The 50,027-nt window shown below is 40.0% G+C and carries 57 protein-coding genes; 13 read left to right on the plus strand and 44 right to left on the minus strand.

Annotation, left to right across the window (positions count from 1 at the left end):
* Positions 1-460 precede the first annotated feature (460 nt).
* Complete coding sequence (locus ACYPZI_RS09930) at positions 461-1,648, plus strand: class I SAM-dependent rRNA methyltransferase (RefSeq protein ID WP_459601112.1); 1,188 nt, start codon at positions 461-463, stop codon at positions 1,646-1,648.
* Positions 1,649-1,672: 24 nt separating this feature from the next.
* Here ACYPZI_RS09930 and ACYPZI_RS09935 read toward each other — a convergent pair whose 3' ends face one another.
* Positions 1,673-3,817, minus strand: coding sequence for a helix-turn-helix domain-containing protein (locus ACYPZI_RS09935; RefSeq protein ID WP_459601114.1), 2,145 nt, complete (start codon positions 3,815-3,817; stop codon positions 1,673-1,675).
* Positions 3,818-3,964: 147 nt separating this feature from the next.
* Here ACYPZI_RS09935 and ACYPZI_RS09940 point away from each other — a divergent pair, with 147 nt between their 5' ends.
* Positions 3,965-5,005 (plus strand): DUF6340 family protein, encoded by a 1,041-nt coding sequence (locus ACYPZI_RS09940; protein WP_459601116.1) that lies wholly within the window; start codon positions 3,965-3,967, stop codon positions 5,003-5,005.
* A 2-nt stretch (positions 5,006-5,007) separates the two neighbouring features.
* Here ACYPZI_RS09940 and argS read toward each other — a convergent pair whose 3' ends face one another.
* Both argS and ACYPZI_RS09950 read right to left on the minus strand, forming a co-directional pair.
* A complete protein-coding gene (argS, locus tag ACYPZI_RS09945) occupies positions 5,008-6,801 on the minus strand; it encodes an arginine--tRNA ligase (RefSeq protein WP_459601118.1) in 1,794 nt (597 codons plus the stop codon).
* 118 nt (positions 6,802-6,919) lie between these two features.
* Positions 6,920-7,186 (minus strand): HU family DNA-binding protein, encoded by a 267-nt coding sequence (locus ACYPZI_RS09950; protein ID WP_459601120.1) that lies wholly within the window; start codon positions 7,184-7,186, stop codon positions 6,920-6,922.
* Between the two features lie 215 nt (positions 7,187-7,401).
* Between ACYPZI_RS09950 and ACYPZI_RS09955 the strand changes: the two genes are divergently transcribed.
* From ACYPZI_RS09955 to coaA, 4 genes are read left to right on the plus strand one after another with little or no spacing between them, the layout of a single operon-like run.
* The gene (locus ACYPZI_RS09955; protein WP_459601122.1) at positions 7,402-8,151 is read left to right on the plus strand and encodes a rhomboid family intramembrane serine protease; all 750 of its coding nucleotides are present in this window, start codon (positions 7,402-7,404) and stop codon (positions 8,149-8,151) included.
* Positions 8,138-9,019: a rhomboid family intramembrane serine protease gene (locus ACYPZI_RS09960; protein WP_459601124.1), complete on the plus strand. Its 882-nt coding sequence runs from the start codon at positions 8,138-8,140 to the stop codon at positions 9,017-9,019. Before ACYPZI_RS09955 ends, ACYPZI_RS09960 begins: the two co-directional genes overlap by 14 nt.
* Entirely contained in the window at positions 9,003-10,142 is a 1,140-nt protein-coding gene (locus ACYPZI_RS09965) for an endonuclease/exonuclease/phosphatase family protein (RefSeq protein WP_459601126.1), read from the plus strand. Before ACYPZI_RS09960 ends, ACYPZI_RS09965 begins: the two co-directional genes overlap by 17 nt.
* Before the next feature lie 59 nt (positions 10,143-10,201).
* Positions 10,202-11,143, plus strand: a complete 942-nt coding sequence (coaA, locus tag ACYPZI_RS09970; protein ID WP_459601128.1) for a type I pantothenate kinase — start codon at positions 10,202-10,204, stop codon at positions 11,141-11,143.
* A 34-nt stretch (positions 11,144-11,177) separates the two neighbouring features.
* On the opposite strand, the gene ACYPZI_RS09975 is transcribed toward coaA, so the two are convergent.
* The 6 genes from ACYPZI_RS09975 to xseB form a co-directional block, all read right to left on the minus strand.
* Positions 11,178-12,623, minus strand: coding sequence for an HD domain-containing protein (locus tag ACYPZI_RS09975; RefSeq protein ID WP_459601130.1), 1,446 nt, complete (start codon positions 12,621-12,623; stop codon positions 11,178-11,180).
* A 36-nt stretch (positions 12,624-12,659) separates the two neighbouring features.
* Positions 12,660-12,944, minus strand: a complete 285-nt coding sequence (locus ACYPZI_RS09980) for a hypothetical protein (RefSeq protein WP_459601132.1) — start codon at positions 12,942-12,944, stop codon at positions 12,660-12,662.
* Positions 12,945-13,351: 407 nt separating this feature from the next.
* Positions 13,352-14,770 (minus strand): TldD/PmbA family protein, encoded by a 1,419-nt coding sequence (locus ACYPZI_RS09985; protein ID WP_459601134.1) that lies wholly within the window; start codon positions 14,768-14,770, stop codon positions 13,352-13,354.
* Positions 14,767-16,134 (minus strand): MATE family efflux transporter, encoded by a 1,368-nt coding sequence (locus ACYPZI_RS09990; protein ID WP_459601136.1) that lies wholly within the window; start codon positions 16,132-16,134, stop codon positions 14,767-14,769. The genes ACYPZI_RS09985 and ACYPZI_RS09990 overlap by 4 nt, the downstream gene beginning before the upstream one ends.
* A gap of 93 nt (positions 16,135-16,227) precedes the next feature.
* Positions 16,228-16,896 (minus strand): 2-C-methyl-D-erythritol 4-phosphate cytidylyltransferase, encoded by a 669-nt coding sequence (locus ACYPZI_RS09995; protein ID WP_459601138.1) that lies wholly within the window; start codon positions 16,894-16,896, stop codon positions 16,228-16,230.
* Positions 16,893-17,090 (minus strand): exodeoxyribonuclease VII small subunit, encoded by a 198-nt coding sequence (xseB, locus tag ACYPZI_RS10000; protein ID WP_459601140.1) that lies wholly within the window; start codon positions 17,088-17,090, stop codon positions 16,893-16,895. Before xseB ends, ACYPZI_RS09995 begins: the two co-directional genes overlap by 4 nt.
* Positions 17,091-17,298: 208 nt before the next feature.
* Between xseB and ACYPZI_RS10005 the strand changes: the two genes are divergently transcribed.
* The 6 genes from ACYPZI_RS10005 to ACYPZI_RS10030 all read left to right on the plus strand — a co-directional run bounded on the left by ACYPZI_RS10005 (position 17,299) and on the right by ACYPZI_RS10030 (position 27,294).
* Entirely contained in the window at positions 17,299-19,674 is a 2,376-nt protein-coding gene (locus tag ACYPZI_RS10005; protein ID WP_459601142.1) for a TonB-dependent receptor, read from the plus strand.
* A 90-nt stretch (positions 19,675-19,764) separates the two neighbouring features.
* Positions 19,765-20,580, plus strand: coding sequence for an alpha/beta hydrolase (locus tag ACYPZI_RS10010; protein ID WP_459601144.1), 816 nt, complete (start codon positions 19,765-19,767; stop codon positions 20,578-20,580).
* A gap of 217 nt (positions 20,581-20,797) precedes the next feature.
* Positions 20,798-21,448, plus strand: coding sequence for a LuxR C-terminal-related transcriptional regulator (locus tag ACYPZI_RS10015; protein WP_459601146.1), 651 nt, complete (start codon positions 20,798-20,800; stop codon positions 21,446-21,448).
* Between the two features lie 9 nt (positions 21,449-21,457).
* Positions 21,458-23,857 (plus strand): penicillin-binding protein 1C, encoded by a 2,400-nt coding sequence (gene pbpC / locus ACYPZI_RS10020; protein WP_459601148.1) that lies wholly within the window; start codon positions 21,458-21,460, stop codon positions 23,855-23,857.
* Positions 23,858-24,400: 543 nt separating this feature from the next.
* Positions 24,401-25,369: a helix-turn-helix domain-containing protein gene (locus tag ACYPZI_RS10025; RefSeq protein ID WP_459601150.1), complete on the plus strand. Its 969-nt coding sequence runs from the start codon at positions 24,401-24,403 to the stop codon at positions 25,367-25,369.
* Positions 25,370-25,692: 323 nt separating this feature from the next.
* Positions 25,693-27,294, plus strand: coding sequence for a hypothetical protein (locus ACYPZI_RS10030; RefSeq protein WP_459601152.1), 1,602 nt, complete (start codon positions 25,693-25,695; stop codon positions 27,292-27,294).
* 121 nt (positions 27,295-27,415) lie between these two features.
* Here ACYPZI_RS10030 and rplQ read toward each other — a convergent pair whose 3' ends face one another.
* The 33 genes from rplQ to rpsL all read right to left on the minus strand — a co-directional run bounded on the left by rplQ (position 27,416) and on the right by rpsL (position 45,820).
* Positions 27,416-28,006, minus strand: coding sequence for a 50S ribosomal protein L17 (gene rplQ / locus ACYPZI_RS10035; protein WP_459601154.1), 591 nt, complete (start codon positions 28,004-28,006; stop codon positions 27,416-27,418).
* Positions 28,007-28,014: 8 nt separating this feature from the next.
* On the minus strand, positions 28,015-29,007 hold the full coding sequence (locus tag ACYPZI_RS10040; protein ID WP_459601156.1) for a DNA-directed RNA polymerase subunit alpha: 993 nt from the start codon (positions 29,005-29,007) through the stop codon (positions 28,015-28,017).
* 8 nt (positions 29,008-29,015) lie between these two features.
* The gene (gene rpsD / locus ACYPZI_RS10045) at positions 29,016-29,624 is read right to left on the minus strand and encodes a 30S ribosomal protein S4 (RefSeq protein WP_459601158.1); all 609 of its coding nucleotides are present in this window, start codon (positions 29,622-29,624) and stop codon (positions 29,016-29,018) included.
* Positions 29,625-29,729: 105 nt separating this feature from the next.
* Positions 29,730-30,119 carry a 30S ribosomal protein S11 gene (rpsK, locus tag ACYPZI_RS10050; protein ID WP_006841809.1) on the minus strand — a complete coding sequence of 130 codons (390 nt, stop codon included), beginning with the start codon at positions 30,117-30,119 and terminating at the stop codon, positions 29,730-29,732.
* 10 nt (positions 30,120-30,129) lie between these two features.
* Positions 30,130-30,510 carry a 30S ribosomal protein S13 gene (rpsM, locus tag ACYPZI_RS10055; RefSeq protein ID WP_459601161.1) on the minus strand — a complete coding sequence of 127 codons (381 nt, stop codon included), beginning with the start codon at positions 30,508-30,510 and terminating at the stop codon, positions 30,130-30,132.
* A 33-nt stretch (positions 30,511-30,543) separates the two neighbouring features.
* On the minus strand, positions 30,544-30,660 hold the full coding sequence (gene ykgO / locus ACYPZI_RS10060) for a type B 50S ribosomal protein L36 (RefSeq protein WP_243348069.1): 117 nt from the start codon (positions 30,658-30,660) through the stop codon (positions 30,544-30,546).
* A gap of 12 nt (positions 30,661-30,672) precedes the next feature.
* A complete protein-coding gene (gene infA, locus ACYPZI_RS10065; protein ID WP_026626991.1) occupies positions 30,673-30,891 on the minus strand; it encodes a translation initiation factor IF-1 in 219 nt (72 codons plus the stop codon).
* Positions 30,892-30,905: 14 nt separating this feature from the next.
* A complete protein-coding gene (map, locus tag ACYPZI_RS10070) occupies positions 30,906-31,706 on the minus strand; it encodes a type I methionyl aminopeptidase (RefSeq protein ID WP_459601164.1) in 801 nt (266 codons plus the stop codon).
* A gap of 10 nt (positions 31,707-31,716) precedes the next feature.
* The gene (gene secY / locus ACYPZI_RS10075) at positions 31,717-33,033 is read right to left on the minus strand and encodes a preprotein translocase subunit SecY (protein ID WP_459601166.1); all 1,317 of its coding nucleotides are present in this window, start codon (positions 33,031-33,033) and stop codon (positions 31,717-31,719) included.
* A gap of 1 nt (position 33,034) precedes the next feature.
* Complete coding sequence (gene rplO / locus ACYPZI_RS10080) at positions 33,035-33,484, minus strand: 50S ribosomal protein L15 (RefSeq protein WP_459601168.1); 450 nt, start codon at positions 33,482-33,484, stop codon at positions 33,035-33,037.
* Between the two features lie 30 nt (positions 33,485-33,514).
* A complete protein-coding gene (gene rpmD / locus ACYPZI_RS10085) occupies positions 33,515-33,691 on the minus strand; it encodes a 50S ribosomal protein L30 (protein WP_459601170.1) in 177 nt (58 codons plus the stop codon).
* Between the two features lie 18 nt (positions 33,692-33,709).
* Complete coding sequence (gene rpsE / locus ACYPZI_RS10090) at positions 33,710-34,228, minus strand: 30S ribosomal protein S5 (RefSeq protein ID WP_459601172.1); 519 nt, start codon at positions 34,226-34,228, stop codon at positions 33,710-33,712.
* Between the two features lie 5 nt (positions 34,229-34,233).
* The gene (gene rplR / locus ACYPZI_RS10095; RefSeq protein ID WP_459601174.1) at positions 34,234-34,578 is read right to left on the minus strand and encodes a 50S ribosomal protein L18; all 345 of its coding nucleotides are present in this window, start codon (positions 34,576-34,578) and stop codon (positions 34,234-34,236) included.
* Between the two features lie 19 nt (positions 34,579-34,597).
* Positions 34,598-35,152 carry a 50S ribosomal protein L6 gene (rplF, locus tag ACYPZI_RS10100; RefSeq protein WP_459601176.1) on the minus strand — a complete coding sequence of 185 codons (555 nt, stop codon included), beginning with the start codon at positions 35,150-35,152 and terminating at the stop codon, positions 34,598-34,600.
* A gap of 22 nt (positions 35,153-35,174) precedes the next feature.
* Positions 35,175-35,570, minus strand: coding sequence for a 30S ribosomal protein S8 (gene rpsH, locus ACYPZI_RS10105; protein ID WP_459601178.1), 396 nt, complete (start codon positions 35,568-35,570; stop codon positions 35,175-35,177).
* A 148-nt stretch (positions 35,571-35,718) separates the two neighbouring features.
* The gene (gene rpsN, locus ACYPZI_RS10110; RefSeq protein WP_459601180.1) at positions 35,719-35,988 is read right to left on the minus strand and encodes a 30S ribosomal protein S14; all 270 of its coding nucleotides are present in this window, start codon (positions 35,986-35,988) and stop codon (positions 35,719-35,721) included.
* 1 nt (position 35,989) lies between these two features.
* Positions 35,990-36,553: a 50S ribosomal protein L5 gene (gene rplE, locus ACYPZI_RS10115; protein WP_459601182.1), complete on the minus strand. Its 564-nt coding sequence runs from the start codon at positions 36,551-36,553 to the stop codon at positions 35,990-35,992.
* A complete protein-coding gene (rplX, locus tag ACYPZI_RS10120) occupies positions 36,553-36,870 on the minus strand; it encodes a 50S ribosomal protein L24 (RefSeq protein ID WP_459601184.1) in 318 nt (105 codons plus the stop codon). Before rplX ends, rplE begins: the two co-directional genes overlap by 1 nt.
* A 19-nt stretch (positions 36,871-36,889) precedes the next feature.
* Positions 36,890-37,255, minus strand: coding sequence for a 50S ribosomal protein L14 (gene rplN / locus ACYPZI_RS10125; protein WP_459601186.1), 366 nt, complete (start codon positions 37,253-37,255; stop codon positions 36,890-36,892).
* Positions 37,256-37,257: 2 nt separating this feature from the next.
* Positions 37,258-37,515: a 30S ribosomal protein S17 gene (gene rpsQ, locus ACYPZI_RS10130; RefSeq protein ID WP_459601188.1), complete on the minus strand. Its 258-nt coding sequence runs from the start codon at positions 37,513-37,515 to the stop codon at positions 37,258-37,260.
* Between the two features lie 10 nt (positions 37,516-37,525).
* On the minus strand, positions 37,526-37,720 hold the full coding sequence (gene rpmC, locus ACYPZI_RS10135) for a 50S ribosomal protein L29 (protein ID WP_459601190.1): 195 nt from the start codon (positions 37,718-37,720) through the stop codon (positions 37,526-37,528).
* A 5-nt stretch (positions 37,721-37,725) separates the two neighbouring features.
* On the minus strand, positions 37,726-38,157 hold the full coding sequence (gene rplP, locus ACYPZI_RS10140) for a 50S ribosomal protein L16 (protein ID WP_183307328.1): 432 nt from the start codon (positions 38,155-38,157) through the stop codon (positions 37,726-37,728).
* A 22-nt stretch (positions 38,158-38,179) separates the two neighbouring features.
* Complete coding sequence (gene rpsC / locus ACYPZI_RS10145) at positions 38,180-38,944, minus strand: 30S ribosomal protein S3 (protein ID WP_459601193.1); 765 nt, start codon at positions 38,942-38,944, stop codon at positions 38,180-38,182.
* A 7-nt stretch (positions 38,945-38,951) separates the two neighbouring features.
* Entirely contained in the window at positions 38,952-39,359 is a 408-nt protein-coding gene (rplV, locus tag ACYPZI_RS10150) for a 50S ribosomal protein L22 (protein WP_459601195.1), read from the minus strand.
* A gap of 44 nt (positions 39,360-39,403) precedes the next feature.
* Positions 39,404-39,673, minus strand: a complete 270-nt coding sequence (gene rpsS / locus ACYPZI_RS10155) for a 30S ribosomal protein S19 (protein WP_050702002.1) — start codon at positions 39,671-39,673, stop codon at positions 39,404-39,406.
* Between the two features lie 25 nt (positions 39,674-39,698).
* Positions 39,699-40,523 carry a 50S ribosomal protein L2 gene (rplB, locus tag ACYPZI_RS10160; RefSeq protein WP_459601197.1) on the minus strand — a complete coding sequence of 275 codons (825 nt, stop codon included), beginning with the start codon at positions 40,521-40,523 and terminating at the stop codon, positions 39,699-39,701.
* A 7-nt stretch (positions 40,524-40,530) separates the two neighbouring features.
* Positions 40,531-40,824 carry a 50S ribosomal protein L23 gene (gene rplW, locus ACYPZI_RS10165; RefSeq protein ID WP_459601199.1) on the minus strand — a complete coding sequence of 98 codons (294 nt, stop codon included), beginning with the start codon at positions 40,822-40,824 and terminating at the stop codon, positions 40,531-40,533.
* Between the two features lie 11 nt (positions 40,825-40,835).
* Positions 40,836-41,465, minus strand: coding sequence for a 50S ribosomal protein L4 (gene rplD / locus ACYPZI_RS10170; RefSeq protein ID WP_459601201.1), 630 nt, complete (start codon positions 41,463-41,465; stop codon positions 40,836-40,838).
* Positions 41,465-42,085 carry a 50S ribosomal protein L3 gene (gene rplC, locus ACYPZI_RS10175; protein ID WP_459601203.1) on the minus strand — a complete coding sequence of 207 codons (621 nt, stop codon included), beginning with the start codon at positions 42,083-42,085 and terminating at the stop codon, positions 41,465-41,467. Before rplC ends, rplD begins: the two co-directional genes overlap by 1 nt.
* A 137-nt stretch (positions 42,086-42,222) precedes the next feature.
* Positions 42,223-42,528, minus strand: coding sequence for a 30S ribosomal protein S10 (rpsJ, locus tag ACYPZI_RS10180; protein ID WP_006841785.1), 306 nt, complete (start codon positions 42,526-42,528; stop codon positions 42,223-42,225).
* Positions 42,529-42,618: 90 nt separating this feature from the next.
* Positions 42,619-44,742, minus strand: a complete 2,124-nt coding sequence (fusA, locus tag ACYPZI_RS10185) for an elongation factor G (RefSeq protein WP_459601205.1) — start codon at positions 44,740-44,742, stop codon at positions 42,619-42,621.
* 28 nt (positions 44,743-44,770) lie between these two features.
* Entirely contained in the window at positions 44,771-45,247 is a 477-nt protein-coding gene (rpsG, locus tag ACYPZI_RS10190; RefSeq protein WP_459601207.1) for a 30S ribosomal protein S7, read from the minus strand.
* A gap of 162 nt (positions 45,248-45,409) precedes the next feature.
* Positions 45,410-45,820: a 30S ribosomal protein S12 gene (rpsL, locus tag ACYPZI_RS10195; protein WP_459601209.1), complete on the minus strand. Its 411-nt coding sequence runs from the start codon at positions 45,818-45,820 to the stop codon at positions 45,410-45,412.
* Positions 45,821-46,126: 306 nt separating this feature from the next.
* Between rpsL and ACYPZI_RS10200 the strand changes: the two genes are divergently transcribed.
* Positions 46,127-46,951, plus strand: a complete 825-nt coding sequence (locus tag ACYPZI_RS10200) for an MBL fold metallo-hydrolase (RefSeq protein WP_459601211.1) — start codon at positions 46,127-46,129, stop codon at positions 46,949-46,951.
* Between the two features lies 1 nt (position 46,952).
* Here ACYPZI_RS10200 and ACYPZI_RS10205 read toward each other — a convergent pair whose 3' ends face one another.
* Positions 46,953-48,332 carry an MltF family protein gene (locus ACYPZI_RS10205; protein ID WP_459601213.1) on the minus strand — a complete coding sequence of 460 codons (1,380 nt, stop codon included), beginning with the start codon at positions 48,330-48,332 and terminating at the stop codon, positions 46,953-46,955.
* A gap of 21 nt (positions 48,333-48,353) precedes the next feature.
* A complete protein-coding gene (locus tag ACYPZI_RS10210; protein WP_459601215.1) occupies positions 48,354-49,301 on the minus strand; it encodes an NAD(P)H-dependent flavin oxidoreductase in 948 nt (315 codons plus the stop codon).
* Between the last annotated feature and the right edge of the window lie 726 nt (positions 49,302-50,027).

A 50,027-nucleotide genomic window follows, 5' to 3' on the forward strand; every position in this document is an offset into this window, starting at 1 on the left:
ATTCTTGATTTTATATTTATCTTTGATCTGGGTTATCGGTGAGGTACTCATATATCTACTTTTTTGAATTTGCAAATACAAAAATACACCTGTAACCCTTCTTTTACAATACCGTTGCAACAAAGTCACTAAAAAGTAACAAACTTCTACAGTTAGCAGTAGTTAGTAGTTAGTAGTTAGTAGTCAGTCAACAGCCAACAACTCGTACCTCGTATCTCGTCTACTCGTATCTTTTAACTAAAATGTAACAAACTCCACACTCATTTTCAAATTTGCTAATTCGCTAATTCGCTAATTTGCTAATTGTCTATTATAGATAAAACTAGTTTCATTCTTCACTTTTTCACTTTTCTTCATTCTTCATTTTTCATTTTTTTGAAGGGTTTACCCTGGAGAATGCTTTTGTTTAAATACATCTTTGAAAATAAAATTGTAATTTTGTGGCTCTTACATAGTCGATATGAATTATAAAAAAATAAAACTCAAACCCAAAAAGGAAGAATCGTTGAAACGCTTCCACCCATGGATCTTTTCGGGAGCAGTACAGCAGAAAGACAACGATCTGATTGAAGGCGAAGTTGTCAATGTATATACTGCCGGCAACGACTTCATTGCTGTGGGACATTACCAGATAGGCAGCATCGAAGTACGTGTATTATCTTTTGAGGAAGAGGAAATTAATCTTGAGTTCTGGAAAAGACGTTTGAGTTCTGCCTTGGAATTAAGAAAATCTATCGGTTTACTTTCTTCCGGAAACAATTCATACAGACTTATCCATGGCGAGGGAGACCTTCTGCCGGGATTAATCATCGACGTGTATGCTGAAACGGCAGTTATCCAGTCACACTCGGTAGGTATGCACGAATCGCGCATAATAATTTGTGAGGCATTGAAGGCTGTTATGGGCGACACTCTAAAAAACATCTATTATAAATCGGAAACCACTTTACCATATAAGGCCGATCTCGGGGCAGAAAACGAATACCTTTTTGGAGGAAAAAATATTTCGGAAATTGCTTTGGAAAACGGGCTGAAATTTTATCCGGATTGGGTAAAAGGACAGAAGACAGGTTTCTTTGTCGATCAGCGAGACAACCGTGCGCTACTCGAAAAGTATTCAAAAGATCGCAAGGTGCTGAATATGTTCTGTTATACAGGAGGATTTTCATTCTATGCCATGCGTGGCGGAGCGAAATTGGTTCACTCGGTGGATAGTTCTGCCAAAGCGGTTACATTGACTAATAAAAATGTAGAGATAAATTTCCCTGACGACGATCGCCACGAGGCTTTCGCTGAAGATGCCTTTAAATTTTTAGGCAACATCAAACCCAACGACTACGACCTGATTATACTCGACCCGCCGGCCTTTGCAAAACACAGGGGGGCTATAAAAAACGCGTTACAGGGCTATAAACGATTAAATGCCGCAGCATTTGAGAAAATAGCGCCGGGCGGGATAGTTTTCACATTTTCTTGTTCACAGGTGATATCAAAAGAAATGTTTCGTCTGGCAGTATTCAGCGCGGCGGCTATTTCGGGCAGGAAAGTACGGATATTAGCTCAGTTAAACCAACCTGCCGACCATCCTATCAACATTTATCATCCGGAAGGGGAATATCTGAAAGGCTTGGTGTTGTATGTGGAATAATATTCTTCAACCTTGTAAATTTCTTCACTTTTTTGAATTCAGATACGCCATATAATTTAATACAGCCTTTATATCCATATACGTATACTCCTCCGGCATCATCTCTTTGATAGCGGATAATGAGGCTTTGGGGTCGGTATCTTTAAGAACCGGCAACATATATTGCACTTTGCTGTTTGGCACTAATTGCAGAATATCCAGTTCGCCGGTAAGGATAAAACTTACGAGATGTCCTTCTATTGTGGTCGTAGCCAGATTTCGTTCCGTGGCTATTTCCTTTACCGATTTACCTTCATTGAAGAGAGAAAGTGTCAGTCTGTGACTATCCCCCTTTTGAGGTTTGGTTTTTTCTTTCGGGAGAATGTCTTCTTTTGGAGTTTCCGTTTCTATAAAGGTCAAATCCCGGGTAAGGCTGATACCTCCGTAATTTATATGTTCTATCCGGAATAGCAGACTAAGCAAGGTATTGTGGATTTCTGTAGCTTTGGCCAGATATGCTTTAACCTTTGACTTGGTTTTAAATCTTTCCAAGTGTAATTTCAAAGGGAGGAGAATGTTTTCCGATATATCCTTATGAAAATATGTGACAGCTTTTTCTACCCTGTCTTTTAACCGTGCTATATCGGGGTTGGGCGCAGATAATATCCGGTCAAGTTCTTTTATAAAATTCTGTGCTATTTCCTGCTGCTCAATAGCCCTGCTACACAGTTGGGCGAACACAGCCTGAACTTCTTCCTGATCGGGAATCTTTTTCTCAGAAGAAAGTTCATACAATGAACGTAAACTTCGAATGAAAGGAGTCCAATCGAAATATCGTTTCAGTTGCATAGCACAATAGCGAGGCTTTTCCGATTCAAGTATTTGCTCTAAAAAACCGATCGGGTGCTCATTCTTTGAAAACGCTATCGCAAATGGATCTGTACTTATACTCTGCTGTGTGATCTTAGAAAAAAGCACGATTCCATCGAGAGATGTACACCGGCTAAGAGCCACATAAACCTGCCCGGCCGCAAAAGCCTGCCCCGCGTCCACAACCACACGGTCGAATGTCAAACCCTGACTCTTATGTATTGTCACCGCCCATGCCAAGCGAATAGGGTACTGGGTAAACGAACCCAACTCTTCCTCTTCGATTTCACCGGAGTTCTCATTCAATTTATACCGGACATTGCGCCAGGTATCCTGCTCCAGATCCATTAAATCCCCATTCTCGAAACAAACCTCTATCTTATCTTCTTTTAAACTATTGATTGTAGCTAATTTTCCATTATAAAAACGCCGTATCTCGCCAACATCGTTCTTCACAAACATAACCTGAGCCCCTTCTTTTAGGACAAGATCGCGTTCGGCAGGCAAGGCATTCTCTGAGAAATCGCCGTGTATTTTTCCTTCAAACCGAAACTCTTTTCCCGAAAGCTTTTTGATCTCTTCACTATTTATCCTGTCGGCTTTGTAATTATGCGTGCATAGGACAATATACCTCTTTTCTTCGGGCAATTTGAAAGATGGATTATAGTTTTGGTTCAACAGGTGCAAATCCTGAGAAGTGGCGCAGTTATTCCGGATACGATTGAGTACGTCAATAAACTGTTGATCCTGTTGCCTGTATATTTTTTTCAATTCAATATATAAAAGAGGAAAATCCTCTAATACCTGCGCATGAAAGAAAAAGGGAGAGGGATAATAATGCTTCATAGCCTCCCACTCCGCCGACTGAACGACAGGAGGTAATTGAAACATATCACCGATGAAAAGGACTTGAACACCACCAAACGGCCGCTGATTGTTTCTATATCTTCGCAACATATAATCGGCCGCGTCGAGCATATCGGCACGCAACATACTCACCTCATCGATGATCAGCAAATCGAGTTCCCGAAGCATTTCGATCTTCGACTTCCTCAATTTAAAATGAAAGTCCAGTTTCTTTTTACCTTCGAAGTCAGGAATGTAAGGTTCGAACGGTAGTTGCAGCAAGGAATGAAGTGTAACCCCTCCTGCATTGATAGCGGCGACACCAGTTGGTGCGGCAATAATAACGTTTTTATCGGTAGTTTTCCGGATATGATGCAGGAACGTAGTTTTCCCTGTACCCGCTTTTCCTGTCAGAAACACAGATTGTGATGTATGACAAACTATATCGGAGGCCAGATTAAAAACAGTGTTCATGAATACGGTTTTATTCTATTTAATACAAATATAAAGCTAATTTTATATATTTATGAAAACAAAATCGCAGGTTATCGAAAAAAGAGAAAGAAGTTGTCTATAATCTCTAAATATCACTATTTTTGTATTAGGACTAATTACTCTATTATGAAACACATTTTTACGCTCATATTTCTGGCTGCTTTTGCCTCGTGCGCTACTACAAATTTCCTGACTATTGAGATCAAGGAAGCAGCTACGGTAACATTCCCAAACGATGTGAAGAATGTTCTGATTGTAGATAATAGCGCTACAGACGAAGAAGCGGAAAGCGATAAAAACGATTCAAAACTTGCTATTATTTCAAATGACAGCGCTAAATCCATAGCTATCAATTCATTGAAAAAGTTTATGAATGAAGAAAAATATTTCGACAGAGTAGACGTATACCCACAAAAGATTAATAGCACCGGCTCCATAGAAGAGATTAAACCATTAGCTCCCTCAAAAGTCAGATCTTTATGCCAAAGCAACAAAGCCGATGCTGTAATCTCTCTCGATTTATATATGGTATCTGCCAGTGTAGAGGCCGAAACTGTGTATTTTTTCAATAATTATAGTTTACTAAACGCACAAGTCGGAAGCATTTTAAGAGTTTATAGAGCCAATGGGACAATGATAGCTCCACCGGTCGTTTATATGGATAGTTTATTCTTAGAATCCTCTGAGGACTGGAGCCTCAAGAAAAGCAATATTAATGAATTAAACGGATTAGTCGCTGAAATATCGATAAAGGCCGCCGACAATCTCACAGGGGCATTTATCCCTTCATGGAAAACACAAGCACGCTGGTTTTTCTCAGACAGCTCTTCCGAGATGAAAAAAGCAGCAAAATATGTTGCAGAAGGAAAATGGGAAGAGGCTGCCGATATATGGAGCGCGTTATATGATAAAGAAAGCAATAAGAATAAAAAAATAAAACTGGCTTCGAATCTGGCGCTGGCCAATGAGTGCCTCGACGATATAGATAATGCCTTGGCTTGGATATCTATAGCATTCGAGCAACTTCCGCAGAACAAAAACTCGTCTGAGTTAGCATTGCTTACATTCGGATATAGAGAAATATTAAATAAAAGAGAAAAAAATAAATCCAAGCTGTATGAACAACTCGGACTTGAAACAGTAAAAGATACACCTGCGGACGAATAATCTTACATCCTATCGGGAACTTCAATCCCAAGAAGAGACATCCCGCTTTTTACAACTTTAGCCACTTCCTCGGAAAGAACCAGCCTAAAGCTCCTTAACACAGTATCTTCTTCTTTAAGAATCGTATAATCGTGATAGAACTGGTTGTATTCCTTCACCAAATCGTAAACGTAATTCGCGATCAATGCGGGATTATACTCGTCTCCGGCTTGTTTCACAATTGCAGCATAATCACCAACCAATTGTATAAGGTTTTCTTCTTTTATGCTGAGATTAATATCTTTTTTCAGTTGATCAGGGATAGCAATCCCCTGTTCTACCGCTTTACGCAAAACAGATTGTATACGCGCATACGTGTACTGAATAAAAGGGCCTGTATTTCCGTTGAAATCGATAGATTCCTTAGGATTGAAAGTCATATTCTTTTTAGGATCTACTTTCAGTATAAAATATTTCAGTGCACCCATACCCACTATACGGGCTATATTGTTGGCTTCTTCCTCTGTAACGCCATCAAGTTTACCTAATTCCTGAGAGGTTTCTTTGGCTGTAGCGACCATTTCATCGACCATATCGTCAGCATCGACTACTGTTCCCTCACGCGACTTCATCTTACCTTCCGGCAGTTCTACCATTCCGTAAGAGAAATGGACTAAGCCCTTACCAAACTCGAAACCTAACTTATCCAACAAAATTGATAACACCTGAAAATGGTAATTTTGCTCATTACCCACAACATATATCATCTTGTCTATCGGATAATCATCGAAGCGCAGTTTTGCTGTACCAATATCCTGAGTCATATAGACAGAAGTACCATCGCTGCGAAGCAATAATTTATGATCGAGGCCTTCACCTGTAAGGTCTGCCCACACCGAACCGTCTTCCTTTTGGTAAAAGACGCCTTTCTTCAAACCTTCAAGAACAGTTTCTTTGCCATCCAGATAGGTCTGCGATTCATAATATATCTTATCGAAGTCTACTCCCAAACGTTTGTATGTCTCATCAAATCCGGCATATACCCATGAATTCATCTTTTCCCAAAGAGCGACTGTCTCCGCATCTCCTGCTTCCCATAAGCGGAGCATATCACGCGCTTCTGCCATAAGCGGGGACTTGGCCTCAGCTTCTTCTTTAGAAAGTCCTTTTGTCTGTAGTTCGGCCAACTCGGCCTTATAGTATCTATCGAACAAAACATAATAATCTCCAACCAGATGATCGCCCTTTTTACCGCTGGATTCAGGAGTTTCATTATTCCCCCACTTCTTCCATGCAAGCATCGATTTGCAGATATGGATACCCCGGTCGTTCACAATATTAGTTTTAACAACACGATTGCCATTTGCCTTTAACACTTCAGCTAAGGCAAAACCCAAAAGGTTATTTCTTATATGCCCCAAATGCAATGGCTTGTTCGTATTCGGCGATGAGTATTCGACCATAACTAGCGGTGAATTATCTCCGGCCTTTACAATTCCATATTCTACTGAACTATGAATGTCATTCAACAGATGCAACCAGCTAGTTGTATCGATGGAAAGGTTCAAAAAGCCTTTTATTACATTATAGCGAGCTACTTCATTCGTATTTTCTACCAGCCATTGACCTATTTCCTGAGCTGTCTGTTCAGGATTTTTCTTCGATATTTTCAAGAAAGGGAAAACCACCAATGTATAGTGCCCTTCAAATTCTTTTTTCGTCTTCTGTACAGACGCTTGCTCTGCCGTCACTTCGTGTCCGTATAGATCGTGGATGGCTTTAATTACCGATTTTTGTAATGTCGATTCTAATTTCATATTGAGATTGATTATCAGGCTGCAAAATTATAAAAAAAGCAACAAGACCTGAATTATAATAAGACAAAAAAGCGGGAAAGATTCTTCCCCGCTTCTCTATTCTTTGATTTGCTAATTTTTACAGAGCAGCTAAATCAGCACCTGGTTTAAATTTAACTGTTTTTTTAGCAGGGATGTTAATCACAGCTTTAGTTCTAGGGTTGATACCTTTTCTAGCAGCTTTTTGAGTTACTGAGAATGTACCGAAACCAACTAGAGCAACTTTTCCTCCAGTTTTAACTTCTCCTGTTACTGATTCGATAAATGCTTCTAAAGCTTTTTTTGAATCAACCTTGCTCAAGCCTGATTTTTCTGCAATTGCATTAATAAGTTCTGTCTTGTTCATAATTGAATGTAATGATTTAATTAAACATTGATATAACCGAAATTACGTTTCTAGTTCTAGGTTTCAAATATAAGTGTTTTATTTAATAATCATAAAAAAAAAGTAGAAAAACTCATGCGAAATTAGAAAATATCTAAATGTAAAGGCCTTTTTCACTCATAAAAGAAAAAATATCTGTATTTTTGGGCGTTAAAGCAATATATAAGAAAACAAAAATGAATCAAAATAATACAGGGTTTGCAAGCTCAATACCCCCTGTCACTCTGAACCTTTTAATAATCAACGTACTTCTTTGGGTAATAACCGCTCTTTTTGCAAGCCGGGTAGACCTGATCAATTTGTTAGGGTTACACTATGTGACATCTGATTTATTCAAACCTCATCAGATAATAACATATATGTTCATGCATGGCAGTACCTCGCATGTATTTTTTAATATGTTTGCAGTATTTATGTTCGGTAGCGTCCTGGAAAGGACATGGGGATCGACCAAGTATCTGGTTTATTACATACTAACAGGATTAGGCGCAGCAGCGCTTCAATTACTTATCACATATATAAGAATACAATCGATAGAGGCAGAACTGCCGGCTGAGGCGATAGCAAAAATATATGCCGAAGGCGCAAATATTATGGTCCGAGGGTTAAATTACACGGATCCGTTGTGGGGCAGCCTGAACTCTTTATTGAACAATCCTATGGTAGGAGCATCAGGCGCGGTATTCGGCCTACTCGTCGCATTTGGCATGATGTTTCCCGATTCACGTATTATGATGTTGTTCTTCCCTGTTCCTATTAAGGCGAAGTGGTTTGTTATAGGATATGGAGTTATGGAATTGGTACTAGGCATATTGGACAACGCAGGCGACAATGTTGCCCACTTTGCTCACTTAGGAGGATTGATTACCGGATTTTTTATCGTTCTTTACTGGAAGAAAAAAGCAAAGTCGAATGGGCGTTTTTGATACGATAAAACACAGGTTTAAACAAAAAGACCTATTGGTACAACTCATCATTATCAATGCAGTTGTTTTCTTCGTATTTGTCATCACTGCTATGATAGGAAAGCTATTCAAGCTCCCGTCGATAGACCTGATTCCTTATATTGGGACTACATCAGACATACATCTCCTGATAAAAAGACCGTGGACAGTGTTCACCTATATGATTGCGCATAAAGACTTTTTGCACATATTGTTGAATATGCTCATGTTGTTCTGGTTCGGACAGTTATTCCTGAGATATTTCAGTTCTAAAAACCTGGGGAGCATATACTTGCTCGGAGGATTGTCCGGCGCGGCGTTATACGCACTAGCATTCAATACGATACCATATTATATAGATATGAACCATCCTCCTATGATAGGAGCATCGGCATCAGTCATGGCAATCATATTTGCAGCCGCATTTTATAAACCGGATGCAGAAGTCAGTCTCTTCTTGCTATTCCGAATAAAGGTCGTTTACATCGCGATTTTTATGTTTATAATAGATTTCATTTCACTAGATAGCAACACAAATCCGGGAGGGCATGTAGCGCATATCGGAGGGGCTATAACAGGTTACATATTCGCCAGACAATATTTGAAAGGAAAAGATATCACTCGCTGGATCAACAAAATGATAGATTCGATTGTTAATTTAACCAAGCCTTCCGGTAAAAAGAAAATGAAGGTAAAATATAAAAAACGGGAAGCCGACTACGACTTTAACCAACATAAGCATAACGATGCAGAAGAGATAGACCGTATTCTCGACAAAATAAAATCTTCGGGATACAGTAGCCTTAATGCTGAGGAGAAAAAAAGATTATTCGATGCAAGTAAAAAGTAAACTTTCAAAAATAAAAATAGGGAAATACCTTAAGTATACGATATTTGCAACTAACATATTTGCCATTATCATCCTCATACTATCTACTTTCGCCTGGAAAATAGTGCCTTCGAAAGCAACTATAGTTGCCTATTTGGGACTTGGATTTCCAATCATTCTGTTTGTTAATATACTATACCTTATATTATGGATAATTTCTTTCAGATGGAAATATGCTTTAGTGCAACTGGTTGCCATAACAGTATGTTGGCAACCTATATTGACTTGCTTCCCTATCCATACCCGTACAAGCGTAAAAGATATTCCCGAAAAAAGTTTCAAACTCCTCACATATAATGTTCGCGCGTTTAACTGGGCCAAAGGCAAAAAAGCACGAAACAACCCGATTATAAAATATCTTGTAAATAGTGATGCCGATATTATTTGTTTACAAGAATTTGCCGTTTCCACCGGGAAAGACCAAAATGGTATCATTACCGAAAAAGAACTAAACGCAAAGCTCAAAGAGTATCCTTATCACGAAATCATAAAATTGGGGACATCGAGGGGTTCTTTAGCTTATGGCCTGGCATGTTATTCTAAATTCCCCATCACTAAATCAACCAGATTACCTCTGGAAAGCTCTTACAACGGGTCTGCGATGTACGAACTGAATATACAAGGTAAAAACGTTATACTTGTGAATAATCATCTGGAATCGAACCGGATTACATCCGAAGATAAACAATTATACAGAGAGTTTTTTAAAAACAAGGATAAGGAAACGTTGGGTGAGGTAGCAATGAACATACAAACCCGATTAGGAGCAGCATATAAAATAAGGGAGGCGCAGGCAAAAATAATCAGAAACCTTTTAGATAAACAGGAATCTGACGTGACAATTGTATGCGGCGACTTCAACGACACCCCTATTTCATATGCATACTACACCATCAAAGGAGATATGGTAGATTCTTATGCAAGTACCGGATTCGGACAGGGAATCACTTACCACGAAAATATGTTTTGGTTCAGGATAGATTTCATTATGCATTCTCTTGGATTACAATCGTACAATTGCACTGTAGACAAAATAAAATACTCCGATCACTACCCCGTGTGGACCTACCTGGCATTCAAATAATAATATTCAATATAGCCCTTTCAACTTTTTTTCTACCTTTACATCATAAAAACAGACAGATGAAGACTCTTCCGGCCAGTCCCTACATGCAATTTACCCGTGAACAATGGGCTGCATTGCGCGACTCCGAGCCAATGACGCTCACCTATGAAGAATTGTTAACCCTGCAAGGCATAGATCACGAACTATCGATAGACGAAGTCGAAGATATTTACCTGCCGCTCTCGCGCCTGTTAAGTTACTATGTAAACGCGCGGACAAGCAGGCAATCTGTATTGATGAAATTTCTGAAACAAGATGCGCAAAAAATACCATTCATCATTGGTATAGCAGGTAGTGTATCGGTGGGGAAAAGCACTACGGCACGTGTGTTACAGGCCTTATTAAGCCGCTGGAAAGAGAATACAAGGGTTGCGCTTGTGACAACAGACGGGTTCTTACACCCGAATGCCGTTCTCGAAGAAAAGGGTATTATGCACAAAAAAGGTTTTCCGCAATCTTATGATATAAAAAATCTGATAAAGTTTGTGACTGAGATAAAATCAGGAGCAAAAGAAGTCAAAGTACCTAAATATTCGCACCTTATATATGATGTGATTCCAAACAAATACGAGATCATAAACCAGCCTGACATCCTGATCCTCGAAGGATTGAATGTTTTGCAAAGCGGCATGGATTATCCCGGGGAAAAACCACGGATTTTCGTTTCCGATTACGTGGATTTTTCTATATATGTAGATGCAGATGAAGACAAACTGGAAGAATGGTACATTTCCCGTTTTATGAAGTTCAGAAAAGGGGCGTTCACTGATCCTAAGTCTTATTTCAAAAGCTTTGCCGAACTTTCGGAGCGAGAAGCTATAAAAACATCGAAGACAATATGGAGAGAAATTAACCGCAAAAACCTCCGCAAAAATATTTTCCCAACACGTGAACGGGCAAACCTTATACTGCATAAGGGAGAGAACCACATAGTCGACTACGTAAGGCTAAGAAAATAAAGACCTTTACAAAAACTATTCTCTTCGAATAAGGCTAAGACAGTATATTTTCTATATCATTCTTTATATCGTCTATCAACTCTTCTTTTTTATCCTTCTCTTCTTTAGGCACAAAAACATAAAAGAAATAATCCTCGTCCAAATCATTGGACGGCAATCCTAATGTCTTTATCGACTTTATCTGATTATTGATATCTATAAATACCTCTTGATTGTCTATAGTCGAAAATTTCGGAGTAGCGTTTAAGAACAGGAAATCGATGGATTTTTGACTAAAGATATCTTTTATGATTTTTTCAATTTTTGTTGTTATCCCAGACAGTTTTTGAGGCAAATCTCCGAAGTAAGATAAAAATTCCGCCCTCGATTTCCATAGAGGAATATATCTGTGATTTCTACTGAACCATTCTTGCGCGTACTCATTTTGAGGCAGATATTGTTTTAACAAATGGATCAGATCATCGTCAGACGGTAAATAAAGAATATGATTACCTATCGGTATGGGTTTAATATATGAATCATAGTTAAACAATTTACTCAACGATGTGTCTTTGTCCGAATCCGGAAAAATTAAAGTTGCCAAGGTTTCGATGGATTTATCCAGTATATATTGGTCATATATAACTTTATGATGATTGATTACGTATAGGTATTGAAAGTTCTTTACTGAAAGGACGCTTTGTATTTCGTATAAGGCGCTGCTATCGTAACATATATCGTATCGCTTCTTTTGATTATTCTTTTTCAGGTGGATCGAGTGTATTAATCGTTCCACATCCACATTTGTTGCGCTGTATCCGGAAGCCCATTTATCCCTGCAAACATAGTCTATCTTGTCTGCATCGATAACCCGTCCGTTGAGTAAGGATACGAAGCAGTTTGCAATATTTGTATATGGATCATTCCTTTTTAAATACTTACAGCCGATTATCATCCTTACAACCAGCAAAGGATCTCCTCCGGCTTCCTGAATTGGTTTTGCAAAACGGTCTAAAACCAAAGCTGCGCTCAGACGTTCGTGCGGAGCAGATTCCAACGCCTTATCTATATCATTGCCAAATTCCGAATCATCAAACGGAGTAGCCAAATCGACAAGAATCCCGGTTAATCTTGCAGGTTTGTCATAATATTTTTCAAACGTATGGCTAAACGGGGCATGTCCGCAATCATGCAACAAACATGCTATTTTATAGGATTCGCCTATTGTCGCCCATTCTTCATCCGTCAAAACATCCTGAATATCACAGCGTTTCCGTATTTGCTTATAAATCTTACGCCCAATAAAATAAACACCCAAGGAATGGATAAATCTATCGTGTCTGGCACAAGGGAAAATAGACCTGCCCGAAGTCTGCTCAATACGCCTCAATCTCTGAAACTCAAAAGAATCTATAAAATTATGAACATATTTATCTGGTATAGAGATATACCCATGAACGGTATCTAAAAATTTTTTTTCTTTATGTAATGTAGAAGGCATAGTTTGTAAGGCTAAAAAGATTTTGTTCCTCTCAGATTATAGGGAAGACATTGTTTCCTTTAATATGCTTAAGTATTGGGGAGGTATTTCATTGGCCCGTTCTTTAAAGTATTCTATTTGTTCGGAATCAATATCCTTGTAGATAGTGATCTTCGTATCATCCATTCTTAATATATTTGAATAGATATTTACTGTGGAACAAATTGTAACTCTTGTAATATCAACATAGATATTTGCTGTTCTTTCTTCGATACTCTTTCGTATTCGCTTCAGCTGGCTATAAGATATTTCTGTAAAAGAATCGTTTCTATACGCAATCATGTAAGCCAATAATTTTGACGGATAAAGTGTATAACACATAATTATTAACTGGTTATTTATTTATATTCTGCAAAGTAAATATTTTTTTTCATTTAGAACCTGTTTATTCTTATTTTTTTCAGGGCAAACCCAAAATCGCATTATTAGCCACAAGCAGTCAATTAGCTAATGTACCAATTATCCCATTTTAACTAAAAAGTAACAAACTCCACACTTAGCAGTAAACAATGAGCAGCTAATTACAAGTTGTTGTCGCTTCGTGCCATTTGCTAATTTGCTAATCATCACCATAACTATAGATAAAATTAGTTGCGAGTTATATTATATAGATTACAATAATTGTTTACACAAATAGCATATATAACTAATTGGTTTACAAAATATTGTAATTTTGAAATATAAATTATTTAAACACCTCCGACAGTAAGCTTATTGACCAACACGGATGGCAACCCTTGTCCGACAGGTACTCCCTGTCCATCTTTGCCACAAGTCCATGCACCCTCGTCTATTTTCAGATTATCGCCTACCATCGTAATATCCGCAAGCGCCCTCGGGCCGTTGCCTATTATATTTATATCCTTTATTGGCCGCGTAAGCTTTCCGTTTTCTATCAGATAACCCGTTTTAACGAAGAAAGTAAAGTCTCCCGCTCCTATCTGAACCTGTCCATTCGTAAAGTTATCTACATAAACACCCTGTTTGACCGAAGCGATAATGTCGGCTTCCGGAATATTTCCCTGCTCCATATAAGTCACCCTCATACGGGGAAGAGGAGCATAGCGGAATGATTGCCGGCGTCCGTTACCCGTAGGTTCCACATTATAGTATTTGGCGCTGATCCTATCGTGTAAATAGCTTTCCAAAACACCGTCTTTCACAATATATGTTTTTTGGCTTTCGACACCCTCATCATCGAAGTTTATAGCGCCACGCGCATGCTCCACCGTACCATCATCTACTATATTGATATTGGAAGAACATATTTTTTTACCGAATTGACCGGAGAATATAGAAACATCCTTTCTATTGAAATCAGCCTCGAAAGTATGGCCAATTGCTTCATGCAATAATATACCGGAGCTTCCGGCTCCCATAACAACAGGCATTTCGCCTCCTTTCGGCTTTATAGCTTCGAACATGAGCGATGTTTGAGCAACAGCCTCCCGAGCCAGGGTTTCTACCAGTTCATCTGTCAAAAACTCAAATCCTTTGCGGTATGCACGTGAAGCAGACCCATTTTCTATTTTCCCGTCCTGTTCCATCGTACACGAACCATACATAATACACATCGGACGATAATCCCATGTGAGTATGCCTTCCGAATTGAAGAAAAGGATATAGGACGTAGAATCATTCAGGCTCACAGAAGCTTTTATAACACGCTGATCGAGTTCGAATATCCGGTCATTAAGCCTTTGCACAAAAGACCTTTTGTCTGCTACAGAAACATCTATCCACGGTCTTTGTATCTTGTAATAGTCTCTGAAATGACTTTCTTTTATTTCAATGGGATTTTTTAAACCGGAAGGCACAGAAGCTATACTGGCCGCAGTTTGTGCCGCTTTAAGCAAGCTTTTCAATTCCGTATTTTCTACATAGGCATATCCCGTCTGGTCGCCGGACACAACCCGCACCCCTGCTCCAAAGTCAATATTGGAAGAAGCCCTGTTTACTTCTCCATCGCGCAAAGCAATATTATTACTAAACGTATGTTCGAAGAAAATATCGGCATAATCACCGCCCCGGCTCAATGCCTCAGATATTACTTTTAATAGATCGGACTCAGCAATAGCGAATCGTTGTAGAATATCTTGTTTATTCATAATTTTTCGACTTCCATCTTTTTAAACTTATTCACCTGCCATATAAACAGAATAGCGGTCAGCATTGTTGCCAAGAAATCGGCCGTTGGTAAAGAATACCAAACCCCGTTTATTCCGAAGAGATGAGGAAGAATAAACAATGCGGGCAATAATAACAAAAACTGACGGGTAAGACTTAAGAAAATAGACTTGCCGGCCATCCCTATACATTGGAAGAAATTTGTTACAACTATCTGATAACCCACTAATGGAAGCATAATAGTCACAATATGCAAAGCCTTAGCGGTTTCGGCAGCTAAAGGAGGAGACGGATTGAAAGGCTGGACAATAACACCCGGCAGCAACAGCCCTATCAACATCCCGACGCAACCAATAGCTATTCCCACTTTAATTGTATAAAAAAGCGTTTCCTTTACGCGCCCTATTCTTTTAGCTCCATAGTTATAGCCGACAATCGGCTGCATACCTTGCGTCAACCCTACCATGACCATGATAATAATCATCACCAGGGTATTTGCAATGGCATAGGCTTCGATAGCAATATTCCCACCGTATGTTTTCAATTTATTATTTATAAAAAACACAACTATCGATGCCGCGACCTGTATAAAAAACGGAGACAATCCGATGCTGGCCACAGCCCATACTATTTTTGGATTCAAGGTTATATACTTCTTCCGAAGACGCAGCATACTATTTTGATTCATAAAATGGTACATCACAAAGCACAACCCTATGAACATTGAAATAATAGTAGCAATAGCGGCGCCTTTTATTCCCCATTCCAGCCAAAAAATAAAAACAGGCGCGATGATAATATTTGCGACGACACCTATCAACATTGTATACATTGCTTTCTGAGGATAGCCGGAAGCCCTCATCATGCTGTTGAAGTTAAAGCAGAGGGTAAGGAATATATTTCCGGGTAAGTAATACAGCAAAAATTCTTTTGCATAAGGAAATGTTTCCTCTGTGGCACCGATTTGCATCAAAATAGGATCGAGAAACAGAAAAAGGCCCGTAACTAAAGTTCCGGTCAGAATTATTGTCATCAGAAAGGAGTTTCCTATAATCTTTTCGGCTGTTTCTTTATCCCCTCTTCCAAGACAAATAGATATACGGCTGGCCGCTCCTGCCCCGACGAGCATACCCACAGCTGCTGTAAGGTTCATCACAGGCAGGACAATTCCCAGTCCACCTATAGCATGGTCTCCCAGATTGGGCCCGTGTCCGATATAAATACGGTCAATAATATTATACAAGGCATTTACCATTGTTCCCACAATAGCCGGAAGCGCGTATTGCCAAAGAAGTTTACTAATCTTTTTATTCTCTAATTCATCAACATTCGCAGTTTTCAACATTTCAAAAACTTAATAGTTAAGGAGTGCTCTCCCATCTGTAAAAATAGTTCGCAAAGGTACAAAAATTTAACATCCCGGAAAAGATGCCTCTGTTTAAATAGAGTTAATAAGGAGCTCCCCTATCTTCAAATCTAAAGGAGTCGTAATTTTTATATTGGCTACTTCGCCTTTCACAAGGTGAATATCAATCCCCATAGATTCAACAACGGAAGCATCATCTGTAAATGTCATTTTATATTCCGTCTCATATGCTTTTTTGAGAATATCACCATGAAAAACCTGTGGGGTTTGCACTAGTCGTATTTGAGAACGGTCTATTATTTCGCTCTTTCCATCGTCTTTTACACGACGAAGACTATCGGTAGAATCAATTGCCGGAACAACGGCCGAGAAATCGCGGGCAGCATCAAAACATCGGCAGATCATCTCCCTCGAAGCAAATGGCCTCACCCCATCCTGAACAGCGACAATACCTTCGTCAACCATATCCAGGCCATTCTTCACCGAATGAAAACGGGTTTCGCCCCCTGTCGCAATTCTGTGAGAAACAATAAAACTATGATCCTTGCAAAGTTGTGTCCAATAGCCCTGATGCGAGAGAGGCAGTACAAGAATAATATTTATATTCTTATCAAAGTTATAAAATGCATCTATAGTATGCATAAGAACAGGTTTACCTCCAATCGGAATAAATTGTTTAGGTAAATCGCTCCCCATACGCAAACCTTTTCCTCCGGCAACAATAATTACATTGTTCTTCATTCTATTTTATCCAGTATTTTCTGAATCTCCGTATTTGTTTTTTGCAATTTATCCTTGCAAAATCGTATTAAAGTCGCAGCTTGCTTTACTTCCTCCAATAAAACATCTACATCCAAATCCTCATTTTCTATTCTGTACATGATGTCCTGCAATTCCTGCATTGCTTCACCATACGTTTGCTCTTTTTTTGCCATTTCCGAAAATCATTTAAAATACAAATATACGAATCTTTAGGAAGCTGCCCTCTCGCCCGGTCTCTTATATTTCCCGCTACCGATATATAGGTATTAAAGCATAGGAAAATACCAAAAAATAATGATTGCGACATATCATGGATATAGTACCTTTGCCACTCGATATCGACATTATTTATATTCAATCTGTATTATCTATATCAAAACAATGAAAATTCTATTGCTTATATTGTCTGCGCTGATCTTTGCATTCACAACAGTCTCAGCAGACCCGATCCCTTCTTCAAACATCAATGTAACGGGACATGTGATAAATAAAAAAACAAAGGAACACATCCCTTTTATAAATGTTGTTATTAAAAATACAACAATAGGGATAGCTACCGATGCGTCGGGACATTATACGCTCAATAATCTGCCTGAGGGAAAATTCACCCTCGTAACTGAAGGTATCGGCTATAAACCGCAAGAAACAGAAATAATCCTGAAAAAAGGAAAATCCTTGGAAGTCAACTTCGAGGTAGAAGAAGATGCTCTTAAACTAAGCGAAGTAGTAGTAACGGCGGGAAGATCTTCTCAGAAACGAACAGAAACTCCGATTATAGTCAACACAATTAGCACAAAATTATTGGAAACAACCCAATCGGTAGTGCTTGGCGAAGGGCTGAACTATTGTACCGGATTACGATACGAAAACGATTGCCAAAACTGTGGATTCTCTCAGATAAGAATGAATGGCATGGAAGGCTCATATTCTCAGATACTGATAAACAGCCGCCCTATCTTTAGCGGACTGGCAGGCGTATACGGTTTGGAACTGATACCTGCGAATATGCTGGAACGTATAGAGATAGTAAGAGGAGGTGGCTCGGTGCTTTACGGATCTAACGCCATTGCCGGAACAATTAATCTTATATTGAAAGACCCGAAAACAAATAGTTTCGAAGCCGGATTCAACACCTCACTCATTGGCACAGGCGCAAGTGGTTCCAATGGCCCGAAAGCAGACTATAACGCCACATTCAACGCATCATTGGTAACAGACGACCATAAGGCCGGAATAGCAGTATTCGGCAATATGCGCGATCGTCAGATGTTCGATGCCAATGGAGATAGCTTTTCTGAAATAGCGCCGATGAAAAATACAGTTATCGGTACACGCATGTTCTACCGTCCGGCATACAGAAGTAAACTTAGCCTCGATTTCTTCAACATCCGGGAAGAGCGCAAAGGTGGAAATAAACAAGACTACCCCGATCATGAACGGGATATATCCGAATCCGTAAAACACGATATGGTTACCGGAGCATTGACCTTCGAGCAATACCTTCGCGAAAGCGATCTGCTATCAGTATTTGCCTCAGGACAATACCTGGACAGGGGTTCATATTACGGAGCCAACCAGTCATTAAGCGATTATGGGAACACCGTAGAAAAAACTTATAACGCAGGAGCTCAATATAAAGCTTTCATCAATGAAGCTTCGTCCGTAATCGGAGGAATCGAATATACCGGTTCGCACCTGAAGGATGTAAAATTAGGGTATCCTGAATATTCCGTTGAAAACGGCCAAATAGTCGTACATCATGTTCCAAACCGGATTGTATCTGATCAATCTTTATCTACAATAGGAGCATTTGCTCAATACGAAATCAAGGTAGGTAAAGCTAAATTCCTGGCTGGGGCTCGCATTGAACACTATGCAATAGACGACAAACAGGCAGACAGCGATAAATCGGGAACTGTTTTTGTGCCCAGAGCCAGTGTCATGTACGACATTACTCCATCTTTACAAGTACGGGCAGGACTCTCCAGAGGATACAGAGCGCCGCAAATTTTTGATGAAGATCTTCACATCGAGACCTCAGGATCCAGACAGGTGATCAATAAAAATGATCCTGACCTGAAACAAGAGAATAGCACCAGCTACACATTATCGCTAGATTACAACAAGAATATAGGAGGAGTTAATACGAACTTCCTGATTGAAGGATTTTATACCAAGTTACATAACCCATTCCGCAACGAGATTGGAGCCCCTGATGAAAACGGGACAGTTATTTATACCCGTGTAAATTCCAAAGATGGAGCTGTGGTACAAGGAATCAACATAGAATTGAAATTAGTTCCTTCGGATAAGCTTTCATTCTCAGGAGGTCTTACAGTACAGTCAAGCGAATACAAAGTGACAGAGGAAACATTCAATGAGAAAAAATTCTTCAGAACTCCCAGCACTTATGGATTCTTTACTGTCGATTGGGAATTTGCAAAAAACTTCGGTGTGTCGGCAACAGGAAACTACACCGGTAAAATGTTAGTCCCTTATTTCGGACCCGAAATAACTGTACCCGAAGACGGAGAACTTCGCAAATCGAAAAGCTTTTTCGACACAGGCGTCAAGTTCCATTATGACATGAGATTAGGCGGAGGCGTAACAATAGAATGGTTCGCAGGAATGAAAAATATATTCAACTCTTACCAAAACGATTTTGATAAAGGTATAAATCGTGACCCTTCATATATATACGGCCCTAGCCTACCCCGAACAGTATTCCTTGGATTCAAAATAGGAAATTTACTATAAATCGATCTTCAATTATTAAAAAAGAGGTTTTCCCTTATAGGAGAAGACCTCTTTTTTTCGCATATTTGCTATAAATTAATGAATTTCCAAATGAAAAAGACAATCTTTCTTACCTTACTTCTTACTCTATGCCATTGCTTATATGCTCAGCAAGTAGATACAATAAGCGTATTTAGCAAAAAAATGGATAAAAACATCAAAAATGTTATAATTCTACCCGATGGATATAATACTGCAAACAAAAAATATCCTGTACTTTACTTACTACACGGGCACGGCGGAAAATATGATTCATGGATAAAAACAACAAAGAAAAACCTGCCGGAAGAAGCCACAAAATGGCAAATGATTATCGTATGCCCCGATGGGCAAAACAGCTGGTACTGGGATAGTCCGATTGACCCAAAATTTCAATTTGAAACATATGTGAGTTCCGTGCTGGTTAGTTATATCGATAAAAACTATAAAACCATCGCCGGTTCCGACGGAAGAGCTATCACCGGCCTCAGCATGGGCGGACATGGAGGATTATGGCTCGGCATTAATCATCCTGATGTTTTCGGCGCTTGCGGCTCAATGAGCGGAGGAGTAGATATACGCCCGTTCCCGAACAACTGGAATATGAAAGACAGGCTTGGAGAATATAAACAAAATCCTGAGGTATGGAATAATCACACTGTAATAACCCAACTATATAAGATAGCCCCGAATACCTTATCAATTATTATTGATTGCGGGAAAGACGACTTCTTCTATCAGGTGAATGAAAATTTGCATAACGAAATGCTGCAAAAGAATATTATCCACGATTACATTGTGCGTCCGGGAGGGCATACCCATCAGTATTGGAATAATGCCATAGATTATCAAATGCAATTCTTTTCTAAGTTTTTCAATAAGAATTAGAATCTGTTTAAATTTTATTCGTTCCGATTTTCAGAACTATTTTTAGAGTGATTTTTTCTTTTTTGAAGTGCGAATAGCGGGCTATTCAAACTGAAAAAAGGGAAAAATCAGATAAAAAGAGACTGAAAATGAACGAAGATAGTATTATAATAAAATATTCGTATAAAATTTAAACAGTTTCTTAATACCTTTGACTGTAAGTTAAGGCAATTAGGGTATGAAAGATGTAATTATAGCAGACAAACAAGATATAACCCGCATTGGGATAGAAACCCTTATAGAGAAAACGGGTAAAATATCATCAGTAGCAAGGGCAGACAACAAGAGCGAACTAATAAAACTCTTGTTATCATGTCCGGAGACTATCGTTGTGCTCGATTACACGCTTTCTGACTTCGCCGGCATCGACGAATTACTGAATCTGGGCTACCGGTTTTCCAAAGTAAAATGGTTGTTGTTCTCCGATGAATTGAGTAACGATTTTTTAAGACGGTTAGTAATCAATAGCGAATCTTATAGCGTCGTATTAAAATCGTGTGACCTCGACGAGATAAATATGGCTTTGATACAAATGCTACGCGGAGAACGGTTCATATGTAACCGCGTAACAAATCAATTGTTGCAGCCACAGAAACAGCAAACGGATATAACAGAAAACCTTTTAACTGCAACAGAAAAAGAAATACTCAAAGAAATAGCATTAGGGCATACGACAAAAGAAATTGCCGCCAATCGTCATTTGAGTTTCCACACCATTATTACACACCGCAAAAATATTTTCCGTAAACTGGATGTGAATAATGCACACGAAGCTATCAAATATGCGATGCGGGCAGGGCTGGTCGATCTGGCGGAGTATTATATCTGATCCCGATAAATGAAAAACGCAGATTATTATACTACAAAAATCAACCTATTCTTTATAAACCTCTTTAACAGATACAAAAAGGCCAAACTAAAGTACAAAATAGGTATTCCCATCTGTATAGTTCTACTTATCTGGTATATATTCTGTTTGCCATCACCTCTTTTCGAAGTTCCATACAGCACGGTCGTATCAGACCGGCACAATGAATTACTCGGAGCCCGCATAGCCGACGACCAGCAATGGAGGTTTCCGACTGCCGATTCTGTTCCCGAAAAATATAAAACATGCCTCATCGAATTTGAGGATCAATATTTCCGCTCACATTGGGGAGTGAACCCGCTTGCCATAGGAAGGGCAATCAAAGACAATATAAGTAAAGGACGAATAGTCAGTGGAGCCAGTACGATCACGATGCAGACAATACGGTTGTCACGCAAAGAGAGTCGCACATTCGGCGAAAAGTTCATCGAAATGATATTGGCTACCCGATTGGAATTCTCTTATTCTAAAGACGAAATATTAGCGCTATATGCATCTCACGCCCCTATGGGAGGCAATGTAGTAGGAATAGAGGCTGCATCGTGGCGATATTTCGGTCATCAGGCGGCAACATTATCTTGGGCAGAAGCTGCTACCCTTGCCGTACTTCCGAATTCCCCTTCTTTAATGCATTTCGGACGGAACAGGGAAAAGCTCTTCAATAAGAGAAATAATCTATTGAAAAAACTATACGAACGAAGTATCCTGGATAAAGTAGATTATGAACTCGCGATCTCCGAACCTCTGCCTTTTCAGCCGCATCCGTTGCCGCAAGTCTCTCCACATCTTGTAACCAAACTATATAAAGAAGAGGGAGGCAAACACATCACAACCACAATAGACAAGATTCAACAAGAACGGACAGAATCTATCCTTACCCGATGGAATGCCGAATTTGCCCAGAATGGAGTAAAAAATATAGCTGCTATCGTTTTCGATGTGGAGAAGAATGAAGTAATATCGTATTGTGGTAATGTAGATTTCGAAAACAATATTTCAGGAAACCAAGTAGATATTATTCAGTCGCCTCGCAGCACCGGCAGTATTTTAAAGCCGTTTCTTTACTGTGCCATGCTACAGGAAGGATTGCTCCTGCCAGATCAACTGTTACCCGATGTACCTATCAATTTGAACGGATTTGCACCTAAAAACTTTAGTCTGCAATACGATGGCGCTGTACATGCGTCAGAAGCCTTAGCCCGTTCCCTGAATGTTCCTTTTGTAGTATCATTACGGAAATACAGCGTACCTAAATTTTATAACCTGTTGAAAAACGCAGGTATGACCACATTGAACCGGTCTGCCGACAATTATGGATTATCCCTTATATTAGGTGGAGCTGAGGGTAAACTATGGGATATAAGCGCCATGTATTTGCAGATGGCACAACAATTGAATTCCTACAATGAGGAAGGAAGGTATTATGAACCAAAATCACCGGCTTACATACTGAACGAAAGAGAAGACAAACGAGGAGAAAGAACCCGAAACCCGGTCTTCACAGCCGGAGCTATCTGGCAAACATTAGAAGCACTGACCAACCTGAACCGGCCGGAAGAAATCGATTGGCGTTCGATACCATCTATACAAAAAATAGCCTGGAAAACCGGAACCAGTTTTGGTTTTCGGGATGGATGGGCTGTCGGTGTCAACTCAAAATATGTTGTAGGAGTATGGGTAGGTAATTCGGATGGAGAAGGGCGTCCCGGACTGACAGGAGCACGCACGGCAGGCATGGTTCTATTCGATATATTCGGGGCTCTACCTCAAAGCCGCTGGTTTACACGTCCCGACAACGATCTTGTGAAAGCGGAAATATGCCATGAGAGCGGCTGTCTGAAAAGCATCAATTGCCCTGAGACATCAATAGATACGGTGTGGATATGCAAAAAGGGGCTGGAGTCATCGGTATGCTCTTATCATAAGCTAGTTCATTTGTCTGAAGACAAACAATATCAGGTATATGAGAATTGTGCCGGTAAAAGGGGGATTATCCACACATCGTGGTTTGTATTACCGCCATCCTGGGAATGGTACTATAAAGAACAACATCCCGATTATCGTTCTCTACCACCCTACTCACCTGAATGTAGAGAAGACTCGGATATAAAATTGATGGACTTCATTTACCCGTTCCCTAACGCGGTAATCAGCCTGCCTAAGCAGTTGGATGGCTCTCCCGGGCAGATTGTGTTCGAACTGGCGCACCGTTCGCCTCAAAACCGGGTGTTCTGGCATTTGGATGGACAATATATAGGGGAAACAAAAGACTTTCACAAAAAAGAATGTTCGCCAAACAAAGGGGAGCATACTTTAACCGTCGTGGACGAGACGGGAGCAAGCCTAAGTATCAAACTCGCCGTTAAATAAATTTAACCATATATATGTCGTTGATAATCTGCGTATAACAAATCTTTTCCGAAACCAATGCGTATTTTCCCCTTTTTTTTCAAAATATCCATGCAACGTCTATCTTAAAATTGCATCTACTTATCAAAGCAAGGAGAAAACGTTTGAAGACTTCCCAATCATAACACAAAACAAAACGACAAAGCATGAAAGAGGTTTGCACAGCCAAGCGACGATTTTTTAACATGAGACTAAATTTTACAAAACTTTTTTTGAAATGAAAGAAGTGTCCAAATCAGGATACTTCTTTTATTTTATTTCATAAAAAAATAAAATGGATAAAATTGGAACAGTTTCTTATTTATTTTTATATTTGTACTTAATAGTATTTTCAATACAATTTATATATCGGGTACAAATCGTAGGGCTTATATCAAAAGTATTAGATTGTTAATCAATACTTTAAAGGTATAAATCCCTATTATTTTCATCAAAAAAAAATACACTTATTTCATTGCTAATCTGTCATTTATTTAACTTTTGGAAAAAACTATAGCTAATAAGATGAAAAGACTAGAGGATCTTTTCGTAAGGGTTTGTATGAGTTATTTGATTTGCGCAATGCTAATCTTCGGCATTTTTGGTGGTTATTTTATGTATATCGACTTTAGCCCACTGAATTATATAGACTCGGCTATCGCCATATTTCACTTCTTATTGTTATTTCTGCCATTCAGGGTAATTTACAAACAATCTACATATTTTATACATGTTTATCTGATTTTTATTATGCTTGCGCAAATCGTAATTGTCACTCTTTATTCGAAGACTGGGCAAATCACAGCGGTTATTTGGATTTTTCTTGTACCGATGGGGGCCAGCCTTTTTAAATCTAAAGGAAACAATACTATGTCTTGGATCATTCTTAGTTTTCTAACTACCGCGATAACACTTATTCTTACCTACTTTACCCCAAGTAATTTCGGCATTACACATTTGGCTGAACCTCACAAAGGAGTGGCAGATATACTTACAGTACTAGGTTTTCTTGTCCTTTTATCATTATTTGTTTATTATAAAAATAAAATAGTGGAAATCGAATTGGAAATAGCACAAAACGCGAATAGGAGAAAGCCGATACGACTAACGTCAACAAAAGAAAATACTACTTCGCGTAATGAAAACATATACACGGATGTACTTGCGCTTTTCGAACAAGAAAAACCATATTGTAACCCCAATTACAGCATTACCGATTTAGCCGTTAAGCTCAATTCAAACGTTAAATACGTGAGCTTGGCGCTGCGAAGTCAAAATTCCGACAATTTCAATACCTTTATCAACAGTTTTCGTATTCGTTTGGTAAAAGAGATATTGAACGATGACTCCAAGAAGAAATACACCTTGCAGCATATCTACATATCGGCGGGATTCCGCAACCAAAGCACTTTCAATAAAGCATTCCGCATCGTTGAAGGCATTACTCCTTCCGAATACATCGCCCAAAAGAAAAAAACACAGACAATACTGTAAGCAAACAGTATGTGACTCCTATTTTCAGCCTTATGCAACAATGAATTTTCGAAATCAGTAATGAGATTCTTAAATGCCTTTATAACTGTATATTACTGATAATCAAGTTTATATATAAGTGAAGTTCCGAAATACATTATATTCACTCCCTTTGGACAAGGATAGCAGTGATGCTTCTTCCACCCGTTGTATTAACTTCGACTAAATTTTACACGAAAATTATTACATATTACAACGAGAAATCATTTATAAACTTACAACTGTTTGTAAATAGGATAAACATATTGGAAAATCTATTTTACAAACTAAAAAAAAACAAAACTATGAAACAAGCAAACTTTAAACAAAAACACCGAAAAGGCATAGTATTGATACTATTCCCACTGATGGCATTATTGGCCATAAGCCCTGCGATACATGCCCAGGTAACTATCGGATCGGGTATCCCACCAAACAACGGGGCAATACTCGACGTCAAAAAAAATGATAACGCCGTTAATGCCGATGGAGGAATTAATTTCCCACGGGCGCTCATCACCAATTTCAGCCCAACCACAGCTAACGATTTCGCGGCTTCGATAGGAGCCACAGGCAGTTGGGACATGCAGAAACACATAGGCCTTGTGGTGTACAACACCGGGACTCCCACGGGCCTGCATATTTGGAACGGCACGCGATGGATAGTGGTCGGCGGCGGAGCTTCCCCGTGGAATATCTCCGGGACCTCGAACGCGGCCACGTCAAATACCGATAATATTTACCAGATGGGAGGCGTATCTGTCGGAATAAGCGGGACTGTCGATCCTACGGCGGCTTTGAATGTGGCTTCAACAAATAAAGGAGTATTGTTTCCAAGAGTAACGTTGGCAAGTTCTACCGACAACACTACGATACCCAATCCTACTACCGGCTTACTGGTATATAATACAGGAGCTAATTCTAGTTTCACCACCGTAGGCTATATGTTCTGGGACGGTTCGCAATGGAGGCTCTTTGCCAATGCTTCTTCAGAGGTCGGGGCCGCTGTTTTGAATTGCGCGGGAACGCAAATGAGCCCGGGACAGCAGATTGTGAACGCTACCCCTATCATAGCAGGTACCGTGTTACAAATACCGTACACGGGCAGCAATGGCGGCAGCTTCAACGGCGCCACGCTTTCTTCCACCGGCAACCCGGGTGTAACGGCAACCATCGCGGGCGGTATGCTGGCGGTAGGCAACGGTGTGCTTAGCTTTTCACTATCGGGCGTACCTACACTAGCCCAGCAGGCGCCAGCAGGCATTACTTTCGACCTTACACCTTTTCTCAATGCTAATACCGACATCACGGGCTGTAATGAAGTAACCGTAGGCAACCAGTTGTCAGCTTCGATAGAAGAAGTCGCCGTAATGGGCAATTTTATGCTTGTCACGGATAATACAGGGAATGACACAGGCACACAATATTATGCCTTGCAATGTAACTCCCCCGACGGTAAGTTTTCAGTAAGGGCCGGAGTACCTATCACTCAAACCTCTGTAGCATATGGGAACCAGCGTCTTAACGTACAAGTGAGAAATAATCAGAGCACCGACGTACCTGTGATATGGAACTACAATACCATCTATGGCGGCTCCATCAGTAGTGCCGGTGTTTTGACGATGCCATCTCAAAGATGGGGAGGTGACCAAGATACCGGCAACAGATGGACTAATGCCACGGGAAGCAATGCCAGCAATGGAGCATACTGGGGACAAGTAGGTATTTATGATGCCACTAATAACGGGCCTGAATACAGGCGTTATACATGGATTCCGATAGGACCAAATAAAGTATGTTATGAGATTACCGTAATGGTGGCGCTGGATACAACTACCCCGACGACAGCGGTGCCCCCGACATCGGTAAAATGCTATATTAAGTTTACCCAGGTAACAGCGCTATAGCGCCGTTGGGATGATATAGGTTGACCCATTAAAAGACCCAGCAGCCTGATTATCAAATAAAAAAAAGTATCCGGATTCGGATACTTTTTTTATTTTACTATCTAATTAAGTAGATAAGCCCTTATTCCGCTTTAGGTTCTTGATCTGCGGCAGGAGTAGCGTCTTCCACCACCGGCAAAGATTCCGAAACGGCTTCAGGAGCTTCTGCTTCCACTACTTCTTCAACTTTGGCTTTCGCTTTCTTCGAAGTTTCTTTAACAGCCGTAGCAGGAGCTACAGTTTCATCTTTTTTCTTAGAACGGCGAGTTCTACCTTTAGAAGCGGCTTTTTTCTCCTTCAGCATATTTTCATTGTAATCTACCAATTCGATAAAACACATTGAAGCATTGTCTCCTAAACGATTGCCAGTCTTGATAATGCGAGTATATCCACCCGGACGATCAGCTATCTTTTGAGATACATTCTGGAAAAGCTCTGTTACCGCAGCTTTATTTTGTAAATCCTGAAAAACCAGGCGTCTTGAATGAGTTGAATCCTCTTTTGACTTAGTGATAATCGGCTCTACAACTTTCTTCAAAGCTTTTGCTTTGGCAACTGTTGTAAAGATGCGTTTATTAGGACTAAGTATCAGCGACGCACACATGTTTGCCAACATGGCATTCCTGTGTGAGCTGGTACGCCCCAAATGATTAAATTTTTTATTATGTCTCATGTCGCTTATTAATCTTTATCTAATTTATATTTAGAAATATCCATCCCGAAAGATAAGCTCAGGCTATCCAGCAATTCATCAAGTTCGGTAAGAGATTTCTTACCAAAGTTTCTGAATTTAAGCAGATCGTTCTTATTGAACTGAACCAGCTCGCCAAGAGTTTCTACTTCTGCCGATTTCAGACAGTTAAGAGCACGAACCGAAAGATTCATATCCGATAACTTAGTCTTAAGTAGCTGACGCATATGCAGGATTTCTTCATCAAATTCCTCATTGCCATCTACTTCATTTTGTTCAAGAAGAATTTTCTCATCAGAGAACAACATAAAGTGATGAATCAGAATTTTAGCTGCTTCTTTCAAAGCATCTTTAGGATGAATAGATCCGTCGGTCGTTATTTCTATAACCAGTTTCTCATAATCCGTCTTTTGTTCTACACGATAGTTCTCTATCGAATATTTAACGTTACGGATAGGAGTATAAATAGAGTCGATAGCTATAACATTAACATCATCGGATAGACTACGATTTTCATCAGCAGGAACATATCCCCGGCCTTTGTTAATATTCAGCTCGATTTGAAAGGTTGCATTTTTATCTAAATGACAAACTTCAAGATCAGGGTTCAATACTTCAAATCCTGACAGATGCTTTCCAATATCTCCAGCTTTGAATACTTCGGTACCTGAAATAGTAATGCTGACCTTCTCGTTTTCGATCTCCTCTACGATTTGCTTAAACCGAACCTGTTTCAGGTTAAGTATTATGTTTGTAACATCTTCTATAACACCCGGCACTGTGGCAAATTCATGTTCGACACCGTCGATTTTTATAGAAGTGATAGCAAAACCTTCAAGAGATGAAAGCAGAATACGGCGCAAAGCATTACCTACGGTAATACCATACCCGGGTTCTAACGGACGAAATTCGAATTTCCCGAAGAAATCATCCGCTTCTAACATCAATACTTTATCCGGTTTTTGAAATGCTAATATAGCCATGTATTTAATTAATTTTTAGAATACAACTCAACGATCAACTGTTCTTTAATGTTTTCCGGGATATCTGCTCTTTCAGGCAGGTGAAGAAACTTACCTGTCATAGTAGCTGCGTCCCACTCGATCCAAGGGTATTTACTATGATTAAAACCTGACAATGCTTCGCCTACAACTTCCATTGATTTGGATTTTTCGCGTACACCGATCAATTGTCCGGGTTTAATTGAATATGAAGGAATGTTTACCACCGACCCGTCTACTACGATATGACGGTGAGAAACAAGCTGACGTGCAGCTGCTCTGGTAGGAGCTATTCCTAAACGAAAAACTATATTGTCCAGTCTCGATTCTAACATTTGAAGCAACACTTCACCTGTAATACCACGAGAAGACAAAGCTTTATCGAACATATTACGGAATTGTTTTTCAAGAACTCCATAAGTATATTTTGCTTTTTGTTTTTCACGCAATTGAATACCGTACTCCGACGATTTCTTTTTCCTTCCATTTCCGTGTTGTCCCGGAGGATAGTTCTTTTTAGAAAGAACTTTGTCAGGTCCGAATATTGGCTCTCCGAATTTACGGGCGATTCTTGATTTTGGTCCAGTATATCTTGCCATTTTTTTTCTAATTAATAATTGATGAAAGCTAAAATTGTGCAGCCGCGATTACAGAGAGGGTCGTTGTAATCAAATCACAATTCAAGGTTCCAATTTTAAATTTGATTAAACTCTTCTGTGTTTAGGAGGACGGCATCCATTGTGAGGAAGCGGAGTAACGTCTACGATTTCTGTTACTTCAATGCCTGCTGCATGGATAGTACGGATAGCAGACTCACGTCCGTTGCCCGGTCCTTTTACGTATACTTTAACTTTTCTCAATCCTAGGTCAAATGCTACTTTTGCACAATCCTGTGCTGCCATTTGAGCTGCGTACGGGGTATTCTTTTTAGAACTTCTAAAACCCATTTTCCCTGCCGATGACCAACTAATTACTTGGCCGTCATTGTTTGTAAGCGATATAATAATATTGTTGAAAGAAGAATGCACATGGGCTTGTCCAATTGCATCCACCTTAACATTTCTTTTTTTCGCTGCGACTGTCTTTTTTGCCATATCAGATTAATTATTTTGTAGCTTTTTTCTTGTTAGCAACAGTTTTCTTTCTACCCTTACGTGTACGGGCATTATTCTTAGTGCTTTGACCTCTCAAAGGTAATCCGATACGGTGACGGATACCTCTGTAACAACCTATATCCATCAATCGCTTGATATTAAGTTGTACTTCTGAACGCAAGTCTCCTTCTACTTTAAATTTAGTAGCGATGATTTCTCGCACTGCCCCGGCCTGGTCATCGTTCCAGTCCTTAACTTTGACATCTCTGTCAATTCCTGCTTCCGCAAGGATTTTGTTCGCAGAGCTACGTCCGATACCAAAAATGTACGTCAAGGCTATTTCGCCTCTCTTATTTTGTGGTAAATCGACCCCAACAATTCTTATTGCCATATATTTTTCAGATTAATTTGCAAAATTAATAAATTATCCCTGACGTTGTTTGTACTTAGGGTTTTTTTTGTTTATTATGTATAAGCGTCCTTTTCTTCTGACGATTTTGCAATCAGCGGTACGCTTTTTTAATGATGCTCTTACTTTCATATCTTTATTTTTTTATTTGTATCTGAATGAAATCCGTCCTTTTGTCAAATCATAAGGAGACATTTCCACACGCACCTTATCTCCCGGAAGGATTTTAATGTAATGCATCCGCATCTTTCCGGATATATGAGCTGTTATCTCATGTCCGTTTTCGAGTTCAACGCGAAACATTGCATTGGATAGTGCTTCTACTATAACTCCATCTTGTTCTATTGCTGCTTGTTTAGCCATAAAATTATTTAAGATTAAATTGCGTTATTTCCTAAAACAGCTTCCACAAATTCAAATGTCGATAAAATATCGGCTTTTCCCTGACGGATAGCTACTGTATGCTCAAAATGGGCAGAGGGTTTACGGTCACGGGTTCTCACTGTCCAACCATCGCTCTCGAAAACGACGTTCTTACTTCCCATGTTTATCATCGGCTCTATAGCAATGCACATTCCCTTTTTTAATAAAGGACCTGTACCTCGTTTACCGTAGTTAGGAACATCCGGTGATTCGTGCATCTTGCGACCGATACCATGTCCGACTAATTCGCGGACTACAGAGTATCCATGTTTTTCGCAATAGGTCTGCACTGCATCGCCTATATCTCCTATCCGATTGCCTTCCACAGCTTTTTCTATACCTAGATAAAGAGACTCCTTTGTTGTCCGCAACAGAGCTTTCACATCTTCTGTAACTTCTCCTACACAGAATGTATAGGCCGAATCGCCACAAAATCCGTTCTTTTCCGTTCCACAATCAACTGAAATGACATCTCCCTCCTTAAGCGCATAATCAGTAGGGAACCCATGTACAACCTGTTCGTTTACCGAAGCACAAATCGCACCGGGAAAATCTACAGTTCCCGGAGCTCCCTTGTATCCTAAGAATGAAGGTATAGCTCCGTGATCGTATATAAATTCTTTAGCTATTTTATCTAATTGAAACAAAGTAATTCCGGGCTTGATATGCTTTGCCACTTCACCCAGGGTCATACCCACCAGGCGATTAGCTTCACGCATCAATTCGATTTCTTCGTTTGTTTTCAGAAATATCATTTAAACCTCCTTAATATGCTGCAATTGAACCTGAACGTCCTTTGATTCGTCCTGATTTTAATAAACCGTCATAATGTCTCATCAACAAGTGACTCTCTACCTGTTGCAAAGTATCGAGTACAACCCCTACAAGGATCAACAGCGATGTACCTCCAAAGAATTGAGAGAACTCGCGGCTAATGCCAAAATAGCTGGCAAAAGCAGGCATGATAGCAACCAACGCCAGGAATAATGACCCCGGCAATGTTATATGAGACATAATAGAGTCTATATAATCGGCTGTTTTCTTACCTGGTTTAATACCTGGTATAAATCCATTATTACGTTTTAATTCATCAGCCATCTGAACCGGATTTATTGTTACAGCTGTGTAAAACCATGTGAAAGCAATGATAAGCACTGCCAACACAATATTGTATGTTACACTTGTATGATCTGTAAAAGATCCCAAAAATCCTGTTTTATCAGTAGAAAATCCCGCCAACATAACCGGAACCATCATAATTGCCTGAGCAAAGATGATAGGCATCACGTTAGCAGCATTCACTTTCAATGGAATATACTGGCGCGCACCTCCGTATTGCTTGTTACCTACAACCCTTTTGGCATACTGCACCGGTATTCTGCGAGTTCCTTGTACCAACATGATAGCTCCGCAAATAACAAGAAGCAAGAATACTATTTCGGCCAAGAACATCACTAAACCTCCGGCCTGACTACTCAAACGGGAAGTAAACTCTCCGATAAGGGCGTGTGGTAAACGGGCGATAATACCCACCAAGATGATGAACGAAACACCATTTCCTATACCTTTATCTGTAATGCGCTCTCCTAACCAAAGAACAAACATACTTCCTCCAGCCAATATAATCGCGGAAGGCACCAGGAATCCCCAGCCCGATGGAGCAGCAGGTCCAAGTGCACCAACCAAATAGGCAGGACCCTGCACTAAAAGGATAGCTACTGTCAGATAACGGGTATACTGATTCAGTTTAGTACGTCCGCTTTCTCCTTCTCTCTGCAATTTCTGGAAGTAAGGCACTGCTATGCCCAACAACTGGATAACGATAGATGCCGAGATATACGGCATGATACCTAATGCAAAGATGGATGCATTGGAAAACGCACCCCCCGAGAACATATCCAATATCCCCAATAATCCACCTGCTGTCTTCGCTTGAAGAGCATCAAGCTGAACCGGATCAACGCCCGGAAGGATAATATGGACTCCGAAGCGATAGATCACTACGAAAAAGAAGGTAGTAAGGAGTCTTTTTCTAAGATCTTCTATCTTCCATATATTTTCTAGTGTTTTTACTAATCCCATCTTACTTCAGTTTTGTTGCGGTTCCACCTATAGCTTGAATAGCTGCCTCAGCTGATTTTGAAAATGCATGTGCTTCTACATCTACCTTTGTAGTAAGAGCTCCATTTCCAAGGATTTTAACCAAGTGCTTTGAAGAAACGAATCCGGCATCCATTAATGTCTGGATATCGATCTTTTCAACGTTCTTAGTTTCAGCCAAACGCTGCAATACATCCAGATTGATAGCTTTATATTCTACACGGTTAATATTCTTAAATCCGAATTTAGGGAGACGGCGTTGTATTGGCATCTGACCTCCTTCAAATCCGATTTTCTTAGAATAACCCGATCTGGACTTAGCTCCTTTATGACCTCTTGTTGAAGTACCACCTAAACCCGAACCCGTACCACGTCCGATTCTTTTTCCGGTTTTTGTCGACCCTTCAGCCGGTCTCAAATTTGATAAACTCATATCTATATATTTTTTATCTTATAAACGAAATTAATCTACTATCGCCACCAAATGACTTACTTTGTTGATCATACCCCTGATAGACGGTGTATCTTCATGTTCTATAACACGGTTCAACTTTCTAAGTCCAAGAGCGTCTAAAGTCAGCTTTTGGGCTTTAGGACATTTGATTCTGCTTTTTACCTGTTTAATTTTAATTTTTGCCATAATAATTTTCTTTGCAAATTAACCTTTAAACACTTTCTCCATAGAAATACCTCTGTTCTGAGCCACAGTGTACGCGTCTCTCAACTCGCCTAAAGCTTCAATTGTCGCTTTTACCAAGTTGTGAGGATTTGACGAACCTTTCGATTTAGCCAATACGTCTGTAACACCAACACTCTCCAGCACGGCACGCATCGCACCTCCTGCTTTCACACCTGTACCGGGAGCAGCGGGACGAAGCATCACCTCGGAACCTCCAAAGCGAGCTACTTGCTCGTGAGGAACTGTTCCTTTCTGTACCGGAACTTTAATAAGGTTTTTCTTCGCGGCTTCAACTCCTTTAGCTATGGCTGTTGTAACCTCACCGGCTTTACCCAGTCCCCAGCCTACTATACCATCTTCGTTTCCTACAACTACGATAGCGGCAAAGCTGAATGTACGACCTCCTTTTGTTACTTTAGTAACACGGTTGATAGCAACTAATCTGTCTTTCAATTCGATATCGTTGGTCGATTTTACTCTATTGTTAACTCCTGCCATTTCTATTAAAATTTAAGTCCACCTTTACGGGCAGCATCTGCCAATTCTTTAATTCTACCGTGATATAAAAAACCATTACGATCGAATACCACAGCTGTAACACCAGCTTCCTGAGCATTTTTAGCAATCAGTTCACCAACCTTTGCAGCTATTTCTTTTTTAGGAGCTTTGTCTGTTATTTTAAGAGACGAAGCCGCTGCCAAAGTCTTACCTGTCAAATCGTCGATAACTTGCGCATAAATTTGCTTGTTGCTTCTGAATACTGTCAGACGCGGACGCTCGGCAGTTCCTGCTATCTTACCACGGACACGCAGTTTTATTTTATTTCTTCTATCTGTCTTTGTTAACATGATTTCTTACAGTTTAAGATTATTTACCTGCGGCTTTACCTGATTTGCGACGGATAACTTCGCCAACAAAGCGTATACCTTTACCTTTATAAGGCTCCGGTTTACGGAATGAACGAATTTTCGCACAAACCTGGCCTATCAGTTGTTTATCACAAGATTCCAGAATGATCTGAGGGTTTTTGTTTCTCTCCGATTTAGTTTCCAGTTTCACTTCAGTTGGTAACAGCATGTGAATACTGTGAGTAAATCCTAAAGACAACTCCAGAAGCTGGCCGTTGTTTGATGCACGGTAGCCAACCCCGACTAATTCAAGTTCTTTGCGATATCCTTCCGAAACGCCAACAACCATATTGCTAATCAACGACCTGTACAAACCATGTAAAGAGCGGTGATTTTTATCATCGGACGGACGTGCTACCGAGAGTGTTCCATCTTCAACAGAGACTTTGATATCAGGATTAACTTCTTGCGATAGTTCTCCTTTAGGTCCTTTTACTGTAATTAAATTATCCTTGCCAACAGTAACTGTTACTCCGGCCGGAATACTTATGGGTAATTTTCCTATTCTTGACATAACTTTCTATTCTCCCTCTTAATTAATAAACATAACACATTACTTCACCCCCAACTTTCAAGTCGCGAGCTTCTTTGTCTGTCATCACTCCTTTTGAGGTAGATACAACAGCTATACCCAGTCCGTTAAGGACACGGGGCAAGTCTTTATACCCAACATATTTACGAAGACCTGGAGAAGAAATGCGGATCAGTTTTTTGATCGCGTTTACTTTATTTACAGGATCGTATTTCAAGGCTATTTTGATAGCGCCTTGAGGTCCTTCATCTACAAACTTATAGTTAAGAATGTAGCCTTTTTCAAAGAGAATTTTTGTAATCTCTTTTTTCAAATTTGACGCCGGAATTTCTACAACTCTGTGGCCGGCCATGATGGCGTTTCTCACACGCGTCAAATAATCTGCTATTGGATCTGTCATGATTAAATGATTTAAATTAATCCCGCCTATCGGGACAATATTTAATATTCAAGTTATGAGTTATAAGTTAAGAGTTATAAGTTTGAGAATCAGCATCAATTCTCCATCTTTGACTTTTCACTTATAACTTTTCACTTATAACTTCTTTTTACCAGCTTGCTTTCTTAACTCCTGGTATTAAGCCCTTCGAAGCCATTTCCCTGAATTGAATACGGGAAATTCCAAATTGGCGAATGTAGCCTTTTGGACGGCCTGTAAGGCTGCAACGGTTGTGCAGGCGTACAGGTGAAGCATTCTTAGGCAGAGCTTGTAGCGCCTCGAAATCGCCATCGGCTTTCAGTTGCGCTCTTTTAGCAGCATATTTGGCTACCAGCTTAGCTCTCTTTACCTCGCGAGCTTTCATTGATTCTTTTGCCATCTTATATCAATTCTTTTTTTGCGTTCTTAAATGGTAATCCGAACTCTCTCAAAAGTGCATAGCCTTCTTCATCTGTTTTTGCAGAAGTTACAAAGGTAATATTCATTCCCAGAATACGGCTAATGTTGTCGATATTAATTTCAGGGAAGATAATTTGCTCTTCGATACCTAGTGTATAATTTCCTCTTCCGTCAAGTTTGCTTTCGATACCTTTGAAGTCGCGGATACGAGGCAATGCTACACGAACCAGTCTTTCAAGAAACTCATACATTTTGTCGTGACGTAAAGTAACCATCACTCCGATCGGCATTTTCTTACGTAACTTAAAGTTCGAAATATCTTTCTTGGAATAAGTTGCTACTGCTTTTTGTCCTGCAATCGTGGTGATCTCGTTAACAGCAGTTTCTATAATTTTTTTATCGGCAACTGCTATACCCAGACCTTGATTAATAACGATTTTTTTCAATACAGGCACCTGCATGTTTGACTTATAACCGAATTCTTTCATCAAAGAAGACACAATACGGTCTTTATATTCTGTTTTAAGGGTTGTTGTATTGCTCATTATTTAATTTCCTCCCCTGATTTTTTAGCGTAACGTACTAGCTTCCCATTCACTTCTTTGCGGCCGATACGTGTTGGTTTTCCCGATTTAGGGTCTACCACGTTCAGGTTAGAAATATGAATAGCAGCTTCTTTCTTTTCGATTCCTCCTTGAGGACTTTTAGCATTAGGCTTAGTATGTTTCGATACCATGTTGAGGCCTTCTACGATTGCGCGTTGTTTGTCAACCAGGACTTTCAACACACGACCGGTTTTACCTTTATCGACACCAGTATTCACATAAACTATATCGCCTTTTTTGATATGTAATTTACTCATTGCTTTTTAGTTTTTTGAATTAAAGTACCTCTGGTGCCAACGAAACTATTTTCATATTGGTTGCGCGAAGCTCGCGGGCAACTGGTCCGAAAATACGGCTTCCTCTGATTTCACCGGCTGCGTTCAACAAAACACATGCATTATCGTCGAAACGGATATAAGAACCATCTGCACGACGGATTTCTTTTTTGGTACGCACGATAATTGCTTTTGTAACAGCACCTTTTTTAATATCACTCGAAGGGATCACATTCTTGATAGCAACCACAATCACATCCCCGACAGACGCATAACGTCTTCTTGTTCCGCCAAGTACGCGGATACATAAGCATTCTCTAGCTCCACTGTTGTCAGTAACGACTAGTCTTGATTCTTGTTGTATCATAATTATTTAGCCCTTTCGATTATTTCGATTAATCTCCATCTTTTAGTTTTACTCAACGGACGAGTTTCCATAATGCGTACTGTATCGCCTATGTTGCACTCGTTCTTTTCGTCATGAGCATGATATTTCTTCGTTTTGTTAACGAATTTTCCATACATTGGGTGTTTTTCTTTCCATTTTACAGCAACCGTGATACTTTTATCCATCTTGTTACTGAAAACGACCCCGATTCTTTCTTTTCTTAAATTTCTCGTTTCCATCAGCTCTTTATTATTTTTTTAGTTCTCTTTGGCGAAGCTCTGTCTGAAAACGAGCGATATCGCGACGTTTTTCTTTGATCTTTGTCGGAGCATCCAATGGAGATACACTGTGGTTTAACACCATTTGGTTTAATGCTATTCTTTCAGCATCTAATCTTTCGTTCAATTCTTTGTCGGAAAGTTCTCTTACTTCTGCAATTTTCATACTTCTTAAGCGTTTTGAGTTAAGTCATAATCTCTGCGCACTACAAATTTTGTAGTCACAGGAAGCTTTTGAGCCGCGAGGCGCAATGCTTCTTTTGCCACATCATAAGATACACCTTCGATTTCGAATATGATTCTTCCTGGTGTAACTGGTGCAACGAACCCTTCCGGAGATCCCTTACCTTTACCCATACGTACTTCGGCAGGTTTCTTTGTGATAGGTTTGTCTGGGAAAATTCTAACCCAAACTTGTCCTTGACGCTGCATGTAACGAGTTACTGCAATACGAGCCGCTTCTATTTGGCGCCCTGTAATCCATTTGTTTTCCAGGGTTTTGATACCAAATGAACCGAAAGCCAGTTCATGCCCTCTTTGAGCATTACCTTTCATACGACCTTTTTGCTGTCTTCTGAATTTTGTTTTCTTCGGTTGTAACATTTTACTTCAAACGTTTTTTTAATTACTTTCTCTTATTTCTCTTGAAACCTCCTCTTCCTTGGTCGTCTCTGTTGCGACGTTCGCCACGGTCTCCTCCACCTCTGTTGTTGTTAGAGTGTCCGCCGTCTTTCGCTGCAATGAACGAAGGAGCAAGGTCTTTCTTGCCGTAAACTTCTCCACGGCAAATCCATACTTTGATACCAATCAAACCAACTTTTGTGAGGGCTTCGGCATGTGCATAGTCGATATCGGCACGGAATGTATGAAGTGGAGTACGTCCTTCTTTATACATTTCAGAACGGGCCATTTCAGCTCCATTCAAACGGCCTGATACCTGAATTTTAATACCTTCGGCTCCTATTCTCATTGTTGATGCAATAGCCATTTTAACGGCACGGCGGTATGCGATTTTTCCTTCTACCTGACGAGCCACATTGTTAGCCACGATTACTGCATCCAACTCTGGTTTTTTTATTTCGAAAATGTTGATTTGGATATCTTTATCTGTAATCTTCTTTAACTCTTCTTTCAGTTTGTCTACTTCTTGTCCTCCCTTACCGATGATAATTCCCGGACGGGCTGTACAAACTGTGATAGTTACTAATTTAAGTGTTCTTTCGATAACGATACGAGATACACTAGCTTTAGCCAGACGGGCATTCAGATATTTACGGATTTTGCTATCTTCAAGCAAGGTGTTTCCGTATTTCTTACCGCCATACCAGTTAGAATCCCATCCACGGATGATACCTAAACGATTTGCTATTGGATTTACTTTTTGTCCCATCTGCTAATTAATTTTGATTTTCTTTATTAAGTGTATCTACGTGGAGAGTTACATGATTCGAGCGTTTGCGGATTCTGTAACCTCTTCCTTGTGGAGCCGGGCGCATTCTTTTCATCATGGCGCCTCCGTCTACGTTTATCAATGACACAAATAGTTCACCACTTTCGGCTTTACGTTCATTTTTAGCTTCCCAGTTTGCGATAGCTGAACGTAATAGTTTTTCTAATTTAGCAGCAGCTTCCTTATTTGAGTATTTCAGTACGCCAAGTGCTCTGAACGCTTCCACACCACGAATCATATCTGCCACAAGGCGCATTTTTCGAGGCGAAGTCGGTACATCGTTCAACTTAGCAAAAGAAATAGTCTTTTGAGCTTCTTTTCTTGCTTCAGCTGCTATACGTTTTCTCTTACCCATTATTTTTAATGTTTTCTTTTTTAATTAATTATTGGCTGCTTCAATTATTTTTTCTTGTTACCACCATGTCCACGGAATGTACGTGTAAGCGCAAATTCTCCTAATTTGTGGCCTACCATGTTTTCTGTTACATATACGGGAATAAATTTATTTCCGTTGTGAACAGCAATAGTATGACCCACAAAGTCAGGTGATATCATTGAAGCTCTTGCCCATGTTTTAACTACAGCTTTTTTACCTGACTCATTCATAGCCAAGACTTTTTTCTCAAGCTTAACATTAATATACGGGCCTTTTTTTAACGAACGACTCATAATTTATTATTGATTAATCAGGTTATTATTTCTTTCTTCTTTCTACGATGTACTTAGAAGAGTGTTTCTTAGGAGCCCTTGTTTTAAGACCCTTAGCATACAATCCCTTACGTGAACGTGGGTGTCCACCTGAAGCGCGACCTTCACCACCACCCATCGGGTGATCTACCGGGTTCATTACAACACCCCGGTTGTGAGGACGACGACCAAGCCAACGAGAGCGTCCGGCTTTACCTGATTTTTCAAGTCCGTGATCTGTATTACCTACACTACCTACAGTAGCTTTGCAGGCTAAAAGGATCTTGCGTGTTTCGCCTGAAGGCATTTTGATGATAGCATAGTCGCCTTCGCGTGAAGTCAACTGTGCAAATGCACCTGCCGAACGAACCATTTTAGCTCCCTGACCAGGACGTAGTTCTACATTATGAATCACTGTACCGATTGGAATTTTCGCCAATGGTAAAGCATTTCCAACCTCAGGGGCAGCATCGGCTCCTGATATCACTGTCTGACCTACTACCAAACCTTGAGGAGCCAAAATGTATGTTTTTGCTCCATCTGCATAATACAACAATGCGATACGTGCCGAACGGTTCGGGTCGTATTCGATTGATTTTACAGAGGCTGGTACTCCGTCTTTTGTTCTCTTGAAATCGATAAGCCTGTAAGATCTTTTGTGACCACCGCCAAGATAACGCATTGTCATCTTACCTTGGTTGTTACGACCTCCAGACGCCTTTTTGCCGACTACAAGAGATTTTTCTGGTACACTTGCAGTGATTTCTTCGAATGTACCAATAATTTTGTGTCTCTGCCCCGGTGTTGTGGGCTTTAATTTACGTACTGCCATTTTTTATTTAGATATTACTAAAAAAGTCTATACTTTCACCGTCTTTCAGGGTGATTATCGCTTTTTTGAAAGCCGGAGTTCTTCCGCTGATAACACCTGCTTTGGTGTTACGGCTTTTACGCTTTCCGGCATAGTTCATTGTATTCACAGATACAACTGTTACACTGTAAAGCTCTTCTACTGCTTTCTTAATCTCCACTTTGTTTGCACTTGGAGCAACACGAAAACCATAACGATTAGAGAATTTCTCTGAAATCGCTGTTTGTTTTTCTGTCAATATTGGTTTAATCAAAATTCCCATAGTTTACTTCCTTATGCTTTTAAAAGGTTATCTATAATAGCTACCGAAGACTCAGCCAACACTAAACTTGTACAGTTAAGTATTGAATAAGTATTTAAATCAGAAGCCCTTACAACTTTTACTCTCTCTAAATTACGAGCCGACAAATATACATTTTTATTTTGATCCGGCAAAACCAGAAGTATCTTTTTATCAGCAACTTGCAGATTGTTGGCCAATGCTACAAAATCTTTTGTTTTTGGCGCATCGAATGAAAGATCTTCAATAACTACGATCTGGTTTTCTTTTGCTTTAGTAGAAAGCGCAGATTTACGAGCCAGTTGTTTTACTTTCTTATTCAATTTGAAGCTGTAATCTCTGGGTGTAGGACCAAATACACGTGCTCCACCAACCAATACCGGCGATTTGATATCACCACGGCGAGCGCCGCCTCCACCTTTCTGGCGGATCAACTTGCGTGTACTTCCCGACAATTCACTTCTTTCTTTAGTTTTGTGAGTACCTTGACGTTGATTCGCAAGATATTGTTTCACATCTAACCAAAGAACGTGCTCGTTAGGCTCAATTCCATAAATAGCGTCATTCAGCGCCACTTTTTTCCCGGTATCTTTACCGTTTTTATCTAATACGCTTAGTTCCATTATCTTTCTATTCTAACGATTGAACCTTTACTTCCTGGAACAGAACCTTTAATCAATAAAAGATTGTGTTCCGGAATTATTTTAATAATCACGAGGTTTTGTACAGTAACTTGTTTGTTACCTAACTGTCCGGCCATTTTTGTTCCTTTAAATACCTTTGCGGGGTATGAACAGGCTCCGATCGATCCCGGTGCACGAAGGCGGTTGTGCTGTCCTAATGTAGCTTGTCCTACTCCGGCAAAATGATGCCGTTTAACTACGCCTTGGAAACCTTTACCTTTCGACACTCCAATTACGTCTATAAAAGGATCGTCCATAGAGAACATTCCGTCTACTGTAATAACGTCTCCTAGTTTGTATTTCTCTTCGTACTTGAACTCGGCCAAGTGTCTTTGAGGTGCTACTCCGGCTTTCTTAAAATGTCCGGCTTCCGGTCTGCTGGTATGCTTGTCTTTCTTTTCGACAAAGCCCACCTGCACAGCCTCGTAGCCATCGTTTTCTACAGTTTTAACCTGAGTAACAACACAAGGACCCACTTCGATAACAGTGCATGGAATATTTTTTCCCTCGGCACTGAAAACGGATGTCATTCCGATTTTTTTTCCTAATAATCCTGGCATTTCTCTAATTATTTATTTAAGTATTTGAGTTTACAAGTTTACTGGTTTACTAGTTTTTTAATTTACCTCTCGCTTGTCTACTCTTGATTTAATTTTTTCTTGTACACTAGTAAACCAGTATACTTTTTAACTTATTATCAAACTTTGATTTCAACTTCCACACCACTTGGCAATTCAAGTTTCATAAGCGCGTCTACTGTTTTAGCTGTAGAGCTATAGATGTCGATCAACCTTTTATAGGAAGATAGTTCGAACTGCTCACGAGACTTTTTGTTTACGAAAGTTGAGCGGTTTACAGTAAAAATGCGTTTGTGAGTTGGTAATGGAATTGGACCACTTACTACAGCACCTGTTGCTTTTACTGTTTTAACGATTTTTTCGGCAGATTTATCTACCAGCGTGTAATCGTACGATTTCAGTTTAATTCTAATTTTCTGACTCATCCTTGGGTTTAGTTAGTTATTAAAAAATTGTTTATATAAAAAATATAGAAGACTGCGATTAAGAGTCATTTACTAATCGCAGTCTATATTTTATTTAATCAAATCGACACGTCCTTTAACTTCGGTCAATACCTGGCGTGCAATCGAAGGAGAAACCATCTCGTAATGAGAGAATGTCATTGCCGACGTTGCTCTACCCGATGTGATTGTTCTCAACGATGTTACGTATCCAAACATTTCCGCCAATGGCACTTTCGCTTTTACGATACGTGCACCTGAACGGCTGGATTCCATCCCTTCTACTTGTCCGCGACGCTTGTTCAAGTCGGAGATCACATCACCCATACTTTCTTCCGGAGTTACAACTTCCAGTTTCATAATAGGTTCCTGTAAAGCAGGGCCGGCTTTTTCCGAAGCGCTCTTGAACGCGAATTTGGCACAAAGCTCAAACGACAACTGGTCAGAGTCCACTGTATGATAAGAACCGTCAACAAGAACCACTTTCAGTTTATCGAGCGCATATCCTGCAAGTACACCATTCTTCATTGCAGCAAGGAAACCTTTCTGTACAGAAGGGATGAATTCTTTAGGGACATTACCACCTTTTACTTCGTCTATAAATTGAAGTTCACCTTCAAAATCGGCATCTGCTGGTCCAACCTTAACAATAATATCGGCAAATTTACCGCGACCTCCGGATTGTTTCTTATAAACCTCACGAAGTTCAACTGTTTGGGTAATGGTTTCCTTATATGATACCTGAGGGCGGCCTTGATTACATTCGACCTTGAATTCACGTTTCAAACGGTCGATAATGATTTCAAGGTGAAGCTCACCCATACCTTCTATAATAGTCTGGCCCGAATCTTCGTCAGTATGTACGCGGAACGTAGGATCCTCTTCAGACAATTTGGCAAGGCCGTTAGACAATTTGTCTATATCTTTTTGAGTGATAGGTTCGATCGCGATTCCTATAACCGGTTCCGGGAAGTCCATAGACTCAAGAACAATCGGATGATTTTCGTCACACAAAGTATCTCCGGTACGGATATCTTTGAAACCTACTCCTGCGCCTATATCACCACAACCGATAACATCTTTCGGATTCTGTTTGTTTGAGTGCATCTGGAACAAACGTGAAATACGTTCTTTTTTCTCAGAACGAGTATTATACACATAAGAACCGGCAGCCAATTCTCCGGAATAAACACGGAAGAAACATAACCGTCCGACAAATGGGTCTGTAGCGATCTTAAATGCCAAAGCACACATAGGTTCATCCTGACTCGGATGACGAACTACTGTTTCTCCTGTTCTCGGGTCTGTACCCTCGATAGCTAATGTATCGATAGGGCTAGGGAGGAATTTACATACGCCGTCCAATAATGGTTGAACTCCTTTATTTTTGAAAGAAGAACCGCAAAACATTGGATTAACCTGCATAGATAATGTACCCTTACGGATAGCTGCGACAATCTCTTCTTCTGTAATAGATGACGGATCGTCAAAGAACTTCTCCACCAATGTTTCATCACATTCAGCAGCTTTTTCCAGCATTTTTTCTCTCCATTCCTGAGCTTCGGCAAGACATTCAGCAGGTATTTCACTTAGCTCGTAGTCAGCGCCCATTGTTTCATCATGCCAGTACATCGCCTTCATTTTGATCAGGTCGACAATACCTCTGAAGTTTTCTTCTGCTCCAATTGGAATTTGAACCGGACAAGGATTACCATTCAACATTTCTTTGATTTGGCGAACCACTTCAAAGAAGTCGGCACCCGAACGGTCCATTTTGTTAACATAACACATACGTGGAACATCGTATTTGTCAGCCTGACGCCATACCGTTTCCGACTGTGGTTCCACACCACTTACGGCATCGTAAGCAGCAATAGCACCGTCGAGAATACGAAGCGAGCGTTCTACCTCTACTGTAAAGTCAACGTGTCCGGGAGTATCTATCAGGTTGATCTTAAAGACCTCATTGTTATACTTCCAGCTAGCCGTCGTAGCAGCAGATGTAATAGTGATACCCCGTTCCTGTTCTTGCGCCATCCAGTCCATTGTAGCAGCGCCATCGTGCACCTCACCAATCTTGTGAGTTAGTCCTGTATAAAACAAAATACGTTCTGAGGTAGTCGTTTTTCCGGCATCAATGTGAGCCATGATGCCTATATTTCTAGTAAGTCTTAAACTATCTATTCCCTTTGCCATTGTTTTTTAATTAACTCTCCTTATTTGGTTAAAATCTGAAATGAGCAAAAGCACGGTTGGCCTCAGCCATTTTGTGCATATCCTCTTTTCTCTTAAATGAACCACCTTGATTATTGAATGCATCTACAATTTCCGCGCCCAATTTATCGGCCATAGTCTTACCACCTCTTTTACGAGCATATAGGATAAGATTTTTCATACAAATTGATTCTTTGCGATCAGGGCGTATTTCGGTAGGAACTTGAAATGTTGCGCCACCTACCCGGCGAGACTTCACTTCGACTTGCGGAGTTACGTTATCTAATGCTGCTTTCCATACCTCGAGAGCAGACTTTTCTTCGTTTGGTAGTTTTTTCTTTACAATTTCCAGCGCTGTATAGAAAATATCGAATGCGGTCGATTTCTTACCATCGTACATTAAGTGGTTAACAAACTTTGTAACCTTTACATCACCGAAAACAGGATCCGGGAGGATCTGTCTTTTCTTTGGTTTTGCTTTTCTCATTTTTTCTTAAAAAATTTTGTTTTTGTTTTTGGTTGCCAATTTTCTGATGTCTTCAACGGTTCCGCCGAACCATTTACTCAACCCATGTATAGCCTATCCAATAAACTTAAACCGTTTTAATACTAAATTAAAAATCTCGGTTAAGGGATTAACTAATCGGAATTATTTTTTCTTCTTAGCTCCTGCAGCAGCTACAGCTCCCGGTTTAGGACGTTTTGCTCCGTATTTAGAGCGACGTTGTGTGCGACCGTTAACACCGGCAGTATCCAATGTTCCGCGAACAATGTGATAACGAACTCCCGGAAGGTCTTTTACACGACCACCTCTAACAAGTACAATAGAGTGTTCCTGCAAGTTATGTCCTTCTCCAGGAATATAAGCATTCACCTCTTTTGTGTTTGTTAAACGTACACGCGCCACCTTACGCATTGCTGAATTAGGTTTTTTAGGAGTAGTAGTATACACACGGATACAAACGCCTCTACGTTGAGGACATGCATCTAGCGCACGGGACTTACTCTTTTCAACCAAAACAGTCCGTCCTTTTCTTACTAATTGTTGAATTGTAGGCATCTTGTTTTAATCTTTAGAACTTTAAATTCATTTTTTATTATACAATTTTTACTTATGCAAACAACACACTAAATAGAAGCTATCCCAATGACAATCAATATTTTGTCATCAAAATAAGCCTCTCCCCGTGCGTTATTCGGGTTGCAAATGTAGACATAATCAATAAGATACACAAATATTTAGATATTTTTTTTCCTACAAACCCAAGTGTAGTGAGCAGATACAGAGTGCTCTTCGGTAATTATTTCGAAAAAATAACTTTAATCATTATTTTTTTTACTGACATACGCCATACCTTTGTAAATTATGCGGCACGAATTATTCTCTCAACATAAATATAAATTTTTCAGTCTGGGCAGTGGCAGCAGCGGCAATTGCTACTATCTGGGCTCAAACGAGGGTAGCATTCTCATCGATGCCGGTATCGGGATTCGTAATATAAGCAAAGCATTACGCGAATATGGCGTATCGTTCCACAAGATAAAAGGAGTGCTCATCACACACGACCATGCCGATCATATAAAAACAGTAGGCTGCCTGGGAGACAAACACAATATCCCCATATATGCGACCGAAGCTGTACATGAAGGCATTGCGCGCAACAAGGCTGTACAAGCTGAATTATACCAATCGAAAAGAATTGTAGAAAAAGAGGAACCCTTTTTTATAAACGATTTTAAAATTACAGCCTTTGACGTACCTCACGATAGTGTAGAAAACGTGGGCTATCACATAGAATTTGACAATCAGACATTCGTCTTGATAACCGACATCGGACGCATTACCGACAAAATAAAGGAATATGCTTCTAAGGCAAATCATCTGGTAATAGAAGCGAACTACGATGAATTTATGCTCCAAACAGGAAAATACCCATATATGCTCAAGCAGCGGATATGCAGCGGTATGGGGCATTTAAGCAATCGTCATACAGCAGAGTTTTTAACCAGCATATACAACAAGGAACTCCAAAACATATGGCTTTGCCATCTCAGCCAGGACAACAATCATCCGGAGATAGCCCTTAAGACAGTCGAACAAGCATTATTGTCGGAAGGTATTCAAGTCGGGTTAAATGTAAAACTGGAAATTTTAAGCAGATATAAAGTGTCAGGATTAAGAGAATTCTGAATCACTTCGCCGCTCTCGCCTTGAAACGCTCTATAGTGGACAATACATTATTCACATACTTGACAGTTTCTCCACCCCTGAAGTATCCACTTTTACAAACAGGGTCGTTGTAGTATTCAGGGTTGCTTTTCATCTCCAGATATTTTTCCACATTTTCCTCCCAGATATAAGGGTTGGCTCCATACTTTAAAGCCAGGGCCTGAGCGTCATTAATATGACCGTTCCCTGCATTATAAGCTGCCAGAATAAATTTCATCCGCTCACTATTGCTTTCTATTTTCCGGAAAATATTATCTAATCTGTCTAACAATTCCACCGCGGCGCCAATACTCAAATCGGGATTCATCCTATCTTCGCTGGTTAGTCCCAAAGACTTTGCGGTCCGGGGCATTAAACCCATAATACCGGCAGCGCCGGCCCAAGAAACCAGATTGTTCAGGAAACGCGATTCGTGATAACAGATAGCAGCCAGGAAGTACCAATCGTACCGAGTTCCTTTCGCATGTTTTTTAAAAAGATCATCGTAAACCGACACTGCTCCCTTAGGCAAATTCTTAGGAACTTCGTAGTCTCCATCAAATGGCTGCTTACTCAACTCAAAATACTTTTTAATTATACTCTGATATACCGGTGTATTCCCATTCTCTTTAAACCAATCATCCAGCGCTTTAGCCAATAAGGGTGAATCTTTACGGACAGCCCATGAAGACCTTTGATCGAAACTTATTTGTAAAGATATATCGATATTCCTGTAATATGTCCTGTTCAGTTTAGCGATATATTCGTCACAGACTGTATATTTAATTTTACCGAGAGAAACCATTTCTATCAGATCTTCGCTGGTTATGGTATCCTCGTTCATTTTGCGAATTTGTATCCCACCACCCAATTCTGAGTCCAAATTAACTAAACGTTGATCATATTTGGTATTTACCTCCACATAGACCTCTTTTCCGATGAGTCCCGTCACATCCTTAACTATTGTATCTCCTTTATTGGCCTGTTGCACCAATACCTGATGAGATATTTGTTCCAGACCGCAATATGTTACAGAATCTTTCAGTTCGTTCTGGATAGGTAAGGCATAAGCAATAAGATCTCCCTCGCCGTTATTCAGCATTTCCACTAATTTCTTTACACTCTCGGCTGTTTTCACTTTTATGGTAAGGCCATAATGATCGCAAAAATCCTGAGCCAGATCGTAGTCATATCCCATCGGTTCTTCCTTGTAGATAAAATAAGAAGTAGAACTGTTGAGGGTGATAATGGTCAATTCCTTCTTTTCTTTTATTTGGTCAAAATCCACAATAATCCTTTCCTGCTTCTTTTTACATGAGAAAAGAAAACAGAGACATAAAAGAAAACAGATGTGTTTATTCATAGTTGGAAGAGGTTTATTGTTCTAAAACTTCCCTATTCCTGAAAGTTGTTCTAACTTTTTATTATAGCCGGCAATTAAGCTTTCTACAACTTCAGCCGCAGTAGGAATATCTTCTATAAAAGAACTAATTTGCCCTATTTCGAGTTCTCCACTCACGAGATCCCCTTCAAATATTCCTTTCTTTGAGCGCCCACGCCCAAGTATTTCACGCATTTCTTCAGGAGTAGCCCCCCGATCCTCAGCAGCTTGAACCAGATTATAAAAATCATTTTTCACCAAACGAGTCGGACTCAACTTTTTTAGTGACAGTATTGTATCTCCTTCTTTCAAACCGATGCATAGCTCTTTGAATTCCTGAGAAGCAGAACTCTCCTGCGTTAAGGCGAACCGGGTACCTACCTGAACACCCTCTGCCCCCAAAGCAAAAGCGGCCAGCATTCCATCACCGGTAGCAATTCCCCCTGCGGCAATCAACGGAATAGTTATACTTTGCCTTACCTGAGGTATAAGAACCATAGTCGAGGTTTCCTCACGCCCATTGTGTCCTCCGGCCTCAAACCCTTCGGCGACAACAGCATCAACCCCGGCTTCCTGGCACTTCAACGCAAATTTGGAACTAGAGACTACATGAGCTACAATGATACCCTGTTCTTGCAATTTTTTCGTCCACAACTTCGGATTACCTGCCGATGTAAAAACTATTTTAACTCCTTCCGAAACAATAATATCCATAATAGTATCTACTTCGGGATACATCAACGGGACATTGACCCCGAAAGGTTTGTTTGTTGCTATTTTACATTTTTGGATATGTTCACGCAAAGTTTCCGGATGCATGGATCCCGCACCGATAAGCCCAAGCCCGCCTGCATTACTGATAGCCGAAGCCAAACGCCAACCGCTGCACCAAACCATACCTCCTGATATAACAGGATATTTTATTCCAAATAAAGATGAGATTCTATTCATTATGTCAATCAGTAAAAGTAGTCAAGTAGTTATCAGTTGCTAATGAGTGAAACGGGTGATAACTCCTTTGACTACTGATTCGCATTCATTATAATATTTCTTTTTTGCAAATTTAAACTTTTTTATTGGATTATAATACAGTTATCAGTAGTCAGTAGTTAGTAGTTAGTAGTCAGTCAACAGTCAACAACTTGTACCTCGTATCTCGTCTACTCGTAACTTTTTAACTAAAAAGTAACAAACTTCTACAGTTATTTTTTAGCCGTTAGCCGATAGCTTTTAGCCGTTAGCCCCTTGCTCGCGCGGCTACCCTCTTTGTCATCCTGACCGCAGGGAAGGATCCCGATCCCCGGGAGACAGAAGATGCTTTCTGTCGTCAGCATGACAAACCGGAATTTAACTAAAAAGTAACAAACCTCTACAGTCAACAGTCATCAACTCGTACCTCGTATCTCGTCGACTCGTAACTTTTTAACTAAAAAGTAACAAACTTCTACAGTTATTTTTTAGCCGTTAGCCGATAGCTTTTAGCCGTTAGCCCCTTGCTCGCGCGGCTACCCTCTTTGTCATCCTGACCGCAAGGAAGGATCCCGATCCCCGAGAGACAGGAGATGCTTCCTGTCGTCAACATGACAAACCGGAATTTAACTAAAAAGTAACAAACCTCTACAGTCAACAGTCATCAACTCGTACCTCGTATCTCGTCGACTCGTAACTTTTTAACTA

Source organism: Dysgonomonas reticulitermitis (assembly GCF_054601275.1).

What these genes read in the sequence shown, in the direction of transcription:
- ACYPZI_RS09930 (WP_459601112.1), top strand. Translation starts at nt 461, where the DNA reads ATGAATTATAAAAAAATAAAACTCAAACCCAAAAAGGAAGAATCGTTG.
- ACYPZI_RS09935 (WP_459601114.1), bottom strand. Translation starts at nt 3,817, where the DNA reads ATGAACACTGTTTTTAATCTGGCCTCCGATATAGTTTGTCATACATCA.
- ACYPZI_RS09940 (WP_459601116.1), top strand. Translation starts at nt 3,965, where the DNA reads ATGAAACACATTTTTACGCTCATATTTCTGGCTGCTTTTGCCTCGTGC.
- argS (WP_459601118.1), bottom strand. Translation starts at nt 6,801, where the DNA reads ATGAAATTAGAATCGACATTACAAAAATCGGTAATTAAAGCCATCCAC.
- ACYPZI_RS09950 (WP_459601120.1), bottom strand. Translation starts at nt 7,186, where the DNA reads ATGAACAAGACAGAACTTATTAATGCAATTGCAGAAAAATCAGGCTTG.
- ACYPZI_RS09955 (WP_459601122.1), top strand. Translation starts at nt 7,402, where the DNA reads ATGAATCAAAATAATACAGGGTTTGCAAGCTCAATACCCCCTGTCACT.
- ACYPZI_RS09960 (WP_459601124.1), top strand. Translation starts at nt 8,138, where the DNA reads ATGGGCGTTTTTGATACGATAAAACACAGGTTTAAACAAAAAGACCTA.
- ACYPZI_RS09965 (WP_459601126.1), top strand. Translation starts at nt 9,003, where the DNA reads ATGCAAGTAAAAAGTAAACTTTCAAAAATAAAAATAGGGAAATACCTT.
- coaA (WP_459601128.1), top strand. Translation starts at nt 10,202, where the DNA reads ATGAAGACTCTTCCGGCCAGTCCCTACATGCAATTTACCCGTGAACAA.
- ACYPZI_RS09975 (WP_459601130.1), bottom strand. Translation starts at nt 12,623, where the DNA reads ATGCCTTCTACATTACATAAAGAAAAAAAATTTTTAGATACCGTTCAT.
- ACYPZI_RS09980 (WP_459601132.1), bottom strand. Translation starts at nt 12,944, where the DNA reads ATGATTGCGTATAGAAACGATTCTTTTACAGAAATATCTTATAGCCAG.
- ACYPZI_RS09985 (WP_459601134.1), bottom strand. Translation starts at nt 14,770, where the DNA reads ATGAATAAACAAGATATTCTACAACGATTCGCTATTGCTGAGTCCGAT.
- ACYPZI_RS09990 (WP_459601136.1), bottom strand. Translation starts at nt 16,134, where the DNA reads ATGTTGAAAACTGCGAATGTTGATGAATTAGAGAATAAAAAGATTAGT.
- ACYPZI_RS09995 (WP_459601138.1), bottom strand. Translation starts at nt 16,896, where the DNA reads ATGAAGAACAATGTAATTATTGTTGCCGGAGGAAAAGGTTTGCGTATG.
- xseB (WP_459601140.1), bottom strand. Translation starts at nt 17,090, where the DNA reads ATGGCAAAAAAAGAGCAAACGTATGGTGAAGCAATGCAGGAATTGCAG.
- ACYPZI_RS10005 (WP_459601142.1), top strand. Translation starts at nt 17,299, where the DNA reads ATGAAAATTCTATTGCTTATATTGTCTGCGCTGATCTTTGCATTCACA.
- ACYPZI_RS10010 (WP_459601144.1), top strand. Translation starts at nt 19,765, where the DNA reads ATGAAAAAGACAATCTTTCTTACCTTACTTCTTACTCTATGCCATTGC.
- ACYPZI_RS10015 (WP_459601146.1), top strand. Translation starts at nt 20,798, where the DNA reads ATGAAAGATGTAATTATAGCAGACAAACAAGATATAACCCGCATTGGG.
- pbpC (WP_459601148.1), top strand. Translation starts at nt 21,458, where the DNA reads ATGAAAAACGCAGATTATTATACTACAAAAATCAACCTATTCTTTATA.
- ACYPZI_RS10025 (WP_459601150.1), top strand. Translation starts at nt 24,401, where the DNA reads ATGAAAAGACTAGAGGATCTTTTCGTAAGGGTTTGTATGAGTTATTTG.
- ACYPZI_RS10030 (WP_459601152.1), top strand. Translation starts at nt 25,693, where the DNA reads ATGAAACAAGCAAACTTTAAACAAAAACACCGAAAAGGCATAGTATTG.
- rplQ (WP_459601154.1), bottom strand. Translation starts at nt 28,006, where the DNA reads ATGAGACATAATAAAAAATTTAATCATTTGGGGCGTACCAGCTCACAC.
- ACYPZI_RS10040 (WP_459601156.1), bottom strand. Translation starts at nt 29,007, where the DNA reads ATGGCTATATTAGCATTTCAAAAACCGGATAAAGTATTGATGTTAGAA.
- rpsD (WP_459601158.1), bottom strand. Translation starts at nt 29,624, where the DNA reads ATGGCAAGATATACTGGACCAAAATCAAGAATCGCCCGTAAATTCGGA.
- rpsK (WP_006841809.1), bottom strand. Translation starts at nt 30,119, where the DNA reads ATGGCAAAAAAGACAGTCGCAGCGAAAAAAAGAAATGTTAAGGTGGAT.
- rpsM (WP_459601161.1), bottom strand. Translation starts at nt 30,510, where the DNA reads ATGGCAATAAGAATTGTTGGGGTCGATTTACCACAAAATAAGAGAGGC.
- ykgO (WP_243348069.1), bottom strand. Translation starts at nt 30,660, where the DNA reads ATGAAAGTAAGAGCATCATTAAAAAAGCGTACCGCTGATTGCAAAATC.
- infA (WP_026626991.1), bottom strand. Translation starts at nt 30,891, where the DNA reads ATGGCTAAACAAGCAGCAATAGAACAAGATGGAGTTATAGTAGAAGCA.
- map (WP_459601164.1), bottom strand. Translation starts at nt 31,706, where the DNA reads ATGATATTTCTGAAAACAAACGAAGAAATCGAATTGATGCGTGAAGCT.
- secY (WP_459601166.1), bottom strand. Translation starts at nt 33,033, where the DNA reads ATGGGATTAGTAAAAACACTAGAAAATATATGGAAGATAGAAGATCTT.
- rplO (WP_459601168.1), bottom strand. Translation starts at nt 33,484, where the DNA reads ATGAGTTTATCAAATTTGAGACCGGCTGAAGGGTCGACAAAAACCGGA.
- rpmD (WP_459601170.1), bottom strand. Translation starts at nt 33,691, where the DNA reads ATGGCAAAAATTAAAATTAAACAGGTAAAAAGCAGAATCAAATGTCCT.
- rpsE (WP_459601172.1), bottom strand. Translation starts at nt 34,228, where the DNA reads ATGGCAGGAGTTAACAATAGAGTAAAATCGACCAACGATATCGAATTG.
- rplR (WP_459601174.1), bottom strand. Translation starts at nt 34,578, where the DNA reads ATGTTAACAAAGACAGATAGAAGAAATAAAATAAAACTGCGTGTCCGT.
- rplF (WP_459601176.1), bottom strand. Translation starts at nt 35,152, where the DNA reads ATGTCAAGAATAGGAAAATTACCCATAAGTATTCCGGCCGGAGTAACA.
- rpsH (WP_459601178.1), bottom strand. Translation starts at nt 35,570, where the DNA reads ATGACAGATCCAATAGCAGATTATTTGACGCGTGTGAGAAACGCCATC.
- rpsN (WP_459601180.1), bottom strand. Translation starts at nt 35,988, where the DNA reads ATGGCAAAAGAATCAATGAAAGCTCGCGAGGTAAAGAGAGCTAAGCTG.
- rplE (WP_459601182.1), bottom strand. Translation starts at nt 36,553, where the DNA reads ATGAGCAATACAACAACCCTTAAAACAGAATATAAAGACCGTATTGTG.
- rplX (WP_459601184.1), bottom strand. Translation starts at nt 36,870, where the DNA reads ATGAGTAAATTACATATCAAAAAAGGCGATATAGTTTATGTGAATACT.
- rplN (WP_459601186.1), bottom strand. Translation starts at nt 37,255, where the DNA reads ATGATACAACAAGAATCAAGACTAGTCGTTACTGACAACAGTGGAGCT.
- rpsQ (WP_459601188.1), bottom strand. Translation starts at nt 37,515, where the DNA reads ATGGAAACGAGAAATTTAAGAAAAGAAAGAATCGGGGTCGTTTTCAGT.
- rpmC (WP_459601190.1), bottom strand. Translation starts at nt 37,720, where the DNA reads ATGAAAATTGCAGAAGTAAGAGAACTTTCCGACAAAGAATTGAACGAA.
- rplP (WP_183307328.1), bottom strand. Translation starts at nt 38,157, where the DNA reads ATGTTACAACCGAAGAAAACAAAATTCAGAAGACAGCAAAAAGGTCGT.
- rpsC (WP_459601193.1), bottom strand. Translation starts at nt 38,944, where the DNA reads ATGGGACAAAAAGTAAATCCAATAGCAAATCGTTTAGGTATCATCCGT.
- rplV (WP_459601195.1), bottom strand. Translation starts at nt 39,359, where the DNA reads ATGGGTAAGAGAAAACGTATAGCAGCTGAAGCAAGAAAAGAAGCTCAA.
- rpsS (WP_050702002.1), bottom strand. Translation starts at nt 39,673, where the DNA reads ATGAGTCGTTCGTTAAAAAAAGGCCCGTATATTAATGTTAAGCTTGAG.
- rplB (WP_459601197.1), bottom strand. Translation starts at nt 40,523, where the DNA reads ATGGCAGTACGTAAATTAAAGCCCACAACACCGGGGCAGAGACACAAA.
- rplW (WP_459601199.1), bottom strand. Translation starts at nt 40,824, where the DNA reads ATGGGAATTTTGATTAAACCAATATTGACAGAAAAACAAACAGCGATT.
- rplD (WP_459601201.1), bottom strand. Translation starts at nt 41,465, where the DNA reads ATGGAACTAAGCGTATTAGATAAAAACGGTAAAGATACCGGGAAAAAA.
- rplC (WP_459601203.1), bottom strand. Translation starts at nt 42,085, where the DNA reads ATGCCAGGATTATTAGGAAAAAAAATCGGAATGACATCCGTTTTCAGT.
- rpsJ (WP_006841785.1), bottom strand. Translation starts at nt 42,528, where the DNA reads ATGAGTCAGAAAATTAGAATTAAACTGAAATCGTACGATTACACGCTG.
- fusA (WP_459601205.1), bottom strand. Translation starts at nt 44,742, where the DNA reads ATGGCAAAGGGAATAGATAGTTTAAGACTTACTAGAAATATAGGCATC.
- rpsG (WP_459601207.1), bottom strand. Translation starts at nt 45,247, where the DNA reads ATGAGAAAAGCAAAACCAAAGAAAAGACAGATCCTCCCGGATCCTGTT.
- rpsL (WP_459601209.1), bottom strand. Translation starts at nt 45,820, where the DNA reads ATGCCTACAATTCAACAATTAGTAAGAAAAGGACGGACTGTTTTGGTT.
- ACYPZI_RS10200 (WP_459601211.1), top strand. Translation starts at nt 46,127, where the DNA reads ATGCGGCACGAATTATTCTCTCAACATAAATATAAATTTTTCAGTCTG.
- ACYPZI_RS10205 (WP_459601213.1), bottom strand. Translation starts at nt 48,332, where the DNA reads ATGAATAAACACATCTGTTTTCTTTTATGTCTCTGTTTTCTTTTCTCA.
- ACYPZI_RS10210 (WP_459601215.1), bottom strand. Translation starts at nt 49,301, where the DNA reads ATGAATAGAATCTCATCTTTATTTGGAATAAAATATCCTGTTATATCA.